Origin of the sequence: Klebsiella sp. P1954, from assembly GCF_018199955.1 — a bacterium.
In the GTDB taxonomy this organism is placed as follows: Bacteria; Pseudomonadota; Gammaproteobacteria; order Enterobacterales; family Enterobacteriaceae; genus Klebsiella; species Klebsiella pneumoniae.
In genome coordinates, this window is record NZ_CP073373.1 from 4281403 (window position 1) to 4339073 (window position 57671).

At 57.3% G+C, this 57671-nt stretch carries 48 protein-coding genes, 1 tRNA gene and 3 rRNA genes (2 of these 52 only partly in view); 36 read left to right on the forward strand and 16 right to left on the reverse strand.

Going from position 1 to position 57671, the window contains the following annotated elements:
- From KB890_RS20720 to KB890_RS20740, 5 genes are all read left to right on the forward strand, one after another.
- A 16S ribosomal RNA gene (locus tag KB890_RS20720) occupies window positions 1-632 on the forward strand; it begins 908 nt to the left of the window's first position.
- 85 nt (window positions 633-717) lie between these two features.
- Window positions 718-793, forward strand: a tRNA-Glu gene (locus KB890_RS20725).
- A gap of 182 nt (window positions 794-975) precedes the next feature.
- A 23S ribosomal RNA gene (locus KB890_RS20730) occupies window positions 976-3877 on the forward strand.
- Between the two features lie 194 nt (window positions 3878-4071).
- Window positions 4072-4187 (forward strand): 5S ribosomal RNA (gene rrf / locus KB890_RS20735).
- Together the 16S, 23S and 5S rRNA genes with 1 tRNA gene alongside form the textbook arrangement of a ribosomal RNA operon.
- A 596-nt stretch (window positions 4188-4783) precedes the next feature.
- Window positions 4784-6079 carry an MFS transporter gene (locus tag KB890_RS20740; protein ID WP_020324862.1) on the forward strand — a complete coding sequence of 432 codons (1296 nt, stop codon included), beginning with the start codon at window positions 4784-4786 and terminating at the stop codon, window positions 6077-6079.
- Between the two features lie 3 nt (window positions 6080-6082).
- Here KB890_RS20740 and KB890_RS20745 read toward each other — a convergent pair whose 3' ends face one another.
- The 5 genes from KB890_RS20745 to trxC all read right to left on the reverse strand — a co-directional run bounded on the left by KB890_RS20745 (window position 6083) and on the right by trxC (window position 11803).
- Window positions 6083-6406 carry a YfiM family lipoprotein gene (locus KB890_RS20745; protein ID WP_002914095.1) on the reverse strand — a complete coding sequence of 108 codons (324 nt, stop codon included), beginning with the start codon at window positions 6404-6406 and terminating at the stop codon, window positions 6083-6085.
- Between the two features lie 41 nt (window positions 6407-6447).
- Window positions 6448-7803: a CDP-diacylglycerol--serine O-phosphatidyltransferase gene (pssA, locus tag KB890_RS20750; protein ID WP_004180947.1), complete on the reverse strand. Its 1356-nt coding sequence runs from the start codon at window positions 7801-7803 to the stop codon at window positions 6448-6450.
- Window positions 7804-7923: 120 nt separating this feature from the next.
- Window positions 7924-10575: a bifunctional acetate--CoA ligase family protein/GNAT family N-acetyltransferase gene (locus tag KB890_RS20755; protein ID WP_020324863.1), complete on the reverse strand. Its 2652-nt coding sequence runs from the start codon at window positions 10573-10575 to the stop codon at window positions 7924-7926.
- A gap of 34 nt (window positions 10576-10609) precedes the next feature.
- A complete protein-coding gene (gene tapT, locus KB890_RS20760) occupies window positions 10610-11308 on the reverse strand; it encodes a tRNA-uridine aminocarboxypropyltransferase (protein WP_002914092.1) in 699 nt (232 codons plus the stop codon).
- Between the two features lie 69 nt (window positions 11309-11377).
- Entirely contained in the window at window positions 11378-11803 is a 426-nt protein-coding gene (trxC, locus tag KB890_RS20765; protein WP_002914091.1) for a thioredoxin TrxC, read from the reverse strand.
- A 203-nt stretch (window positions 11804-12006) separates the two neighbouring features.
- On the opposite strand from trxC, the gene KB890_RS20770 reads away from it, so the two are divergent.
- On the forward strand, window positions 12007-13092 hold the full coding sequence (locus KB890_RS20770) for a tRNA/rRNA methyltransferase (protein ID WP_002914089.1): 1086 nt from the start codon (window positions 12007-12009) through the stop codon (window positions 13090-13092).
- 57 nt (window positions 13093-13149) lie between these two features.
- On the opposite strand, the gene ung is transcribed toward KB890_RS20770, so the two are convergent.
- Entirely contained in the window at window positions 13150-13839 is a 690-nt protein-coding gene (gene ung, locus KB890_RS20775; protein ID WP_002914088.1) for a uracil-DNA glycosylase, read from the reverse strand.
- A 312-nt stretch (window positions 13840-14151) separates the two neighbouring features.
- On the opposite strand from ung, the gene grcA reads away from it, so the two are divergent.
- Entirely contained in the window at window positions 14152-14535 is a 384-nt protein-coding gene (grcA, locus tag KB890_RS20780; RefSeq protein WP_004180937.1) for an autonomous glycyl radical cofactor GrcA, read from the forward strand.
- A 45-nt stretch (window positions 14536-14580) separates the two neighbouring features.
- On the opposite strand, the gene srmB is transcribed toward grcA, so the two are convergent.
- Entirely contained in the window at window positions 14581-15912 is a 1332-nt protein-coding gene (gene srmB, locus KB890_RS20785; protein WP_002914082.1) for an ATP-dependent RNA helicase SrmB, read from the reverse strand.
- Between the two features lie 131 nt (window positions 15913-16043).
- On the opposite strand from srmB, the gene trmN reads away from it, so the two are divergent.
- Window positions 16044-16781 carry a tRNA(1)(Val) (adenine(37)-N(6))-methyltransferase TrmN gene (gene trmN / locus KB890_RS20790; RefSeq protein ID WP_002914079.1) on the forward strand — a complete coding sequence of 246 codons (738 nt, stop codon included), beginning with the start codon at window positions 16044-16046 and terminating at the stop codon, window positions 16779-16781.
- Here the strand turns inward: trmN and nadB are convergent.
- A complete protein-coding gene (gene nadB / locus KB890_RS20795; protein ID WP_004180927.1) occupies window positions 16766-18385 on the reverse strand; it encodes an L-aspartate oxidase in 1620 nt (539 codons plus the stop codon). The genes trmN and nadB overlap by 16 nt on opposite strands.
- Before the next feature lie 328 nt (window positions 18386-18713).
- Between nadB and rseD the strand changes: the two genes are divergently transcribed.
- From rseD to acpS, 12 genes are all read left to right on the forward strand, one after another.
- On the forward strand, window positions 18714-18809 hold the full coding sequence (gene rseD / locus KB890_RS27835) for a rpoE leader peptide RseD (protein ID WP_121980491.1): 96 nt from the start codon (window positions 18714-18716) through the stop codon (window positions 18807-18809).
- Window positions 18806-19381 carry an RNA polymerase sigma factor RpoE gene (gene rpoE / locus KB890_RS20805; protein ID WP_002914074.1) on the forward strand — a complete coding sequence of 192 codons (576 nt, stop codon included), beginning with the start codon at window positions 18806-18808 and terminating at the stop codon, window positions 19379-19381. Before rseD ends, rpoE begins: the two co-directional genes overlap by 4 nt.
- Window positions 19382-19413: 32 nt before the next feature.
- Window positions 19414-20064, forward strand: coding sequence for an anti-sigma-E factor RseA (gene rseA / locus KB890_RS20810; protein WP_002914072.1), 651 nt, complete (start codon window positions 19414-19416; stop codon window positions 20062-20064).
- Window positions 20064-21020 (forward strand): sigma-E factor regulatory protein RseB, encoded by a 957-nt coding sequence (gene rseB, locus KB890_RS20815; RefSeq protein WP_002914070.1) that lies wholly within the window; start codon window positions 20064-20066, stop codon window positions 21018-21020. Before rseA ends, rseB begins: the two co-directional genes overlap by 1 nt.
- Window positions 21017-21496, forward strand: a complete 480-nt coding sequence (gene rseC, locus KB890_RS20820) for a SoxR-reducing system protein RseC (RefSeq protein WP_004180925.1) — start codon at window positions 21017-21019, stop codon at window positions 21494-21496. Before rseB ends, rseC begins: the two co-directional genes overlap by 4 nt.
- 185 nt (window positions 21497-21681) lie before the next feature.
- On the forward strand, window positions 21682-23481 hold the full coding sequence (gene lepA / locus KB890_RS20825) for a translation elongation factor 4 (RefSeq protein WP_002914069.1): 1800 nt from the start codon (window positions 21682-21684) through the stop codon (window positions 23479-23481).
- Between the two features lie 15 nt (window positions 23482-23496).
- Entirely contained in the window at window positions 23497-24471 is a 975-nt protein-coding gene (lepB, locus tag KB890_RS20830; RefSeq protein ID WP_002914067.1) for a signal peptidase I, read from the forward strand.
- A gap of 249 nt (window positions 24472-24720) precedes the next feature.
- Window positions 24721-25401 carry a ribonuclease III gene (gene rnc, locus KB890_RS20835; protein ID WP_002914065.1) on the forward strand — a complete coding sequence of 227 codons (681 nt, stop codon included), beginning with the start codon at window positions 24721-24723 and terminating at the stop codon, window positions 25399-25401.
- Entirely contained in the window at window positions 25398-26303 is a 906-nt protein-coding gene (gene era / locus KB890_RS20840; protein ID WP_002914063.1) for a GTPase Era, read from the forward strand. Before rnc ends, era begins: the two co-directional genes overlap by 4 nt.
- Before the next feature lie 11 nt (window positions 26304-26314).
- A complete protein-coding gene (gene recO, locus KB890_RS20845; protein ID WP_020324857.1) occupies window positions 26315-27052 on the forward strand; it encodes a DNA repair protein RecO in 738 nt (245 codons plus the stop codon).
- Window positions 27053-27063: 11 nt separating this feature from the next.
- Complete coding sequence (gene pdxJ / locus KB890_RS20850) at window positions 27064-27795, forward strand: pyridoxine 5'-phosphate synthase (protein ID WP_004180923.1); 732 nt, start codon at window positions 27064-27066, stop codon at window positions 27793-27795.
- Complete coding sequence (gene acpS, locus KB890_RS20855; RefSeq protein WP_004144351.1) at window positions 27795-28175, forward strand: holo-ACP synthase; 381 nt, start codon at window positions 27795-27797, stop codon at window positions 28173-28175. Before pdxJ ends, acpS begins: the two co-directional genes overlap by 1 nt.
- 12 nt (window positions 28176-28187) lie before the next feature.
- Here the strand turns inward: acpS and KB890_RS20860 are convergent, their stop codons facing one another.
- Complete coding sequence (locus KB890_RS20860; protein WP_004144350.1) at window positions 28188-28448, reverse strand: YfhL family 4Fe-4S dicluster ferredoxin; 261 nt, start codon at window positions 28446-28448, stop codon at window positions 28188-28190.
- Window positions 28449-28504: 56 nt separating this feature from the next.
- Entirely contained in the window at window positions 28505-29353 is an 849-nt protein-coding gene (locus KB890_RS20865) for a MurR/RpiR family transcriptional regulator (RefSeq protein ID WP_004144349.1), read from the reverse strand.
- A gap of 213 nt (window positions 29354-29566) precedes the next feature.
- Here KB890_RS20865 and yfhb point away from each other — a divergent pair, with 213 nt between their 5' ends.
- Both yfhb and tadA read left to right on the forward strand, forming a co-directional pair.
- Complete coding sequence (gene yfhb / locus KB890_RS20870; protein ID WP_004180922.1) at window positions 29567-30202, forward strand: phosphatidylglycerophosphatase C; 636 nt, start codon at window positions 29567-29569, stop codon at window positions 30200-30202.
- 62 nt (window positions 30203-30264) lie between these two features.
- Window positions 30265-30774 carry a tRNA adenosine(34) deaminase TadA gene (tadA, locus tag KB890_RS20875; RefSeq protein WP_004180920.1) on the forward strand — a complete coding sequence of 170 codons (510 nt, stop codon included), beginning with the start codon at window positions 30265-30267 and terminating at the stop codon, window positions 30772-30774.
- On the opposite strand, the gene mltF is transcribed toward tadA, so the two are convergent.
- The gene (gene mltF, locus KB890_RS20880; RefSeq protein ID WP_004144346.1) at window positions 30771-32387 is read right to left on the reverse strand and encodes a membrane-bound lytic murein transglycosylase MltF; all 1617 of its coding nucleotides are present in this window, start codon (window positions 32385-32387) and stop codon (window positions 30771-30773) included. The genes tadA and mltF overlap by 4 nt on opposite strands.
- Window positions 32388-32561: 174 nt before the next feature.
- Between mltF and purL the strand changes: the two genes are divergently transcribed.
- The 5 genes from purL to glnB all read left to right on the forward strand — a co-directional run bounded on the left by purL (window position 32562) and on the right by glnB (window position 40904).
- Window positions 32562-36449 (forward strand): phosphoribosylformylglycinamidine synthase, encoded by a 3888-nt coding sequence (gene purL, locus KB890_RS20885; RefSeq protein ID WP_004185139.1) that lies wholly within the window; start codon window positions 32562-32564, stop codon window positions 36447-36449.
- A 589-nt stretch (window positions 36450-37038) separates the two neighbouring features.
- Complete coding sequence (locus tag KB890_RS20890; protein WP_002914044.1) at window positions 37039-38460, forward strand: sensor histidine kinase; 1422 nt, start codon at window positions 37039-37041, stop codon at window positions 38458-38460.
- A 29-nt stretch (window positions 38461-38489) separates the two neighbouring features.
- Window positions 38490-39176: a two-component system QseEF-associated lipoprotein QseG gene (gene qseG, locus KB890_RS20895; RefSeq protein ID WP_002914033.1), complete on the forward strand. Its 687-nt coding sequence runs from the start codon at window positions 38490-38492 to the stop codon at window positions 39174-39176.
- Window positions 39163-40500 carry a two-component system response regulator GlrR gene (gene glrR, locus KB890_RS20900; RefSeq protein ID WP_004180914.1) on the forward strand — a complete coding sequence of 446 codons (1338 nt, stop codon included), beginning with the start codon at window positions 39163-39165 and terminating at the stop codon, window positions 40498-40500. The genes qseG and glrR overlap by 14 nt, the downstream gene beginning before the upstream one ends.
- A gap of 65 nt (window positions 40501-40565) precedes the next feature.
- Window positions 40566-40904, forward strand: coding sequence for a nitrogen regulatory protein P-II (gene glnB / locus KB890_RS20905; protein ID WP_002914032.1), 339 nt, complete (start codon window positions 40566-40568; stop codon window positions 40902-40904).
- A gap of 74 nt (window positions 40905-40978) precedes the next feature.
- Here glnB and hmpA read toward each other — a convergent pair whose 3' ends face one another.
- Complete coding sequence (hmpA, locus tag KB890_RS20910) at window positions 40979-42169, reverse strand: NO-inducible flavohemoprotein (protein WP_002914028.1); 1191 nt, start codon at window positions 42167-42169, stop codon at window positions 40979-40981.
- Window positions 42170-42494: 325 nt separating this feature from the next.
- Here hmpA and glyA point away from each other — a divergent pair, with 325 nt between their 5' ends.
- Complete coding sequence (gene glyA, locus KB890_RS20915; RefSeq protein WP_002914027.1) at window positions 42495-43748, forward strand: serine hydroxymethyltransferase; 1254 nt, start codon at window positions 42495-42497, stop codon at window positions 43746-43748.
- Window positions 43749-43803: 55 nt separating this feature from the next.
- Here glyA and KB890_RS20920 read toward each other — a convergent pair whose 3' ends face one another.
- Both KB890_RS20920 and KB890_RS20925 read right to left on the reverse strand, forming a co-directional pair.
- A complete protein-coding gene (locus KB890_RS20920) occupies window positions 43804-44226 on the reverse strand; it encodes a DoxX family protein (RefSeq protein ID WP_004197379.1) in 423 nt (140 codons plus the stop codon).
- A gap of 73 nt (window positions 44227-44299) precedes the next feature.
- Window positions 44300-45496 (reverse strand): ROK family transcriptional regulator, encoded by a 1197-nt coding sequence (locus tag KB890_RS20925; protein WP_004174823.1) that lies wholly within the window; start codon window positions 45494-45496, stop codon window positions 44300-44302.
- A gap of 112 nt (window positions 45497-45608) precedes the next feature.
- Between KB890_RS20925 and KB890_RS20930 the strand changes: the two genes are divergently transcribed.
- The 4 genes from KB890_RS20930 (at window position 45609) to KB890_RS20945 (ending at window position 52442) form a co-directional block, all read left to right on the forward strand.
- Window positions 45609-48884, forward strand: coding sequence for a DUF5107 domain-containing protein (locus KB890_RS20930; RefSeq protein ID WP_004180910.1), 3276 nt, complete (start codon window positions 45609-45611; stop codon window positions 48882-48884).
- Window positions 48885-48953: 69 nt separating this feature from the next.
- Entirely contained in the window at window positions 48954-50390 is a 1437-nt protein-coding gene (locus KB890_RS20935) for a sugar porter family MFS transporter (RefSeq protein ID WP_002914018.1), read from the forward strand.
- On the forward strand, window positions 50390-51223 hold the full coding sequence (locus KB890_RS20940; protein WP_004174827.1) for an aldose 1-epimerase: 834 nt from the start codon (window positions 50390-50392) through the stop codon (window positions 51221-51223). The genes KB890_RS20935 and KB890_RS20940 overlap by 1 nt, the downstream gene beginning before the upstream one ends.
- 82 nt (window positions 51224-51305) lie before the next feature.
- Window positions 51306-52442, forward strand: coding sequence for a 3-phenylpropionate MFS transporter (locus tag KB890_RS20945; RefSeq protein ID WP_020324861.1), 1137 nt, complete (start codon window positions 51306-51308; stop codon window positions 52440-52442).
- On the opposite strand, the gene csiE is transcribed toward KB890_RS20945, so the two are convergent.
- Entirely contained in the window at window positions 52439-53716 is a 1278-nt protein-coding gene (gene csiE / locus KB890_RS20950; RefSeq protein ID WP_002914002.1) for a stationary phase inducible protein CsiE, read from the reverse strand. The genes KB890_RS20945 and csiE overlap by 4 nt on opposite strands.
- Window positions 53717-53840: 124 nt before the next feature.
- Between csiE and KB890_RS20955 the strand changes: the two genes are divergently transcribed.
- The 3 genes from KB890_RS20955 (at window position 53841) to KB890_RS20965 (ending at window position 56386) form a co-directional block, all read left to right on the forward strand.
- Window positions 53841-54479 (forward strand): DUF1007 family protein, encoded by a 639-nt coding sequence (locus KB890_RS20955; protein WP_004151988.1) that lies wholly within the window; start codon window positions 53841-53843, stop codon window positions 54477-54479.
- Window positions 54470-55450 (forward strand): nickel/cobalt transporter, encoded by a 981-nt coding sequence (locus tag KB890_RS20960; RefSeq protein ID WP_004180908.1) that lies wholly within the window; start codon window positions 54470-54472, stop codon window positions 55448-55450. Before KB890_RS20955 ends, KB890_RS20960 begins: the two co-directional genes overlap by 10 nt.
- A 99-nt stretch (window positions 55451-55549) precedes the next feature.
- A complete protein-coding gene (locus tag KB890_RS20965) occupies window positions 55550-56386 on the forward strand; it encodes a hypothetical protein (protein ID WP_004174831.1) in 837 nt (278 codons plus the stop codon).
- 46 nt (window positions 56387-56432) lie between these two features.
- Here the strand turns inward: KB890_RS20965 and suhB are convergent, their stop codons facing one another.
- Window positions 56433-57236, reverse strand: a complete 804-nt coding sequence (gene suhB / locus KB890_RS20970; protein WP_002913995.1) for an inositol-1-monophosphatase — start codon at window positions 57234-57236, stop codon at window positions 56433-56435.
- Between the two features lie 120 nt (window positions 57237-57356).
- On the opposite strand from suhB, the gene trmJ reads away from it, so the two are divergent.
- Window positions 57357-57671: the beginning of a tRNA (cytosine(32)/uridine(32)-2'-O)-methyltransferase TrmJ gene (gene trmJ, locus KB890_RS20975; protein WP_002913994.1), read on the forward strand. Its footprint extends 420 nt past the window's final position; the window shows 315 of its 735 coding nt (coding positions 1-315); it begins with the start codon at window positions 57357-57359; its stop codon lies beyond the right edge, outside the window.

Below are 57671 nucleotides of genomic sequence, written 5' to 3' on the forward strand. Positions count from 1 at the left end.
TCAAATGAATTGACGGGGGCCCGCACAAGCGGTGGAGCATGTGGTTTAATTCGATGCAACGCGAAGAACCTTACCTGGTCTTGACATCCACAGAACTTTCCAGAGATGGATTGGTGCCTTCGGGAACTGTGAGACAGGTGCTGCATGGCTGTCGTCAGCTCGTGTTGTGAAATGTTGGGTTAAGTCCCGCAACGAGCGCAACCCTTATCCTTTGTTGCCAGCGGTTAGGCCGGGAACTCAAAGGAGACTGCCAGTGATAAACTGGAGGAAGGTGGGGATGACGTCAAGTCATCATGGCCCTTACGACCAGGGCTACACACGTGCTACAATGGCATATACAAAGAGAAGCGACCTCGCGAGAGCAAGCGGACCTCATAAAGTATGTCGTAGTCCGGATTGGAGTCTGCAACTCGACTCCATGAAGTCGGAATCGCTAGTAATCGTAGATCAGAATGCTACGGTGAATACGTTCCCGGGCCTTGTACACACCGCCCGTCACACCATGGGAGTGGGTTGCAAAAGAAGTAGGTAGCTTAACCTTCGGGAGGGCGCTTACCACTTTGTGATTCATGACTGGGGTGAAGTCGTAACAAGGTAACCGTAGGGGAACCTGCGGTTGGATCACCTCCTTACCTTAAAGAACCTGCCTTTGTAGTGCTCACACAGATTGTCTGATGAACGTAAAGAAGCAAGGCGTCTTGCGATTGAGACTTCAGTGTCCCCTTCGTCTAGAGGCCCAGGACACCGCCCTTTCACGGCGGTAACAGGGGTTCGAATCCCCTAGGGGACGCCACTTGCTGGTTCGTGAGTGAAAGACGCGTGCCGATGTATCTCAAAACTCATCTTCGGGTGACGTTTGAGATATTTGCTCTTTAAAAATCTGGATCAAGCTGAAAATTGAAACGACACACAGTCAATGTGTGTTCGAGTCTCTCAAATTTTCGCAATCAGAAGTGAAACATCTTCGGGTTGTGAGGTTAAGCGACTAAGCGTACACGGTGGATGCCCTGGCAGTCAGAGGCGATGAAGGACGTGCTAATCTGCGAAAAGCGTCGGTAAGGTGATATGAACCGTTATAACCGGCGATGTCCGAATGGGGAAACCCAGTGTGATTCGTCACACTATCGTTAACTGAATACATAGGTTAACGAGGCGAACCGGGGGAACTGAAACATCTAAGTACCCCGAGGAAAAGAAATCAACCGAGATTCCCCCAGTAGCGGCGAGCGAACGGGGAGCAGCCCAGAGTCTGAATCAGCTTGTGTGTTAGTGGAACGGTCTGGAAAGTCCGACGGTACAGGGTGATAGTCCCGTACACCAAAATGCACAGGTTGTGAACTCGAAGAGTAGGGCGGGACACGTGGTATCCTGTCTGAATATGGGGGGACCATCCTCCAAGGCTAAATACTCCTGACTGACCGATAGTGAACCAGTACCGTGAGGGAAAGGCGAAAAGAACCCCGGCGAGGGGAGTGAAAAAGAACCTGAAACCGTGTACGTACAAGCAGTGGGAGCACCTTCGGGTGTGACTGCGTACCTTTTGTATAATGGGTCAGCGACTTATATTCTGTAGCAAGGTTAACCGTATAGGGGAGCCGCAGGGAAACCGAGTCTTAACTGGGCGTTAAGTTGCAGGGTATAGACCCGAAACCCGGTGATCTAGCCATGGGCAGGTTGAAGGTTGGGTAACACTAACTGGAGGACCGAACCGACTAATGTTGAAAAATTAGCGGATGACTTGTGGCTGGGGGTGAAAGGCCAATCAAACCGGGAGATAGCTGGTTCTCCCCGAAAGCTATTTAGGTAGCGCCTCGTGAATTCATCTTCGGGGGTAGAGCACTGTTTCGGCTAGGGGGTCATCCCGACTTACCAACCCGATGCAAACTACGAATACCGAAGAATGTTATCACGGGAGACACACGGCGGGTGCTAACGTCCGTCGTGAAGAGGGAAACAACCCAGACCGCCAGCTAAGGTCCCAAAGTCATGGTTAAGTGGGAAACGATGTGGGAAGGCACAGACAGCCAGGATGTTGGCTTAGAAGCAGCCATCATTTAAAGAAAGCGTAATAGCTCACTGGTCGAGTCGGCCTGCGCGGAAGATGTAACGGGGCTAAACCATGCACCGAAGCTGCGGCAGCGACACTATGTGTTGTTGGGTAGGGGAGCGTTCTGTAAGCCTGCGAAGGTGACCTGTGAGGGTTGCTGGAGGTATCAGAAGTGCGAATGCTGACATAAGTAACGATAAAGCGGGTGAAAAGCCCGCTCGCCGGAAGACCAAGGGTTCCTGTCCAACGTTAATCGGGGCAGGGTGAGTCGACCCCTAAGGCGAGGCCGAAAGGCGTAGTCGATGGGAAACAGGTTAATATTCCTGTACTTGGTGTTACTGCGAAGGGGGGACGGAGAAGGCTATGTTAGCCGGGCGACGGTTGTCCCGGTTTAAGCATGTAGGCTGGTTATCCAGGCAAATCCGGATAATCAAGGCTGAGGTGTGATGACGAGGCACTACGGTGCTGAAGTAACAAATGCCCTGCTTCCAGGAAAAGCCTCTAAGCATCAGGTAACATCAAATCGTACCCCAAACCGACACAGGTGGTCAGGTAGAGAATACCAAGGCGCTTGAGAGAACTCGGGTGAAGGAACTAGGCAAAATGGTGCCGTAACTTCGGGAGAAGGCACGCTGGTGTGTAGGTGAAGTCCCTGCGGATGGAGCTGAGACCAGTCGAAGATACCAGCTGGCTGCAACTGTTTATTAAAAACACAGCACTGTGCAAACACGAAAGTGGACGTATACGGTGTGACGCCTGCCCGGTGCCGGAAGGTTAATTGATGGGGTTATCCGTAAGGAGAAGCTCTTGATCGAAGCCCCGGTAAACGGCGGCCGTAACTATAACGGTCCTAAGGTAGCGAAATTCCTTGTCGGGTAAGTTCCGACCTGCACGAATGGCGTAATGATGGCCAGGCTGTCTCCACCCGAGACTCAGTGAAATTGAACTCGCTGTGAAGATGCAGTGTACCCGCGGCAAGACGGAAAGACCCCGTGAACCTTTACTATAGCTTGACACTGAACATTGAGCCTTGATGTGTAGGATAGGTGGGAGGCTTTGAAGCGTGGACGCCAGTCTGCGTGGAGCCAACCTTGAAATACCACCCTTTAATGTTTGATGTTCTAACGTTGGCCCCTGACCGGGGTTGCGGACAGTGTCTGGTGGGTAGTTTGACTGGGGCGGTCTCCTCCCAAAGCGTAACGGAGGAGCACGAAGGTTAGCTAATCCTGGTCGGACATCAGGAGGTTAGTGCAATGGCATAAGCTAGCTTGACTGCGAGCGTGACGGCGCGAGCAGGTGCGAAAGCAGGTCATAGTGATCCGGTGGTTCTGAATGGAAGGGCCATCGCTCAACGGATAAAAGGTACTCCGGGGATAACAGGCTGATACCGCCCAAGAGTTCATATCGACGGCGGTGTTTGGCACCTCGATGTCGGCTCATCACATCCTGGGGCTGAAGTAGGTCCCAAGGGTATGGCTGTTCGCCATTTAAAGTGGTACGCGAGCTGGGTTTAGAACGTCGTGAGACAGTTCGGTCCCTATCTGCCGTGGGCGCTGGAGAATTGAGGGGGGCTGCTCCTAGTACGAGAGGACCGGAGTGGACGCATCACTGGTGTTCGGGTTGTCATGCCAATGGCACTGCCCGGTAGCTAAATGCGGAAGAGATAAGTGCTGAAAGCATCTAAGCACGAAACTTGCCCCGAGATGAGTTCTCCCTGAGACTTTAAGTCTCCTGAAGGAACGTTGAAGACGACGACGTTGATAGGCCGGGTGTGTAAGCGCAGCGATGCGTTGAGCTAACCGGTACTAATGAACCGTGAGGCTTAACCTTACAACGCCGAAGATGTTTTGGCGGATTTGAGAATTTTCAGCTTAGATTCAGAGTTGAGTACGCAATAATTTGCGCAGCAGCAAGGCGACAAGCGACGGAAAGGAAGGAGCATACTAAAGTATGTGACTGACTTTACGAGCGCAGGCAACGCAGCTGATGCGATAAAGAATTGCGTACTGAGCACAAAGAATTTGCCTGGCGGCACTAGCGCGGTGGTCCCACCTGACCCCATGCCGAACTCAGAAGTGAAACGCCGTAGCGCCGATGGTAGTGTGGGGTCTCCCCATGTGAGAGTAGGGAACTGCCAGGCATCAAATAAAGCAGAAAGCCCGGTCGAAAGACCGGGCTTTTTGTTTTATCTGTTGTTTGTCGGTGAGCGCTCTCCAGAGTAGGACAAATCCGCCGGGAGCGGATTTGAACGTTGCGCAGCAACGGCCCGGAGGGTGGCGGGCAGGACGCCCGCCATAAACTGCCAGGCATCAAACAAGTGAAGAGCCCATCCTGTCGGATGGGCTTTTTGCGTTTCTGTCGTCCGGCCAGTGTGCCGGTATGCCTCCCCGGTGGCGCTGCGCTTGCCGGGGCTACGGATCCGACACGGGGCTACGTCCCTGTGGCCGGACAAGGTGCGCAGCACCGCCTCCGGCGAAAATTACGCCATGCCCGCTCCATTATCTCCTTTCAACGCAAAATAAAACCCCGTCATGGCAATCCCTTCGCCATAATCCACTTTTTCCCTGCCCCTGCGCTGGCGATGATCGCGAAAACCGTGCTTGCGAAAAAAAATGTGAATCCAATCACATATAAAAATATAACAATTATATAACATTTAGTTTACTAATTAATTTGTCTGCGTGACGTGGTACGCCCGACAAGACAGATTGCAGTCTTTGCTGGAGCAATATAACAATGACAGAAAGTAGCATTACCGAACGGGGCGCGCCGGAACTGGCCGATACCCGTCGTCGTATTTGGGCAATTGTTGGCGCTTCCTCGGGGAATCTGGTTGAATGGTTTGATTTTTACGTTTACTCATTCTGCTCGCTCTATTTCGCGCACATCTTCTTTCCATCCGGAAATACCACCACCCAACTGCTGCAAACGGCAGGCGTATTTGCCGCCGGATTTCTGATGCGTCCTATCGGTGGATGGCTGTTTGGTCGGATCGCTGACCGCCGGGGACGTAAAACGTCCATGCTTATCTCGGTCTGCATGATGTGCTTTGGCTCACTGGTGATTGCCTGTCTGCCGGGTTATGCGGTGATCGGCACCTGGGCCCCGGCGCTGCTGCTGGCGCGTCTGTTCCAGGGGCTGTCTGTTGGCGGAGAATACGGCACCAGTGCGACCTATATGAGTGAAGTCGCGGTGGAGGGTAAGAAAGGCTTCTATGCCTCCTTCCAGTACGTTACGCTGATTGGTGGTCAACTGCTGGCTGTATTAGTGGTTGTGGCGCTCCAGCAGGTGCTTAGCGATGAAGATCTCCATGCCTGGGGATGGCGTATTCCTTTTGCCCTCGGGGCGGTACTGGCTATTGTCGCGCTGTGGCTGCGTCGCCAGCTGGACGAAACCTCGAAGCAGGAGACCCGGGCGCTGAAAGAGGCTGGCTCATTTAAAGGGTTGTGGCGCAATCGCCGGGCCTTTGCGATGGTGTTAGGCTTTACCGCCGCCGGATCGCTGACCTTCTACACCTTCACCACCTATATGCAAAAGTATCTGGTCAACACGGCGGGCATGACGGCCAGCACCGCCAGCGTGATCATGACCGCGGCGCTGTTCGTTTATATGCTGGTTCAGCCGCTATTCGGCGCCTTCTCGGATAAAGTTGGCCGCCGGACCTCCATGCTGTGCTTTGGCGTGCTGGCGACGTTATTTACCGTGCCTATTCTCAGCGCCTTGCAAAAAGTGAGCTCACCCTATGCCGCCTTCGGCCTGGTGATCTGCGCCTTACTGATTGTCAGTTTCTATACCTCGATCAGCGGCATCCTGAAAGCAGAGATGTTCCCGGCTCAGGTTCGCGCGCTTGGGGTCGGGTTGTCCTATGCCGTCGCGAACGCATTGTTCGGCGGCTCTGCGGAGTACGTCGCGCTGTCGCTTAAGTCGGCAGGGATAGAGCACGCGTTCTACTGGTATGTGACGGTGATGGCCGCCATTGCCTTCCTTGTCTCCCTGATGTTGCATCGCAAAGGGAAGGGGTTGCGTCTGTAACGCTTACTGATGAGCCAACTGCCATACAGCGTAGCCGGTGGTCGCGCCGGCGACATCCCAGGCAAAATCCTTCCAGCTCCAGCCGCTCCCAGCCGGGCGGCTGTCCCAAAGCTCTTTTGAGGCGCCAAGGCTGACGGAAAACATCAGGCCGATAGCGGCGCTGCGGTCCCGGCTGTAACCCTGATGTTGCGCATATTCATTGCCAGCGGCAGAGAGCATCGCTGAGGCCAGAAAATGCTGGGCTTTGTCCTGACCGGACCATGCATCATTTGCCATGTGGCTGCAGCCGGTTAACAGCAGCGAAGCAATCACTATTATCGTACGCATAGCACTTCCAGAAAAAAGCCCCGTCGAGGCGGGGCTGATAGTCAGAGAATACGGCTGATCAGCCGGTCAATGCGGATCCGCCGCAGGCGGCGGATCAGTTTTCGCACTTTCACCGGATAGTCGGCGATACTTTGCAGATCCCGATAATGTTTCACTACCGTGGTGTGGGTGCGGATGAGCTTCAGCTCTTTCTCCCGCATGGCCCCCAGCTGCCGCTTTGGATCGTGGATCAGAATGGCGTTTTCCAGATCGAGCCGCCAGGCGCGCGGGTTCAGGTTGTTGCCAGTGAGCAGCATCCACTCATCGTCAACCCACATGCCTTTCAGGTGGTAGCTGTTATCGTCATCCTTCCACAGGCGGACGATCAGCTGATCGGTATTGACATAATACTGCAGCCGGCTGAGGAAACGCCGCAGGTTGATCTCATACAGATAGGGAAGGGCGCCGATGATTTTAAACGGCTGATCTTCAGGAATGTAGAAATCGTTAGCCGTTTTATCGCCGACAATAATCTCCACCTGTTTACCGTCGCGCAGCAGCTGGATGATATTTCTTACCAGTACGGCAGGGAGGTTGAAGTAGGGGGTGCAGATCGTCAGCTTGTGTTCGGCACAGGGCATCAGGTGAAAGATGGTTTTATTCAGCAGGCTCGATTTACCCAGGCCTACCAGCGGGGTGACGGAGAGTTCTTCGTCACCAGCGGTGCCGACAAAATGGTAGCTGCGGTCGCGGAGCTCCTGACGGTACTGGCGAATGTCGTTTTTGATTTCCGGGCTTTTTGGCCGATCCGGTCTGTCGAGACGGTTAACGCCGCGCCCCTGAACCAGATTGTTGTCGACCCAGTCGAACATGATGTCCGCCATTTTGCCGTTACGGATGCACTGATAGCGATCATAGCGATACTTATCATGCTGATGCAGATAAACATCATTCAGGCTGGCGCCGCTGTAGAGGACGCAGTCATCAATAATAAAGCCTTTGAAATGGAGAACGCCGAGCGCCTCCCGGGTGTTAATCGGCACGCCGTAAACGGGGATATCTACCCCTGGATTTTCATTGGCCATCCGACAATACCAGTCGGCATTGGTATTAGAGGCGGCGGCGCCGATACGGCCACGCTGAGCGCGGTGCCAGTCCACCAGAACGCGGACATCCAGTTCCGGACGCTGGCGTTTGGCGTCATAAAGGGCCTGCAAAATTCCTTTTCCGCCATCATCTTGCTCCAGATAGAGCGCAATAATGCATATACGCTGAGTGGCGTGGGCAATCCGGGTCAGTAACGCTTCCCTGAATTCCGCAGGGGCGTAAAAGAACTCTACATCATCAACTGACTGAGAAAGCTTAGGGAGTTGGGCAAGGTGTTGTTGATGTTTATTACGCTTAAATTTTGACAACATCACAGTGCGTTTCTTCTCTGTTTATTGAAGGGTCTTCTGTACCATGCAGACGACGTAAGCGGGCAATAATACCATTACTACCCGCTAATGTGGTCAACAATTGCGGTCAGCGTCGCGCGATTATCCCTGATTCAGGGGCAGCGACAGGCTGACAATCCCATCTTCCAGCTGAATATCGACGGTGAATCCCAGCTTTCTGGCGAGGCCTATCATGCCTCGGTTATTTGGCATCGTAATACCATTAAGGCGCTGCAGGCCATGGCTTTGCGTATAGGCGATCAGCTTTTCCAGCAACCTTCGCCCCAGGCCTAACCCTTTTAAATCTGAACGGACCAGAACGGCAAACTCGGCTTCAATATTATCGGGATCGGAGATCGCCCGCGTCACGCCGAGGATCTCGCTCTTCTCTGCGCTGGTCCTGACGGCAACGAACGCCATTTCTCGATCGTAGTCGATCTGGGTCATATTGGCTAAGTCGTCATGGGTAAATTCGTTGATCTCACTAAAATAGCGATAATAGAGATCTTCTTTGGTGACCTGGGCGATAAATGCGAGCAACTGTGGCTCATCTTCCGGGAGGATCGGCCGGAACAGACAGCGATCGCCATTTTTCATCACCACCCACTCCTCCAGTTGGTGCGGATAGGGACGAATAGCGAGACGGCTTTCACTGTCGCCGCTGAAGGGAGCAAGCCCCAGGGTAACGTCCAGCGCCGTAAACTCGTTGCCGGAGGCGAGCAGGGGATGAATATCCAGGCGCTGGATCTCCGGGCAGTCGACGATCAGGTTCGAGACCTGAACCAGCAGCTGGCTTAAGCCAGCGATATCCAGTGGGCGCAAGGCGCTGCGGCCGCGGATCTTCTTATTTTTGATCGCCTGGATCACCAGATAACGCGCCAGGTTCATATTCAGCGGCGGCAGCGCCACGGCGGCCTGGTCCTCGGCCCGCCACTCCACGCCGCCCTCGCCCAGCATAATCAACGGGCCGAAGACGGGATCGTGCTCAACCACTACTCTTAGCTCCTGGGCGCCAGCGCGATTGGCCATGCTTTGCACCAGCAATCCATGAATGCGCGCCTGGGGCCAGGCCAGTTTGACGCGATCGATCATCGCATCTGCAGCCTGCTGTACCTCGGCGGCGGTACGCAAATAGAGCATGACCCCCTGTACTTCCGATTTGTGCGGGATATCCGGAGAACGCAGCTTCAGCGCAACCGGATAGCCTATCTGCTCAGCGATATGCACCGCTTCCGCGCTGTCAGCGGCAATCCAGGTTGGCAGCGTGTGGATGCCATAGGCCCGAAGCACCGGGCTGACCTCGTGAGTATCCAGCGTGGTGGCGCCGTCTTCTATCGCTTGCTGCAGCAGAGCATGCGCCTCGCTGGTATTGGCGGTTAAGGAGTCTGGTAGCACCGGCGTCTCGCGCAGTTGTTTCTGGTTGCGACGGTATTCCACCATATGCATAAAAGCGGTGATCGTGCCCTCCGGCGTACGGTAGGTAGGGAGGCCGGCATCGCTGAATAAACGTCGCGCTTCCTGCGAGGAAAATTCGCCGCACCAGTTGGTCAGCACGGTGACATATTTACCGCGCGGGTGATGCTTCAGAGCGTCAATCAGGGCCAGGGCACTCTCGGTGCCCGGCGCGGCGGCGCTGGGAGAGTGGATCACCAGCAGCGCGTCATAGTCCTGACTGTTGAGCAAAACATTCACCGCCCGCTGATAGTGTTCGCTACTGGCGTCATCGCGTAGATCCAGCGGGTTGGCGATCTCCACGCCAACCGGCAACGCCTGGCGCAGGGCGTCGCGCGTCTCCTCGCTGAGAGCCGCCAGCTTACCGTTTCGCAACCAAAGCTCATCCAGCGCCAGCGCCGCCGGCGCCGCACCGTTGCTGACGATCATCAGTTTTTCACCGCGCAGCGGGCGCATGTGGCTGAGGGTTTCCACCGCAGAGAACAGCTCATGGGTATCCTGCACCCGCAGCAGACCAGCGCGCTGAATGGCCGCATCCCATGCCGGGTCCATCCCGGAATTGGCGTGCAATAGCTTCTGCGCCGCCGGACTACGGCCGCTTTTAATCACCAGGATAGGTTTGTTTCGCGAAGCGCTGCGCGCGGCGGAGACAAAGCGGCGCGCGTCGCTGAGATGCTCGAGGTACAGCAAAATGGCGCTGGTCTTGCTGTCGCGGGCCAGAAAGTCCAGCAGGTCATCGACATCAATATCCAGGCTATCACCCAGGGCGATGAAGTAGGAAAAACCCATCTCGCGCTGTTGCGCCCAGTCAAGGATAGTATTGGAGACGGCGGCCGACTGCGAGATAAAGGCCAGTTTACCGCGATGGATCGGCACCGGTGAAAAGCTGGCGTTCAGCCCTTGCCATGGGGCCAGCAGTCCGAGACTGTTGGGGCCGAGCAGACGCATCTGATAGCGCGCGGCGCATTCGAGCAGCGCCGGGTACTGTTCCGGCTGCGAAGAGAGGATGATGCAGGTCTTGCAGCCTTTTTGCCCTAAGGCTTCGAGCAATTCGAGATTACGCCTGGCGTTAGTACAGAGCACCGCCAGATCCGGCGTAAACGGCAGGCTCTCGATGGTAGGCCATGCCAGTACCCCAAGAACCGCCTTCCAGGCGGGGGTGACCGGCATCACCGGGCCATTGAAGCCGCCGGCTAACAGGTTGCGCATCATGAGATAGCCAGCGCGCTGCGGCTTCATTGATGCGCCAATAACGGCGATGGACTTTGGTCGCAGCAGCGCTTCCAGGCCTCGTTGGCTCATACCGGTCTCCTTTCATCCCAGTGACCGAATGATTTTAAACGTTTTCCACCTGGCCCGCTGTGATACTGCCCTTATGCTGGGTTTTTCCCGCCAGATAGCGGGTCCGGAAGCGGGTGAAGTGCTCGCCAAGCGCAGCGGCGGCCGGGGCATCGCCCGCCAGATCCAGCAGGGCGATGGCCACTTCCGCGGTACAATATTGTCCGTCGGCGTGCGCCTCGCGCAGATGGTAGGCAGAGATGCGCGACAGATCGACGGAGATAATCGGCAGCGCGTCGAGATAAGGACTCTTACGGAACATTTTGCGCGCTTCGGTCCAGGTGCCGTCGAGCATGATAAACAGCGGCGGTTTACCGGACGGCGGCGCGCTCAGGACCTGGCGATCCGGCCCGGCATAGGAGGCCGGAAATACGACCATGGGCTGATAATCAGGATGGGCGACCAGATCGAGCAGCGCCTGCGGCGGTTCGGTACGCGACCACTGAAACGCTTCGGTATCTGGCAGAATATCGGCGATGAGCCGGCCAGTGTTGCTGGGCTTCATCGGTTCCGTATCAAACATCACCAGGCAGAAGCGGCTGGCGGCCTGCGCTGAGGTTAACGTGGCGCACAGGCATTGCTTGAGCGGCAGCAGACAGCGCTGGCAGCGGCGGATGCGATTGCCGCGCGCAAGGAAAGGGCGGGTAGCTCGCGCGAGACGTTCGGCGCGCAGGCGAAGGACAGCGTTATCAGTCATGGGAGTCGCTAGTGAAAAACGCTATTGTCGCAGAGGTGAAAACGGGGCACAAGCGGTGCCCCGGAAGGGTTATTGTTGGCCGGCTTCGTTAAGCCAGCTATCGAATGGCGCTTTTGGCACTGCGCCATTGAGCATGTCGATCACTTCGCCATTTTTGAACATCATAATGGTCGGGATGCTGCGGATACGAAACCGGGCGCTAAGCTCACGTTCCGCTTCGGTGTTGACTTTCACAAAACGCATCTTCCCGCTACGCTCTTCCGCGACGTCTTCAAAGATCGGCGCGAAGCTACGGCAGGGTCCGCACCATGGCGCCCAGAAATCGACAACGACCGGCAGATCGTCCTTCAAGAGTTTATCCAGCGTTGCCCCGGTCGCGTTGATGACGTCGCCATCAAAAAGATCGTGACCGCAGCGTCCGCACTTTGCGCCATCCGCGCTACGATCGTCCGGGAGGCGGTTCAGAGCCTGACAACTGGCACAAACGGTATTCATAACTAACCTCTGGTTATGGGTTGCAACGTGGCACGTGGCCGATATGTTTCTGTGATGTTACATATTATCGATGAAGTGTTATTTGAGGACAATGCGTTTTGTTCGATGAGTGCAATAGAGGCCGGCTTTTAAACGAAATCATGGCGAAGCGATGGCACATCGGGTAATCTGCGCGCTTCGCGCAGCGCAGGTGGAGAAAATTGATGAGCGACGAACTGAAAAATAAAAGCGGCAAGGTCAAAGTGATGTATGTCCGCAGTGATGATGATTCTGACAAACGCACCCATAACCCACGTACCGGGAAAGGGGGAGGTCGTCCAGGAAAATCTCGTGTTGACGGCCGCAGCCGCCCTGCGCGTGACGAACGAAACAGCCGCGGCGACGATCGCAAACGTGACGACCGTAAGCGTGACGATCGCAAACGCGATGATTTTCATCGCGACGATGCGTCTCCGTGGCGTACCGTTTCCCGCGCTCCTGGCGATGAGACGCCGGTAAAAGAAGATCACGGCGGGATCAGCGGGAAGAGCTTTATCGATCCGGAAGTGCTGCGTCGTCAGCGTGCGGAAGAGACCCGCGTATATGGCGAAAACGCCTGCCAGGCGCTGTTCCAGAGCCGTCCGGAAGCTATCGTTCGCGCCTGGTTTATTCAGAGCGTGACGCCGCGCTTTAAAGAGGCGCTGCGCTGGATGGCGGCCAACCGTAAGGCCTATCACGTGGTGGACGAAGCCGAGCTGGCGAAAGCCTCCGGCACCGAGCACCACGGCGGCGTCTGCTTCCTGATCAAAAAACGCCACGGCACTTCTGTTGCTCAATGGGTCGCGAAGGCCGGGGAAGAAGATTGCGTTCTGGCGCTGGAAGATGTGGGTAACCCACATAATCTCGGGGCGATCATGCGCAGCTGCGCGCACTTTGGCGTGAAGGGCGTGGTGGTTCAGGATGCTGGCGTGCTGGAGTCCGGGGCGGCGATCCGTACGGCGGAGGGCGGTGCGGAGCATGTTGAACCGATCACCGGCGACAGCTTTATCGATACCCTCGATCAGTTCCGCAAAGCGGGCTACGCGATTGTCTCAACGTCCAGCCATAATGGTACCCCGCTGTTTAAAGCCGAGCTGCCGAAGAAAATGGTGCTGGCGTTAGGCCAGGAACGTGATGGTCTGTCCGATGCGGCGATTTCCAGCGCCGATCTCAGCGTTGCCATCGACGGTACCGGCAACGTCGAAAGCCTGAACGTCTCTGTGGCGACCGGCGTCCTGCTGGCGGAATGGTGGCGTCAGAACAAGGCGTGATTCGCCTGCCTGAATGCAAAAAAGCCAGCTGATGCTGGCTTTTTTTATGGCTGTCAATCACTCGCTTTCAGCGGGAAGGACCGGCATCCAGTCGATCGGCGTTTCGCCGCGGTCAACCAGCCACTGGTTGGTCTGTACGAAATGGTTGCAGCCAAAGAAGCCGCGATGCGCAGAGAGCGGTGATGGATGCGGCGCCTTCAGCACGCAGTGGCGCTGACGATCGATAATCGCGCCTTTCTTCTGCGCATGGGAGCCCCACAGCAGAAAAACTACTCCCTCGCAATGCTCATTGATTAAAGCGATAACCTTATCGGTAAAGGTCTCCCAGCCCAGACTGGCGTGCGAGTGCGCCTGTCCGGCGCGGACGGTCAGGACCGTATTCAGCAGCAGCACGCCCTGTCGTGCCCAGCTTTCGAGATAACCGTGGGTGGGGCGGGTAAAGCCGGGGATCGTGGCCTCCAGCTCTTTATACATATTCAGCAACGAAGGCGGGATCGCGACGCCCGGACGAACTGAGAACGCCAGACCGTGGGCCTGACCCGGGCCGTGATAGGGGTCCTGGCCGAGAATGACGACTTTGACATCGCCCAGTTCAGTAAAGCGAAACGCATTGAAGACGTCTTTTTGCGGCGGATAGATGGTGATCCCCGACTGGCGCTCTTCGGCGACGGTCTTCAGAGTATTGAGAAAATAGGGTTGTTGCTTTTCATCCGCCAGCACGTCATGCCAGGTTAAAGGGGTGGTCATCTTGCTCTCCTGCAAAAGGGTCATCGCTATAGCTTAACGGCTTCTTTCTATAGAACAAAATCGGCACGGCTTGATGCCGGCTTTTATGCAAAAAAAATTGAAAATTTACAAAATTATTTATAGCTCACAATGGCGTAACTTGATGTAAAACAATAAAAACCTCCTATACCCACGTTGGGTGAGTGGTTTTTATTGATTTATATCAAGGAATGCCGAGGGTGCGGCTGATATATATACACTCATACAACAATGGTTTTACCAATTGGCCGCGAAGAGGCCAAAATCGAATAAACACTGCCTGGGAGGCATCAAATGATTACTGGTATCCAAATTACTAAAGCGGCAAACGACGACCTGCTCAACTCTTTCTGGCTGCTGGATAACGAAAAAGGCGAAGCGCGCTGCCTGTGCGCCAAAGGTGGTTTTGCGGAAGATGATGTGGTTGCGGTAAGCAAACTGGGTGAAATCGAATACCGTGAAATCCCGGTGGACGTGAAACCGGAAGTGCGCGTCGAAGGCGGTCAGCACCTGAACGTTAACGTGCTGCGTCGCGAAACCCTGCTGGACGCGGTTGAGCATCCGGAAAAATATCCGCAGCTGACCATTCGTGTTTCCGGCTACGCGGTACGCTTCAACTCTCTGACGCCGGAACAGCAGCGCGACGTTATCGCCCGTACCTTTACCGAAAGCCTGTAAGGCTAACGCCAGATGTGAAAACGCCGGGATATCCCGGCGTTTTTTTTACTCATCGCTGGACGCTGATGGCGTCCCGGCCGCGCTTGGCTTCCGGCGCTTACCGATATTTTTCGTATCGCGGTGGCGCTTCTTCACCCGCGGTTTCTCTTTTTCATCTTTTTTCTTCTGCGCACGCTTCGCCAGCACTTTCTTCGATGGCTTACCCGTCAGCTTCTCGCTCGGCGCACGGGTCGTCGGGCGCAGTTCATCGATAACTCTGGCTTTCAACGGCTCTTCAATATAGCGACCAATCTTACCCAGCAGCAGGTGGTCATGAGCCTCGACCAGAGAAATGGCGGTCCCTTTTTTACCGGCGCGGCCGGTACGACCGATACGGTGCAGGTAGGTATCCGCGGTACGCGGCATATCGAAGTTAAAGACGTGGCTGACGTCCGGAATATCGATACCGCGGGCAGCGACGTCGGTGGCGATCAGCACGTTGACGCGGCCGTCGGTCAGGCGCTTGATAGCTTCGTTTCGCTTGGCCTGCACCATCTCGCCTTCCAGCCAGCAGGTGTTAATCCCGGCCTCACGCAGCCAGTTAGCCAGCTCATGCACGCGCTCGCGCTTACGCACAAACACGATAGCGCGGGTGGCTTCCGGCTGTTGCAGCAGATTCACAAGCAGTTTGGTTTTATGTTCGATATCGTCGGCGCGGTAGTACCACTGATGGATTTTCTTACGCTCGCGGGTTGACGGATTGGCGGAAACTTCAACCGGCTCCTCCAGCAGACGCTCAGCAAAGTCTTTGATCGCATCGCCTTCCAGCGTCGCGGAGAACAGCATAGTCTGCTTGCGCCAGCGAGTTTCACCGGCGATGGTTTCGATATCCTGGGCAAAACCCATATCCAGCATGCGGTCGGCTTCATCGAGGATTAGGGTCTCGACGGCGCGGCAGTCGAAATTCTCTTCTTTAATATATTGCAGCAGGCGACCGGTGGTGGCGACTACGATGTCCTGGTTTTCGCTGAACACTTCCGCGTGGTTCATGTACGCCACGCCGCCGGTAATGGTAGCGATGTCCAGATGGGTATGCTTCGCCAGCTCGCGGGCGTGGTCGGCTACCTGCATCGCCAGCTCACGGGTCGGCGTCAGGATAAGAATGCGCGGCGGGCCGGATTTCTTACGCGGGAAATCGAGCAGGTGCTGCAACGCTGGCAGCAGATACGCCGCCGTTTTACCGGTGCCGGTCGGCGCTGAACCGAGAATGTCACGGCCATCGAGCGCAGGCGGAATAGCGGCGGCCTGAATGGCTGTCGGGCGAGTGAAACCTTTATCCTGGAGGGCTTCCAGCAGGTTTTCGTCGAGTTCAAGTTCGGAAAAAGTCGTTACAGTCATGTTCTACCTCTGAGTGGGCCGCCGATTATAGACGTTACTGACGTAATGTTCATCTGTTTGTAAGGCTATCTGTTCTCCGGTATTGTGCATAGCCTTAGGTTCAGGAGTTTTTGTCGGCAAGGTTATTGAGGATGTCTCAGTCGAAGTTTGCGCTGCCGCGCAATGGTTTTACCTTCAAACGGTTCTTTGTCGCTCACGATCGCTGCGCCATGAAGGTGGGTACCGACGGCATTTTGCTGGGCGCCTGGGCGCCGATTGCCGGAGTGAAGCATGTGCTGGATATTGGCGCGGGCAGCGGCCTGCTGGCGCTAATGCTCGCGCAGCGTACCGGAGATGATGTGCATGTCGAGGCGGTCGAACTGGACGAAGAGGCCGCCGCTCAGGCGCGGGAAAACGCCCTCGCGTCGCCGTGGGCTTCGCGGATTGAGGTCTGGCAGGCCGATATTCATCAGTGGCAGCCGTCGCAAACTCGACGCTATGAACTGATAATAAGTAATCCGCCCTTTTTTGCCGAAGGCGTGCCATGCGCGACCTCGCAGCGAGAGCAGGCGCGATACACCACTACGCTCGATCACGCCTCCCTGCTGACCTGTGCCGCAGAGCATATTACCGAAGAAGGTTTTTTTTGCGTGGTGTTGCCAGTGGATATTGGTAATGCGTTCATCGAACGGGCAAGGGCGATGGGCTGGCATCTGCGACTGCGTACTGACGTGGCGGAGACCGAGCTGCGACCGCCGCATCGGGTGCTGCTGGCTTTCTCCCCGACGGCAGGGGAGTGTTTCAGCGACAGGCTGGCGATCCGCGGGCCAGAGCAGCAATATTCGGAAGGCTTTACCGCTCTGACCGAGGACTTTTATCTCTTTATGTGAGCCAGGGGCGAGAGTATCGACGGGCCGCTGTCAGGCAGCGGCTGCGGATAGTCGAGGGTATAATGCAGACCGCGGCTCTCCTTACGCAACATCGCGCAGCGTACGATAAGCTCCGCCACCTGCACCAGATTGCGCAGTTCCAGCAAATTATTCGAGACGCGGAAGCGGGCGTAATACTCATCCAGCTCCTGCTGGAGCATGGTAATGCGCCGCAGGGCGCGCTCCAGCCTGCGGGTGGTGCGCACAATCCCCACGTAATCCCACATCAGCAGGCGCAGTTCGTGCCAGTTGTGCTGGATAACCACCAGTTCATCCGGGATCTCCACCTGACTTTCATCCCATGCTGGCAGCGTGGCGACCTTCTGGGCGAGCGGCAGGCGCCGGGCAATATCCTCCGCGGCGGACCAGCCATAGACCAGGCACTCCAGCAACGAGTTCGACGCCATACGATTCGCGCCGTGCAGCCCGGTGTAGCTAACTTCGCCGATGGCGTATAAACCATCGACGTCGGTGCGGCCATTATCATCCACCATCACGCCGCCGCAGGTGTAATGCGCGGCGGGGACGACCGGCACCGGCTCTTTGGTTAAATCAATTCCCAGGCCGAGCAGCTTTTCATAAATCATCGGGAAATGCTGGCGAACAAACGCCTCGGGTTTATGGCTGATATCAAGGAACATACAGTCTACGCCCAGGCGCTTCATTTCATGGTCGATGGCGCGGGCGACGATATCGCGCGGGGCCAGCTCGCCGCGCTCGTCAAAGTCCGGCATAAAGCGGGTGCCATCCGGGCGTTTAAGGTGGGCGCCTTCGCCGCGCAGCGCTTCAGTAAGCAGGAAATTACGCGCCTGGGGGTGATATAGCGCGGTGGGGTGGAACTGGTTAAACTCCAGATTCGCCACCCGACATCCCGCCCGCCAGGCCATCGCAATCCCGTCTCCGGAAGAGACGTCGGGGTTAGTGGTATATTGATAAACCTTCGCGGCCCCGCCGGTAGCGAGTACTACGGCTTTCGCGCTGCAGGTTTCCACCCGCTCTTTATTACGATTCCAGATCCATGCCCCGACCACCCGGCGGGTGCCCGGCAGGCCAATCTTATCCGATACGATCAAATCGACGGCATTGCTGCGCTCAAGGATGCGGATATTAGGATGGGCAAGCGCTTTATCGACCAGCGTCGTCTCTACCGCTTTGCCGGTGGCGTCGGCGGCGTGAAGAATGCGCCGATGGCTGTGCCCCCCTTCGCGCGTGAGATGATAGCTCTCTTCGCCATTGGCCTGGACCTGGGTGTCAAACAGCACTCCCTGATCGATAAGCCACTGGACGCATGATCGGGCGTTGCTGGCGACGAAGGTGACCGCATGACGATCGCAGAGTCCCGCGCCGGCGATGAGGGTATCTTCGACATGGGATTCAATACTGTCCGTCTCATCGAAGACGGCGGCAATCCCACCCTGGGCGTAGAACGTCGAACCTTCGCTGATCGGCCCTTTACTCAGCACGGTCACCGAACTGTGCTCAGCCAGGCGCAGGGCAAGGGAAAGACCGGCAGCGCCGCTGCCGATAATCAACACATCACAAGAGAAGTCAGGAGTGGTATTCATTGTCTTTGTTTAATTTACTAAACACATTTAGCTCACAATAGCACCGGTCCGTGAGGAATCGTACAATTTTTTTGTCTGCTGTTGTGACGGCTAAACAAAAGGCGAACGGAAACGGCGTCTTGCGCGCTGAAAATGAGACGCGGGGCAGGTTGATGGCATTGGATTTTATAGTGAAATAAACGGCGTGTTACGATACCCTTCAGACGGGCCTGCGCTTTTTCTTATTGACTTACCTATCGTTTAGCAACCTGGGCATATAATGATTGATAACGATCTGCCGCCGTTGCCAGACAAAAAACAAAAAGCGTAACGGAACTTTATTGTTTTCATGCACTCCAACAGTCAGCTTGCTCATAATGCAGATTTTGGGTGGTGTTTTGAAGACGCATGGGAATTGGGTTTGGGGAGACATTACCTCGGATGAGCGAGCAGTTAACGGATCAGGTCCTTGTTGAACGGGTCCAGAAAGGAGATCAGAAAGCGTTTAATTTGCTGGTAGTGCGCTATCAGCATAAGGTCGCGAGCCTGGTTTCCCGCTATGTACCGCCGGGCGATATCGCTGACGTTGTTCAGGAATCGTTCGTTAAGGCATGGCGTGCGCTGGACTCTTTCCGGGGAGATAGCGCTTTTTACACCTGGTTATACCGTATCGCCGTCAACACGGCGAAGAATTATCTGGTTGCTCAGGGGCGCCGTCCGCCGTCCAGCGATGTTGACGCCAACGAGGCGGAAAACTTCGAAAGCGGCGGGGCGTTGAAAGAAATTTCGAACCCTGAGAACTTAATGTTGTCAGAAGAACTGAGACAAATAGTTTTTCGTACCATTGAATCGCTCCCGGAAGATTTACGCATGGCAATTACGTTACGGGAGCTGGATGGCCTGAGCTATGAAGAGATAGCCGCTATCATGGATTGTCCGGTTGGGACGGTGCGTTCGCGTATCTTCCGGGCGCGAGAAGCTATTGATAATAAAGTTCAACCGCTTATCAGGCGTTGACGATAGCGGAATACTGGAAAAGGGTATCAGGCATGCAGAAAGAAAAACTTTCGGCTTTAATGGATGGTGAAACGCTGGATAACGAACTGCTCAACGAGCTGAGTCGTTCTTCTGAGATGCAAAAAACCTGGGAGAGTTATCACCTTATCCGCGATACGCTGCGTGGCGATACCGCTGAGGTGCTGCAATTTGATATCTCCGCCCGGGTGATGGCCGCCATTGAAAATGAGCCCGTTCGTCAGACGGCTCCGCTTATTCCTGAATCTCAGCCCGCACCGCATCAGTGGCGGCAGATGCCGTTCTGGAACAAGGTGCGTCCGTGGGCCAGCTCCCTGACTCAAATGGGCGTTGCCGCCTGTGTATCGCTTGCGGTTATCGTCGGCGTCCAGCACTATAATGGTCAGTCTGATTCCGCTCAGCAGCCAGAAGCGCCGGTGTTCAATACGCTGCCCATGATGGGTAAAGCAAGCCCGGTAAGTCTTGGCGTGCCGGCTGACGCGTCAGCGGGAAGCGGCCAGCAGGCGCAGGTCCAGGAACAGCGCCGCCGAATTAACGCCATGCTGCAGGACTACGAACTGCAGCGCCGCCTGCACGCTGAGCAGCTTCAGTTTGGCCAGGCCCAGACTCAGCAGGCCGCAGTCCAGGTACCGGGCTATCAAACTTTAGGAACGCAATCGCAGTAATGAAGCAACTTTGGTGTGCCATGTCGCTCATGGCAGGCAGCCTGTTGTTCTCTGTCAACGCCTCGGCTGATACATCGTCCGGGGCGTTGTTGCAGCAGATGAACCTGGCCAGCCAGTCTCTCAATTATGAGCTGTCTTTTGTTAGCATCAGCAAACAAGGCGTTGAGTCGCTGCGCTATCGTCACGCGCGACTGAACAACCAACCGCTGGCGCAGTTGCTGCAGCTGGACGGTCCGCGCCGGGAAGTGGTCCTGCGCGGCACGGAAATCAGCTATTTTGAACCCGGTCTCGATCCGTTCACCCTGAACGGCGACTATATCGTCGATTCGCTGCCATCGCTGGTATATAGCGATTTCAAACGCCTCTCCGCGGCGTATGATTTTATCTCCGTGGGCCGTACCCGTATCGCTGACCGCCTCTGCGACGTGATCCGCGTCGTGGCTCGCGACGGCACGCGCTACAGCTTTATCGCCTGGCTGGATGCTGAAACTAAGCTGCCGCTGCGCGTCGATTTGCTCGACCGCGACGGGGAAACGCTGGAGCAGTTCCGGGTTGTCTCCTTCAATGTTGGCGATAACGTCAGCGCCAGCATGGAGACGCTGGCAAAAGCGAATTTGCCGCCGCAGCTGTCGGTGCCTGAAGGAGGCGACAAAGCCAACTTCAACTGGGCGCCGACGTGGCTCCCGCAGGGCGTGACTGAGGTTTCCAGCAGCCAGCGCCGTCTTCCCACCTTTGACGGTCCGGTAGAATCACGTCTCTATTCCGACGGCTTGTTCAGCTTCTCGATCAATATCAACCGCGCCACGGCGGCCAGCAGCGACCAGCTGTTGCGCACCGGCCGACGCACCGTCAGCACGACGGTGCGCGATAACGCGGAGATAACCGTAGTGGGCGAGCTGCCGCCGCAGACGGCGAAGCGTATCTCTGACAGTATTAAATTCAAGGCAGTACAATGATTAAAGAGTGGGCTACCGTGGTTTCCTGGCATAACGGCGTGGCGCAGGTGCACTGCGACATTAAAGCCTCCTGCAGCAGCTGCGCCTCCCGTGCCGGCTGTGGTAGCCGGGTGCTAAACAAGCTGGGGCCGCAGACCAGCCATACCATTAGCGTGCCCTGCGAGCAGCCGTTGGCCGCGGGGCAAAAAGTGGAGCTGGGGATCGCGGAAAGCAGCCTGCTGGGCTCAGCGATGCTGGTGTATATGGCGCCGCTGGCGGGGCTGTTTGTAATGGCGTCTATTTTTCAGGTGCTGTTTGCCAGCGATATTGCGTCACTTTGCGGCGCGCTGCTGGGCGGCGTCGGCGGCTTCCTGGTGGCGCGCGGTCTGTCGCCGCGACTGGCGGCACGTCAGTCCTGGCAGCCGGTGATTTTGAACGTCGCACTGCCGCCGGATCTGCTGCGTGTTGATACGCCTTCCTCCGACATGGGCCAGTGATTTCACTGGCCCTTATCTTTATTTACCTTTCCTGTTACAACGCCACAATTTCTGCGGGTATGCTGGATCTAACAGCATTTCCTGGTTTCGCGGATGTAGTGTAGAATGCGGCGTTTTCGGATTAAAAAACGTCAGGCACAGTACAGCGGCCTCATGATACTCGTAAGGCATAATTAACTCTAAATATGAAGAATATACGTAACTTTTCGATCATCGCTCACATCGACCACGGTAAGTCGACGCTGTCTGACCGTATCATCCAGATTTGCGGTGGCCTTTCTGATCGTGAAATGGAAGCCCAGGTTCTGGACTCCATGGATCTTGAGCGCGAACGCGGGATCACCATCAAGGCGCAGAGCGTCACCCTGGACTATAAGGCCAGCGACGGTGAGACCTACCAGCTGAACTTTATCGACACCCCGGGCCACGTGGACTTCTCTTATGAAGTTTCCCGTTCTCTTGCCGCGTGCGAAGGCGCGCTGCTGGTGGTAGACGCCGGGCAGGGGGTAGAAGCCCAGACCCTGGCCAACTGCTACACCGCCATGGAGATGGATCTCGAAGTGGTTCCGGTACTCAACAAGATCGACCTGCCTGCGGCCGACCCTGAGCGCGTAGCGGACGAGATTGAAGATATCGTCGGGATCGACGCCCACGACGCGGTGCGCTGCTCAGCGAAAACCGGCGTCGGCGTGACCGACGTGCTGGAGCGTCTGGTGCGCGATATCCCGCCGCCGGAAGGCGATCCGGACGCGCCGCTGCAGGCGCTGATTATCGACTCCTGGTTCGATAACTACCTCGGCGTGGTGTCGCTGGTGCGGATTAAAAACGGCACCATGCGTAAGGGCGACAAGATCAAGGTCATGAGCACCGGCCAGGTGTATAACGCTGATCGTCTGGGCATCTTCACCCCGAAACAGGTTGACCGTACCGAGCTGAAATGCGGCGAGGTAGGCTGGCTGGTCTGCGCGATCAAAGACATCCTCGGCGCGCCGGTGGGCGATACCCTGACCGCCGCCCGCAACCCGGCAGACAAAGCGCTGCCTGGCTTTAAGAAGGTGAAACCGCAGGTGTATGCCGGCCTGTTCCCGGTGAGCTCCGATGATTATGAAGCTTTCCGCGACGCGCTGGGCAAACTGAGCCTTAACGATGCCTCTCTGTTCTACGAGCCGGAAAGCTCTACCGCGCTGGGCTTCGGCTTCCGCTGCGGCTTCCTCGGCCTGCTGCACATGGAGATCATTCAGGAGCGTCTGGAGCGTGAATACGATCTCGACCTGATCACCACCGCGCCGACGGTAGTCTACGAAGTAGAGACCACCTCCAAAGAAGTTATCTACGTCGACAGCCCGTCCAAGCTGCCGCCGCTGAATAATATTCAGGAGCTGCGCGAGCCGATCGCCGAGTGTCACATGCTGCTGCCGCAGGAGTTCCTCGGCAACGTGATTACCTTGTGTGTCGAGAAGCGTGGGGTGCAGACCAACATGGTTTACCACGGTAAACAGGTGGCGCTGACCTATGAAATTCCGATGGCGGAAGTGGTTCTCGACTTCTTTGACCGCCTGAAGTCCACCTCCCGCGGCTATGCGTCGCTGGACTACAACTTCAAACGCTTCCAGGCGTCGAACATGGTACGCGTCGATGTGCTGATCAACGGTGAGCGCGTCGATGCGCTGGCGCTGATCACCCACAACGATAACGCGCCGTATCGCGGCCGCGAGCTGGTGGAAAAGATGAAAGATCTGATTCCGCGTCAGCAGTTCGATATCGCGATTCAGGCGGCCATCGGTAACCACATTATCGCGCGCTCTACGGTGAAACAGCTGCGTAAAAACGTCCTGGCGAAATGCTACGGCGGCGACGTCAGCCGTAAGAAAAAGCTGCTGCAGAAGCAGAAAGAAGGTAAGAAGCGTATGAAGCAGGTCGGTAACGTTGAGCTGCCGCAGGAAGCGTTCCTCGCCATTCTGCACGTTGGTAAAGACGGCAAATAACCCTAAGGAGTTGGCATGGCGAACATGTTTGCCCTGATCCTGGTGATTGCAACCCTGGTGACGGGCGTTTTATGGTGCCTGGACAAGTTCATTTTTGCACCGAAACGTCGTGAACGTCAGGCCGCTGCTCAGGCAGCGACCGGCGAGCAACTGGACAAGAAGACGCTGAAGAAAGTCGGCCCGAAACCGGGCTGGCTGGAAACCGGCGCATCGGTTTTCCCGGTGCTGGCGATCGTTCTGGTGGTACGTTCATTTATTTATGAGCCTTTCCAGATCCCTTCAGGTTCGATGATGCCAACGCTGCTCATCGGCGATTTTATTCTGGTGGAGAAATTTGCCTACGGCATTAAAGATCCTATCTACCAGAAAACGCTGATCGAGACCGGCCATCCGAAGCGCGGCGACATCGTGGTGTTTAAATATCCGGAAGACCCGCGTCTGGACTACATTAAGCGCGCGGTGGGGTTACCGGGTGATAAGGTCACCTACGATCCGGTTGCCAAACAGGTCACTATTCAGCCGGGCTGCAGTTCCGGACAGGCCTGCGGCAACGCGCTGCCGGTGACCTATTCCAACGTGGAGCCGAGCGATTTTGTTCAGACCTTCTCCCGCAGCAACGGCGGCGAAGCGAGCAGCGGTTTCTGGCAGTTGCCGAAGGGCGAAACCAAAGCCGACGGCATTCGTCTTACCGAGCGTCAGGAGACATTGGGCGACGTGACGCACCGAATTCTGATGGTGCCGATTGCCCAGGATCAGGTTGGGATGTACTACCATCAGTCCGGTCTGCCGCTGGCTACCTGGATTGTGCCGCCCGGTCAGTACTTCATGATGGGCGACAACCGGGATAACAGCGCCGACAGCCGGTACTGGGGCTTTGTGCCGGAAGCCAACCTGGTCGGAAAAGCAACCGCTATCTGGATGAGTTTTGAAAAGCAGGAAGGTGAATGGCCGACCGGCGTGCGGTTATCGCGCATTGGTGGAATTCATTAATTTCCTCTGCTGAATTCACGTCGCTGCTGTTATCGCAGCGGCGTGAATTATTTAGTATTTAAATCCATTCAAACTAACGACATCCCGTGTCGTTGCGTATAGAATATCCCCCCGAAGTTTTTGGTTGTCGCTCTGCCGGGTGACACTGCACACGAAAGCGTATTGGTCTGTTTCAAATTACTGTTTGAAGCGAATGCTCAGGTCGGTTTCGTGTGCTGCATCTTTGACGCATTCATTTATTGGTAACGCATGAACCCCATCGTAATTAATCGGCTTCAACGAAAGCTGGGCTACACTTTTCATCATCAGGAGCTGTTGCAACAGGCATTAACTCACCGCAGTGCCAGCAGCAAACATAATGAGCGCCTGGAATTTTTAGGTGACTCCATTTTAAGTTTCGTGATCGCGAATGCGCTGTATCATCGCTTTCCTCGTGTCGATGAAGGCGATATGAGCCGTATGCGCGCGACGCTGGTGCGCGGCAACACGCTGGCGGAGATCGCCCGCGAGTTTGAGCTGGGCGAGTGTCTGCGCCTCGGGCCGGGAGAGCTGAAAAGCGGCGGTTTCCGTCGCGAATCGATTCTCGCGGATACCGTTGAAGCGTTAATTGGCGGGGTTTTCCTCGACAGTGATATTCAGAACGTTGAACGCTTAATCCTCTCCTGGTACCAGACCCGTCTGGACGAAATCAGTCCGGGCGATAAGCAAAAGGATCCGAAGACGCGTCTGCAGGAGTATCTGCAGGGACGTCATCTGCCGCTGCCGTCTTACCTGGTGGTCCAGGTTCGCGGCGAAGCGCACGATCAGGAATTTACTATCCACTGCCAGGTCAGTGGCCTGAGTGAACCGGTGGTTGGCACAGGTTCCAGCCGTCGTAAGGCGGAGCAGGCTGCCGCCGAACAGGCGCTGAAAAAGCTGGAGCTGGAATGAGCGAAGAAAAAAGTTATTGTGGGTTTGTCGCCATCGTGGGTCGTCCAAACGTTGGCAAATCCACGCTGTTGAACAAGCTGCTTGGGCAGAAGATCTCGATCACCTCCCGTAAAGCGCAGACCACCCGTCACCGCATCGTCGGTATCCATACCGAAGGGCCGTATCAGGCGATTTACGTTGATACTCCGGGCCTGCATATGGAAGAGAAGCGTGCCATTAACCGCTTAATGAACAAAGCGGCCAGCAGTTCGATTGGCGACGTGGAACTGGTCATCTTCGTGGTGGAAGGCACTCGCTGGACGCAGGACGACGAGATGGTGCTCAACAAGCTGCGCGACGCGAAAGCGCCGGTGATCCTCGCGGTCAACAAGGTGGATAACGTGCAGGAAAAAGCGGATCTGTTACCGCACCTGCAGTTCCTCGCCAGCCAGATGAATTTCCTCGATATCGTACCGATCTCAGCGGAAACCGGCACCAACGTTGATACCATCGCGGCGATCGTGCGTAAGCATCTGCCGGAAGCGATCCATCACTTCCCGGAAGATTATATTACCGATCGCTCACAACGCTTTATGGCCTCCGAAATCATCCGTGAAAAACTGATGCGTTTCCTCGGCGCTGAGCTGCCGTACTCCGTCACCGTGGAAATCGAACGTTTCGTCAGCAACGAGCGCGGCGGTTACGATATCAACGGCCTGATCCTCGTCGAGCGCGAAGGGCAGAAAAAGATGGTGATTGGCAACAAAGGCGCCAAAATTAAAACCATCGGTATCGAAGCGCGTAAGGACATGCAGGAGATGTTTGAAGCGCCGGTGCACCTCGAGCTGTGGGTGAAAGTGAAATCCGGCTGGGCCGATGACGAGCGCGCCCTGCGCAGTCTCGGTTACGTTGACGACCTCTGAGTTAACGCAACGTGGATGGATGGCAGCGCGCCTTTGTCCTGCATAGCCGTCCGTGGAGCGAAACCAGCCTGATGCTGGACGTCTTCACGGAAGAATCCGGTCGTGTGCGCCTGGTTGCCAAGGGCGCACGCTCCAAACGCTCTAATCTCAAAGGCGCTTTACAGCCCTTTACCCCCTTGCTGGTTCGCTTCGGCGGGCGCGGCGAAGTCAAAACCCTGCGCAGCGCGGAAGCCGTTTCGCTGGCGCTGCCGCTCAGCGGCATCACCCTCTACAGCGGTCTCTACGTTAACGAGCTTATCTCCCGCGTGCTGGAGCACGAAACACGTTTCTCCGAACTCTTTTTCGAATATCTGCACTGCATTCAGGCGCTCGCCGGGGCCAGCGGCTCGCCGGAGCCCGCGCTGCGGCGTTTTGAGCTGGCGCTGCTCGGGCACCTGGGCTATGGCGTGGATTTTCTCCACTGCGCCGGGAGCGGCGAGCCGGTAGACGACACCATGACCTACCGCTATCGTGAAGAAAAAGGCTTTATTGCCAGCCTGGTGATTGATAACAACACGTTTACCGGGCACCATTTGAAAGCATTGGCGAGTCGCGAGTTTCCTGATGTTGATACGCTGCGCGCCGCGAAGCGCTTTACCCGTATCGCCCTGAAGCCCTATCTCGGCGGCAAACCGCTCAAGAGCCGGGAGTTGTTTCGCCAGTTTATGCCCGCGCGAAAGGCGCGAGCCGATAATACGAATAATGATTAACGAGGATTGTCATGGCTGAATTATTGTTAGGGGTCAATATTGACCATATCGCGACCTTGCGTAACGCCCGCGGCACCGCTTACCCGGATCCGGTTCAGGCGGCTTTCATTGCCGAACAGGCCGGCGCCGACGGCATTACCGTGCATCTGCGCGAAGACCGTCGCCATATTACCGATCGCGATGTGCGTATCCTGCGCCAGACGCTGCACACCCGCATGAATCTTGAAATGGCGGTCACTGAAGAGATGCTGACGATCGCCTGCGAAACCAAACCGCACTTCTGCTGCCTGGTGCCGGAGAAGCGTCAGGAAGTGACCACCGAAGGCGGGCTGGACGTCGCCGGCCAGCGCGACAAGATGCGCGATGCCTGTCAACGCCTGGCGGATGCCGGCATCCTGGTTTCCCTGTTTATCGATGCGGATGAAGCGCAGATCAAAGCGGCGGCGGACGTTGGCGCGCCCTATATCGAAATCCACACCGGCTGCTATGCCGATGCCAAAACCGACGCCGAGCAGGCCAGGGAGCTGGAACGTATTGCCAAAGCGGCCACCTACGCCGCCAGCCTCGGCCTGAAGGTGAATGCCGGCCACGGTCTGACCTACCACAACGTGAAAGCGATTGCTGCGCTGCCGGAAATGCATGAGCTGAATATCGGTCACGCGATTATTGGCCGTGCGGTGATGAGCGGCCTGAAAGAGGCGGTGGCGGAAATGAAGCGTCTGATGCTGGAAGCGCGCGGCTAATGGCCATTCTCGGGTTGGGTACCGACATCGTCGAGATCGCCCGCATCGAAGCGGTGATCGCCCGCAGCGGCGATCGCCTTGCCCGCCGGGTGCTGAGCGACCATGAATGGAGCATCTGGGAGCAGCACCAGCAGCCGGTGCGTTTCCTGGCGAAACGCTTTGCGGTCAAGGAAGCGGCGGCGAAAGCGCTGGGAACCGGGATCCGTAACGGGCTGGCGTTTAACCAGTTCGAGGTTTACAACGACGAGCTAGGCAAGCCGAAGCTGCGGCTATGGGGTGAAGCAAACCTTTTAGCTGAACGCATGGGAGTAAGCGCTATTCACGTTACTCTCGCTGATGAACGCCACTACGCCTGCGCCACGGTGATTGTCGAAAGCTAGCCAGGAGGGCGGTTAAATTTTATCCGCGTGGTGCATCAGCACGAATTTATCCCACAGCTGTTCTTCACTCTCGACGTGTGCCGGATCTTTCAGGATCGTATTCGGGATCGGGCACACTTTCTGGCAGGTTGGCGTGTCGTAATGACCCACGCACTCGGTGCAGCGGTCGCTGTTAATCTCATAAATGCTGTCACCCATCGAAATGGCCTCATTCGGGCACTCCGGCTCGCACATATCGCAGTTGATGCATTTTTTGGTAATTAACAGCGCCATCAGGAAAGTCTCAGAAACAACACAAACAGGGCGGGCATTATACGCCCATTTTCTGCTCAGACCAGCTTTTTCACCAGCGCTTCGCTATGGCGAATGCGCTCCGGCGCCCGCTCCAGATCCTGCTGCACCAGCCCCATAAACAGCAGATCGGTGAGCATCATTTGCGCGCTGGTGGAGGAGATGGCCGCGCTGCGCGTCGCCTGCTCTTCGGCGATAGTATACAGGCAGTGGGTCGCCTGCTGTTGCAGGGCGTTCGGGCTAAACCCGGTGATCGCCAGGATCTTACAGCCGACGCGCAGCGCTTCACCGGCCGCCATATTGATCTCCCGGCGCTCGCCGGAGTAAGAGATCGCCAGCAGAAGATCGTCGCTGGACATGGCCTGCACCGTCGCCAGCAGGGCATGCATATCCTGCTCAGAAACAGCGTTGATGCCGATCTTCATCAGCTTCCAGCTAAAGTTACGCGCCACCAGGCCGGAGGCGCCAATCCCGGTGACGATCACTCGCCGGGCGTTGCGCAGCAGCGTGACGGCTTCCCGTAGCGTCTCTTCAGTGTTGACGTCCAGCGAGGCATGCATGGCGGCGACATTGTCTTTAATGAGTTTCTCGCCGACCAGACGCAGCGGATCGTCACCGCGAATGTGGTTATGCACCGGGACGGAGTGCGGATCCGGGCTACTCGCCAGCGCTTCACTAAGGGCCAGCTTCAGCGCCGGAAAGCCTTTGAATCCCAGCTTCTGGGCAAATTTAACCACGCTGGACTGACTCACACCGGCTTCCGCTGCCAGCTGCTGCGAGCTGAGGTGCCGGGTCTCATCGGGCTGGCTTAGAATATAATCGGCCAACTTTTTGTCGCTCGCCGCCAGGGTGGGATAGCGCTGACGAATACGCGTTAAACAGTTCATTGGAGCTCCGCTGGAGCCGTCCGGCTCGTGACTGACAGAATTTTTATTCGATTATAAGGGGTATACCATGAATTAAAAATTCTTAAGCCACAATTTTTCCTTCGCCTGCTACTTTAATTCTTTCTTAACGGCAGGGGATGTTTTCCCTCGACATGGCGTCAGGCTGTTAAGCTTACCCTAACGAGAAGCGAGTTCTGAGATAAAGGAGGCAGTTTGCAGCACACTGAACGGAGAGTGGTGTTTTTCGATCTGGACGGAACCTTACACCAACAGGATATGTTCGGCAGTTTTCTGCGCTATCTGCTGCGCCATTTGCCGCTGAACCTGTTGCTGGTGGTGGCGATGGGGCCGGTGATCCTTGCCGGACTGGCAGTGAGCGGACGGGCGGCGCGCTGGCCGATGAGCCTCCTGCTGTGGGCGACAACCTTTGGCCGCCGCGAGGCGGTGCTGAAGCGGCTGGAAGCGGAGTTTGTCGGCTGGTTTCGCCATCATGTGACGGCGTTTCCGGTAGTTCATGCGCGGCTTACCGCCTACCTGACCAGCACCGATGCCGACGTCTGGTTGATCACCGGCTCGCCGCAGTCGCTGGTGGAGCAGGTCTATCGCGATACCCTCTGGTTGCCGCGGGTGAATCTGATAGCCAGCCGCACCGCGCGCCGCTGGGGCGGCTGGGTATTGACCCTGCGCTGCCTGGGGCATGAAAAGGTGGTACAGCTGGAGAAAAAGATTGGCGCCCCGCTGCGGCTGTATAGCGGCTATAGCGATAGTGAGCAGGATAATCCATTGCTCGGCTTTTGCCAGCATCGCTGGCGGGTAACCCCTCAGGGAGAGCTTCAGCAGCTGGAGTAATAGTGTGTAATTGATAGCGCCCATGTATAATGCGCCCCGCTTTTTCTGCTGGAGTGGCCGCTGTGTCTGACCTCGAACTCAATGATGAATACTGGATGCGTCATGCCCTGACGCTGGCGAAACGCGCCTGGGAAGAGGGCGAGGTGCCGGTGGGCGCGGTGCTGGTGCATAACAATCAGGTCATTGGCGAGGGCTGGAACCGGCCGATAGGCCGTCACGACCCCACCGCCCATGCGGAGATTATGGCCTTACGCCAGGGCGGACTGGTGCTGCAAAACTACCGCCTGATCGACGCCACGCTGTACGTGACCCTCGAGCCCTGCGTCATGTGCGCGGGCGCGATGGTGCACAGCCGTATCGCCCGCCTGGTGTTTGGCGCCAGGGATGCCAAGACCGGCGCCGCCGGCTCGCTGATGGATGTTCTGCACCACCCGGGAATGAACCATCGGGTTGAGATTAGCGAAGGCGTGCTGGCAGAGTCCTGCTCTGCCATGCTGAGCGACTTCTTTCGCTGGCGGCGGGAAGAGAAAAAAGCGCTGAAGAAAGCCCGGGAGCAGACCGGGGAAAGTTAATACAGGTGGCCGGGGAGTTTCATCCGGGCATTATCCATCTGCTTATCGGCGCGAAACTTGAAAAAGGGCAGGGTGGTCTCCTGCGGCTGTTCGAGCTCATTGGGGAGCACGGCCGGGTAATCCTCCGCCAGGGCCAGCGTTTGCTGCTGCTGGCGCTCCTTCTCTGACAAATAGCCGACAAGGCTTATCTGATATTTGCGGATGTTTTCCACATAGGCGTAGGCCTCATGGCCGCGGGCATAGCCGTATTTTAGTTTGCTGTAATAGGGTTTCTGGCTCAGCAACGGTAAACGCAGCTTAACGTCCGCCCAGCTGTTAGGATTGCCTTTCTGTTTGCGGGTGAGCGCCATGGCGTCCAGCATATGGGCATAGCCCATATTATAAGCGGCCAGCGCAAACCAGATGCGTTCATCTTTCGGGATCGAATCCGGCACTTTATCCATCATATCCTGCAGGTAGCGCATGCCGCCGTCGATACTCTGCGCCGCATCGGTGCGGTCGGTTAGACCCAGGCTTTGCGCCGTATTGCGTGTGAGCATCATCATACCGCGCACGCCGGTGGGGGAGGTGGCCTGCGGATCCCAGTGGGATTCCTGCCAGGCGATGGCGGCCAGCAGGCGCCAGTCAATCTCGCGGGCGTATTTTTCAAACAGCGGCTGCACCTCCGGAAGAATATTTTCCACCGCGCGCAGGAAGGTGCGGGTATCGACATAATCGAAATCGTTGCCGTGGCCGAGGTATTTCTCCTCCAGGCGCGCCAGGGTGCCGTCTTCATTGATGTTGTTGAAGAAATCAAGCATTGCCGCCGACAGCGAATTATCGTCGTCCCGGGCGCTAAACCAGGTGACCGGCTGTTCGTCAGTGATATCGAGGGCCACCGCCAGCTCCGGATGGACGCGCTGAAACAGGCTGACGGCCACCGAGTCAGCGATGGTGTAATCAAGTTTACCGTCAATCACCGCCTGCATCAGTGCCGTGGTACCGCGTTTTTCGTCCACGCGCCAGGCAAGATCCGGGTATTTCTCGGCTTTTAAGGTCTGCAGGTCGTTGATCGCCACGTGGCCCGGAGCGATAGTGAGCTGCTCGGCGGTCAGCGCCGCGAGGGTGCGCGGCCGGGTATTGCCGACGCGGTAGACCAGCTGTTGCGAAACAGAATAGTAGGTGGGGCCGGCCTGATAGTTTTTCACTCGCTCCTGGTTATAGACCAGTCCGGCGGCCAGCATATCGGCCTGACCGTCGTCGAGGTCGTCAAACAGCTGGCTGATGTTTTGCCGGACGGTTATCTTAAGCGTTACGCCAAGGTAGTCGGCAAACTGCTTCGCCAGTTCATAATCCAGACCGAACGCTTTATTGTTCATGGTGGCGAAGGTCATTGGCGAGTTGATGGTGCTGATGCGCAGCTCGCCGCGAGCGATAATGCCCGCCACCCGGTTCTCGGGTTTACCAGACCAGGGGATCGACGGCCACAGGGCCGCCGCCAGCAAAAGGGTGACAATGCCGATCAGCAGATAATTAATCTTTAATTTTTTCAGAGAGTTAATCTTCTGCAGCTTCAGGTTCCTCAGCAGGCGATGTCCGGAAAAAACGCAAGGTTGTCGTCGAATGTGCGGCATTCTGCTTAATAATGCGCCAGTTGGCAACTTATTCGCGATGGTCGTCACATTTATTGATAAACAGCATCAATGATTTTATTTCTACGCAAACGGTTTCGTCGGGGCGCAGGATTCACTATAATGACGCCCGTTTCCCCCCTGGCTCACCCTGAAAGCTTCGAAGACGAGAGACTTATGATGGAAATTTTGCGTGGTTCACCTGCACTGTCGGCATTCCGTATTAATAAACTGCTGGCACGATTTCAGGCGGCCAACCTTCCGGTAAGCGCCATATATGCCGAATATATTCATTTTGCCGATCTGAACGCCCCGCTGAGCGCTGACGATCGCGAGCGCCTGGCGCGACTGCTTCAGTATGGCCCGAGCTTAAGCAGCCATACCCCGACCGGTAAATTACTGCTCGTGACCCCTCGCCCTGGCACCATCTCTCCCTGGTCTTCTAAAGCTACCGATATCGCTCACAACTGCGGTCTGGCGCAGGTTGTGCGTCTTGAGCGCGGCGTGGCGTATTACGTTGAAGCCTCAACCCTGACCGAAGCGCAGTGGGCCGCGGTGGCGGCGGAGCTGCACGACCGCATGATGGAGAGCGTCTTCGACGAGCTGGAAGCGGGCGAGAAGCTGTTCGCTCACCATCAGCCGACGCCGGTGACCAGCGTCGACCTGCTGGGCGAAGGGCGTCAGGCGCTGATTGACGCCAACCTCCGTCTGGGTCTGGCGCTGGCCGACGACGAAATTGACTACCTGCAGGACGCGTTTACCCGCCTGGGACGCAACCCGAACGATATCGAGCTGTATATGTTCGCCCAGGCGAACTCAGAGCACTGTCGCCACAAGATTTTCAACGCCGACTGGATCATCGACGGCGAACAGCAGCCGAAGTCGCTGTTCAAAATGATCAAAAACACCTTTGAAAAAACGCCGGACTACGTGCTGTCGGCCTATAAAGATAATGCCGCGGTGATGGAAGGGTCTGAAGTCGGGCGCTATTTCGCCGACCATCAGACCGGGCGCTACGACTTCCATCAGGAGCCGGCGCACATTCTGATGAAGGTGGAAACCCATAACCACCCGACGGCCATCTCTCCATGGCCGGGCGCGGCAACCGGCTCCGGCGGCGAAATCCGTGATGAAGGCGCCACCGGCCGCGGCGCGAAGCCGAAAGCGGGCCTGGTGGGCTTCTCGGTTTCCAACCTGCGTATCCCGGGCTTCGAACAGCCGTGGGAAGAAGATTTCGGTAAACCGGATCGCATTGTCACCGCCCTGGACATCATGACCGAAGGCCCGCTGGGCGGCGCGGCGTTTAACAACGAATTTGGTCGTCCGGCGCTGAACGGCTACTTCCGCACCTATGAAGAGAAAGTCACCAGCCACAATGGCGAAGAGCTGCGTGGCTACCACAAACCGATCATGCTGGCCGGCGGTATCGGCAACATCCGCGGTGAGCACGTGCAGAAGGGCGAGATTACCGTCGGCGCGAAGCTGATCGTGCTGGGCGGCCCGGCGATGAACATCGGCCTCGGCGGCGGCGCGGCGTCTTCTATGGCCTCCGGCCAGTCCGATGCCGATCTCGATTTCGCCTCCGTACAGCGTGACAACCCGGAAATGGAGCGCCGCTGTCAGGAAGTGATCGACCGCTGCTGGCAGTTGGGCGACGCCAACCCGATCCTCTTTATCCACGACGTTGGCGCCGGCGGTCTCTCCAACGCCATGCCGGAGCTGGTGAGCGACGGCGGCCGCGGCGGTAAATTCCAGCTGCGCGATATTCTCAGCGATGAGCCAGGGATGAGTCCGCTGGAGATCTGGTGTAACGAATCGCAGGAACGTTATGTTCTGGCGGTCGCCCCGGAGCAGCTGCCGCTGTTCGACGAACTGTGCCGCCGCGAGCGCGCGCCTTATGCCGTTATCGGCGAAGCCACCGCTGAGCAGCATCTGAGCCTGAGCGACAGCCACTTTAACGATCAGCCGATCGACCTGCCGCTGGACGTCCTGCTCGGCAAAACGCCGAAAATGACCCGCGACGTGCAGACTCTGAAAGCTCAGGGTAGCGCGCTGGATCGCCAACCGATTACCCTTGCCGATGCGGTTAACCGCGTTCTGCATCTGCCGACGGTGGCCGAGAAAACCTTCCTCGTCACCATCGGCGACCGCACCGTGACCGGTATGGTCGCCCGCGACCAGATGGTTGGCCCGTGGCAGATCCCGGTGGCCAACTGTGCGGTGACCACCGCCAGCCTCGACAGCTACTATGGCGAAGCGATGGCGATGGGCGAGCGCGCCCCGGTCGCCCTGCTGGACTTCGCGGCCTCTGGCCGTCTGGCGGTCGGTGAAGCGCTGACCAACATCGCCGCCACGCAGATTGGCGAGCTGAACCGCGTGAAGCTGTCGGCTAACTGGATGGCCGCCGCCGGCCACCCGGGTGAAGACGCTGGCCTGTATGAGGCGGTGAAAGCGGTAGGCGAAGAGCTGTGCCCGGCGCTGGGCCTGACCATTCCGGTCGGTAAAGACTCTATGTCGATGAAAACCCGCTGGCAGGAAGGCAGCGAGCAGCGCGAGATGACCTCCCCGCTGTCGCTGGTCATCTCTGCCTTCGCCCGTGTCGAAGATGTCCGTCATACCGTCACGCCGCAGCTTTCGACGGAAGATAACGCCCTGCTGCTGATCGACCTCGGTAAAGGGCACAACGCGCTGGGCGCGACGGCGCTGGCGCAGGTCTATCGCCAGCTCGGCGACAAGCCGGCTGACGTGCGCGATGTCGCGCAACTGAAAGGCTTCTGGAATGCGATGCAGGCCCTGGTGGCGCAGCGTAAACTGCTGGCCTACCACGACCGCTCCGACGGCGGTCTGCTTGTCACGCTGGCGGAAATGGCCTTTACCGGCCACTGCGGCGTGGAAGCGGATATCGCCGCGCTGGGCGACGACCATCTGGCCGCGCTGTTCAACGAAGAGCTGGGGGCGGTGATTCAGGTCCGCGCCGCAGACCGTGAGGCGGTGGAAGCCATTCTGGCGGTTAACGGCCTGGCGGACTGCGTGCATTACCTCGGTAAAGCGGTTGAGGGCGATCGCTTCGTGCTGACCGCCGGCGGTCAGACGGTGTTCAGCGAAAGCCGCACCACGCTGCGCATGTGGTGGGCGGAAACCACCTGGCAGATGCAGCGTCTGCGCGACAACCCGGCCTGCGCCGATCAGGAGCATGAGGCGAAAGCCAATGATGCCGACCCGGGCCTCAATGTGAAGCTCTCGTTTGATATTAACGACGACGTCGCCGCCCCGTACATTGCCACCGGCGCGCGGCCGAAAGTGGCCGTCCTGCGCGAGCAGGGGGTGAACTCCCACGTTGAAATGGCGGCCGCCTTCCATCGTGCCGGCTTTGACGCCATCGACGTGCATATGAGCGACCTGCTGGCCGGCCGGACCGGTCTGGGCGATTTCCATGCCCTGGTAGCCTGCGGCGGCTTCTCCTACGGCGACGTGTTGGGCGCGGGCGAGGGCTGGGCGAAGTCGATTCTGTTCAACGAGCGCGTGCGCGATGAGTTCGCGACCTTCTTCCATCGTCCGCAGACGCTGGCGCTCGGCGTGTGCAACGGCTGTCAGATGATGTCCAACCTGCGCGAGCTGATCCCGGGCAGCGACCTGTGGCCGCGCTTTGTGCGCAACCAGTCTGACCGCTTTGAAGCGCGCTTTAGCCTGGTGGAAGTGACGCAAAGCCCATCCCTGCTGCTGGAAGGCATGGTTGGCTCACGGATGCCGATTGCGGTCTCCCACGGCGAAGGTCAGGTGGAAGTGCGCGACAGCGCGCATCTGGCTCAGCTGGAGAGCAAAGGTCTGGTGGCGCTGCGCTTCGTGGATAACTTCGGCAAAGTGACCGAAACCTATCCGGCGAACCCGAACGGTTCCCCGAACGGTATCACCGCGGTGACCAGCGAAAGCGGGCGCGCGACCATCATGATGCCTCACCCGGAACGCGTCTTCCGCACCGTAAGCAACTCCTGGCACCCGGAGAACTGGGGCGAGGATAGCCCGTGGATGCGTATCTTCCGTAACGCGCGTAAACAGCTGGGTTAATCTTCCCGCCGCGCTTCACGCGAACGTATCAGCCCCCTGCCTGACAGGGGGCTTTTTTTATCTGTGATGGTCGGCACGCCAGGGTGTCGGGAATTGCCGACAACTGCGATATTGCAGTGTCGTCAATAGGCGACACTTAAGCCATTGATTTAAATGATGAGTAATCGGTAGCCTATTTGGTGTCGCTAAATAGCGACAACGCGGGTGAAAAATAAACAGAGGTAGTTCGACTGTTCTTGCGGTTAATGTCATATATATCAGTATGTTAATAAAATGTTTTGAGAGCTGGCATAGTTCATGCATAATATTAACCAGTGGCTCATTCACCTTCTTATGTCAGCCCCTTCGGGACGCGCTACATAAACATCGAATGACGCACAAACAGGTGCCTGCCGTCCAACTCCTGATAACAGCCTGGCTTTATCAGACATCGGGCGAAACGTCGAGTAAGGCACCGCCTCATTCCTGAACAAAGCCAGGCCTTGCGCCTGGCTTTGTTGTTTCTGCGGCGCAGTAACCAGCGGTAGCGCTTTTCTCCGGCGCGCTCCTCAGTTAGCATCGACCAGAGCTAATGATTGAGACAACATCCTTGAAGCGACTCTCTCTTTTCCCCCGTTCGCTGCGTCAGCTGGTGACGCTCTCCTTTGTGCTGATCCTGCTGCCATTGCTGGTGCTGGCCTGGCAGGCCTGGCAGAGCCTGAACGCCCTCAGCGCCCAGGCGGCGCATATTAACCGTACCACCCTGGTCGACGCCCGACGCAGCGAGGCGATGATCAATGCCGCACTGGAGATGGAGCGCAGCTATCGCCAGTACTGCGTGCTGGACGATCCGACGCTGGCGCGCGTCTATCAAAACCAGCGGCAGCGCTACAGCCAGATGCTGGACGCCCACGCCGGCGTGCTGCCGGACGAGAAGCTCTGGCAGGCGCTGCGTCAGGATGTCAGCGATCTGGCGCAGCTGCAGTGTAAAAATAGCGGACCCGATGCCCAGGCAGCCGCCAGACTGGAAGTTTTCGCCAGTAATAACAGCGATATGGTGCAGGCGACCCGGGCGGTCGTCTATTCTCGTGGCCAACAGCTGCAGCAGGAGATAGCCGAACGCGGCCAGTTTTTCGGCTGGCAGGCGCTGGTGCTGTTTCTGCTGAGCCTGGCGCTGGTGCTACTCTTCACCCGCATGATTATCGGCCCGGTGAAAGGCATCGAAAGAATGATCAATCAGCTGGGGGCAGGGAAGTCGCTGGACGACGCCGCATTGTTTACCGGCCCGCGGGAGCTGCGATCGGTGGGCAAGCGCATCATCTGGCTCAGCGAGCGCCTGGCGTGGCTGGAGTCGCAGCGGCATCAATTTCTTCGCCATCTGTCGCATGAGCTGAAAACCCCGTTGGCCAGTATGCGTGAAGGTACCGAGCTGTTGGCCGACCGGGTCGCGGGGCCCCTGACCCCTGAGCAGCAGGAGATCGTCGAGATCCTCGACAGCAGTAGCCGTAACCTGCAAAAGCTGATTGAACAGCTGCTGGACTATAACCGAAAACAGGCCGACGGCCCGGTGGCTCGCGAAGCGGTGGACCTGGTGGACCTGGTGGAAAACGTCGTGGCGGCGCACAGCCTGCCCGCGCGGGCTAAACTGATGCATACCGAACTGACGCTGCAGGCGCGGCGTTGCCTGGCAGAGCCTGCGCTATTGATAAGCGTAATGGATAATCTCTACTCCAATGCGGTGCACTATGGCGCTGAATCCGGTAACATCCGTATCCATAGCTACCGGCACGGAGAGCAGGTGCGTATTGATGTCGCCAACAGCGGCGAACCGATCCCGGCCGCGGAAAAAAATATGATATTCGAGCCTTTTTACCAGGGGAGTCACCAGCGTAAAGGGGCCGTTAAGGGCAGTGGACTGGGGTTGAGTATCGCCCGCGACTGCGTCCGGCAGATGCAAGGGGAGCTCAGCTTAGTTGATGCGCCCGCCGGGCAGGTCTGTTTTCGCATTACGCTTCCCTCAGCGCCGGAATAATCCAACTTATGAATCAATATCGGGGAACTATGTCCCAATTCCTGGCCTGGCGCCGTTCCCTCAGTGGATGGCTGCTTTCAGGCATTGCTTGTCTTACGCTGGCGGGGTGTTCCGCCGGCTTTTCACCGCATACCGCGGAAGGTACCGCCGCCCCCGGGCAGGCGCAGCATCAGGTGGCCGATTTTGTCGCGGTAGACTGCGCGGATATCTGGGCGCACAGCAGCGATGCCAGCGACAAAAATCCCCTCTACTGGCTTCGGGGCATTGACTGTGCCGATCGCCTCGCGCCGGCGCAGGCGCGGGCGGAGGCGAAACGCCATACCGACGACAGCTGGCAGGACGCGTTCCGTCGCGGCATCCTGCTTGCTGATGCTAAAATTACCCCTGAGGAGCGCCGCGACCTGGTGGCGCGTCTCGATACCTTCAGCCCGCAAATCGCCGTTCAGGTCCGCCCGCTGTATCAGCTCTGGCGCGACGGCCAGACCCGTCAGCTGCAGCTGGTGGAAGAGCGTGCCCGTTACGCTAAGCTTCAGCAGTCCAGCGATAGCGAACTGGAGACACTGCGTCAGCAGGAGCTGGCGCTGCGCGAGCAGCTGGAGCTGACCACCCGCAAGCTGGAGAACCTGACGGATATCGAACGCCAGCTCTCCAGCCGCAAGCCGGGCGGCAATTTCGGCAGCGAAAAAGTGCCGGAGGTGATCCATGACGATCCGTAAACCGGCGCGTTTACTGCTGGTGGATGACGATCCGGGACTGTTGAAGCTACTGGGCATGCGCCTGGTCAGCGAAGGCTACAGCGTGGTCACCGCCGAGAGCGGGCCGGAAGCGCTGCGCGTGCTGGGGCGTGAGAAAGTGGATCTGGTGATTAGCGATCTGCGGATGGATGAAATGGACGGCCTGCAGCTGTTTAGCGAGATCCAGAAGGGCCACCCCGGCATGCCGGTGATCATTCTCACCGCTCACGGTTCGATTCCCGACGCCGTGGCGGCTACCCAGCAGGGGGTGTTCAGCTTCCTGACCAAGCCGGTCGATAAAGATGCCTTATATAAAGCCATTGATGAGGCGCTGGAGCAGCGCTCGCCGGCCACCGACGAAGCCTGGCGCCAGGCGATTGTAACCCGCAGCCCGCTGATGCTGCGCCTGCTTGAGCAGGCCGGGATGGTGGCGCAATCGGATGTCAGCGTACTGATTAATGGCCAGAGCGGGACCGGGAAGGAGATCGTCGCCCAGGCGATCCACAACGCCAGCCCGCGTCATGATAAGCCGTTCGTGGCGATCAACTGCGGCGCGCTGCCGGAACAGCTGCTCGAATCCGAACTGTTTGGCCATGCGCGGGGCGCTTTTACCGGCGCGGTCAGTAACCGTGAAGGATTATTCCAGGCCGCTGAGGGTGGTACGCTGTTTCTCGACGAGATCGGTGATATGCCGGTTGCGTTGCAGGTGAAGCTGCTGCGCGTCCTGCAGGAGCGCAAGGTGCGCCCGCTGGGCAGCAACCGCGATATCGAAATCAACGTGCGGATTATCTCCGCCACCCACCGCGACCTGCCGAAGGCGATGGCCCGCGGCGAGTTTCGTGAAGACCTGTTCTACCGCCTCAACGTAGTGAGCCTGAAAATACCGCCGCTCTCCGAACGTACGGAAGACATCCCGCTGTTGGCCAACCATCTGCTGCGTCAGTCCGCCGATCGCCATAAGCCGTTCGTGCGGGCGTTTTCCAGCGATGCGATGAAGCGGCTGATGGCCGCCAAGTGGCCGGGCAACGTACGCCAGCTGGTGAACGTGATCGAGCAGTGCGTGGCCCTGACTTCGTCGCCAGTGATCGGCGACGCGCTGGTTGAGCAAGCGCTGGAGGGCGAGAACACGGCGCTGCCGACCTTCGTGGAGGCGCGCAATCAGTTTGAGCTGAACTACCTGCGCAAGCTGCTGCAAATTACCAAGGGCAACGTCACTCACGCCGCGCGAATGGCAGGGCGCAACCGCACCGAATTCTATAAGCTGCTGTCGCGCCATGAGCTCGACGCCAACGACTTTAAAGAGTAGCTCCGCACTATAGCGCAAGTTATGATACGGTAAGCAACCGGTTACGCGATTAAGACAGGAACCCCATGAAAAAGATTGATGCGATTATTAAACCTTTCAAACTGGATGACGTGCGTGAAGCGCTGGCCGAAGTCGGCATCACCGGGATGACGGTAACGGAAGTGAAAGGCTTTGGCCGCCAGAAAGGGCACACCGAACTGTACCGTGGTGCCGAGTATATGGTCGATTTTCTGCCGAAAGTAAAAATTGAAATTGTGGTGACCGACGATATCGTCGATACCTGTGTGGATACCATCATCCGTACCGCACAGACCGGTAAAATCGGCGACGGTAAAATCTTTGTCTTCGACGTGGCGCGGGTCATTCGTATTCGTACCGGCGAAGAAGACGACGCGGCGATTTAACGCTCGCCGCTCGCTGCAGTATTGCCGGGTGGCGCTGCGCTTACCCGGCCTACAGATCCCCGCATCGTCGGGGCTTACAGCACCTTATGCGGGCCGAAGCATTCGTAATGAATGTTGTCTTTGTTGATCCCTAATTCGACCAGCTGCTTCGCTGCAAACTGCATAAACGCTACCGGGCCGCAGAGATAATACTGCATCTGCGGGTCGCGAATATTGTCCGCCACTGCTGCTAAATCCATCAAACCTTCGCTATCAAAACGTCCAGCCTGACGGTCGGCCTCAGTCGGGGTGCGATACCAGACGTGAGAGGTAAACGCCGGCAGCGCCGCGCCGAGCGCCTTCACTTCATCGGCAAAGGCGTGAACGTCGCCATTTTCCGCCGCATGGAACCAGTTCACCTGACCCTGATGACCGCTCTTCGCCAGCGCATCCAGCATCGCCAGCATCGGCGTTTGCCCGACGCCGCCAGAGAGCAGGGTGACCGGCGTCTGTGGCTTAACGTTAAGGAAGAAATCTCCCGCCGGGGCGGCCAGATAGACCACATCGCCTTCGCTGGCATGGTTATGCAGCCAGCTGGAAACCTGACCGCCTTCCTCGCGTTTAACCGCAATGCGGTAGCCTTTGCCGTCCGCTTTGCGGGTCAGGGAATACTGGCGGATTTCCTGATATTCGAAGCCTTCCGGTTTCAGCCAGATGGCCAGGTACTGGCCAGGCTGGTAATCGGCGACCGGCTGGCCATCAACCGGTTCGAGCTCAAAGCTGGTGATAAGCTGGCTGCGCGGGGTTTTCTTCACGATGCGAAACGCGCGGGTCCCTTCCCAGCCGCCGGTTTTACTGGCGTTTTGCTGATAGATCTCGGCTTCACGGCCGATAAAGACGTTCGCCAGCACGCCGTAGGCTTTACCCCAGGCATCGAGCACTTCCTGGCCCGGACTGAACATTTCATCGAGGGTCGCCAGCAGATGGCTGCCAACAATATTGTACTGCTCCGGTTTGATCTGGAAGCTGGTGTGTTTCTGGGCGATCTTTTCCACCGCCGGCAGCAGGGCAGGCAGGTTATCGATATTGCTGGCGTAGGCGGCAATAGCGTTGAATAACGCTTCACGCTGATCGCCGTTGCGCTGGTTGCTCATGTTGAAGATCTCTTTGAGCTCCGGATTATGCGCGAACATACGATCGTAGAAATGGGCGGTTAATTTCGGGCCGGTCTCTACCAGCAGGGGAATGGTGGCTTTTACCGTGGCGATGGTTTGAGCGTCAAGCATAGCGTGCTTCCTTATGTGTTATCTTAATGATGCATTTTAAATGCATCTTAAAGAAATAACCCTGCGTTGTAAATGGTTCTTTAACACATTCCCCCGATCCAGTTACAACATGAAGAATTTGCATCACAAACCTGAAAAGAAATCCGTTGATACTGAGAGAGGCGTTATTGCTCAAAGCCTTGTGTCATGCGGAGCCAATCGTTTGCGTAAAATCCTTTGTCAAGACCTGTTATCACAGAATGATTCGGTTATACTGTGGGCCGTTGTCCAATCGGACCGCCTTTTTAGGCCGAAATTTTATTGTTAGCTGAGTCAGGAGATGCGGATGTTAAAGCGTGAAATGAACATTGCCGATTATGATGCCGAACTGTGGCAGGCTATGGAGCAGGAAAAAGTACGTCAGGAAGAGCACATCGAACTGATCGCCTCCGAAAACTACACCAGTCCGCGCGTTATGCAGGCGCAGGGCTCTCAGCTGACCAACAAATATGCTGAAGGGTATCCGGGCAAGCGTTACTACGGCGGCTGTGAATACGTCGACGTGGTTGAACAGCTGGCAATCGACCGCGCGAAAGAACTGTTCGGCGCTGACTATGCTAACGTCCAGCCGCACTCCGGCTCCCAGGCTAACTTTGCCGTCTACACCGCGCTGCTGCAGCCGGGCGACACCGTGCTCGGTATGAACCTGGCGCAGGGCGGCCACCTGACTCACGGCTCCCCGGTTAACTTCTCCGGCAAACTGTACAATATCATCCCTTACGGTATCGATGAGTCCGGTAAAATTGACTATGACGACATGGCGAAGCAGGCTCAGGAACACAAACCGAAGATGATCATCGGTGGTTTCTCCGCTTACTCCGGTATCGTTGACTGGGCGAAAATGCGTGAAATCGCTGACAGCATCGGCGCTTACCTGTTCGTCGATATGGCGCACGTGGCAGGCCTGATTGCCGCTGGCGTGTACCCGAACCCGGTTCCGCATGCTCACGTTGTGACCACCACCACCCACAAAACCCTGGCGGGTCCGCGCGGCGGCCTGATTCTGGCGAAAGGCGGTAGCGAAGAGCTGTACAAAAAACTGAACTCTGCGGTATTCCCAAGCGCGCAGGGCGGCCCGCTGATGCACGTTATCGCGGCGAAAGCGGTGGCGCTGAAAGAAGCGATGGAGCCAGAGTTTAAAGTTTACCAGCAGCAGGTTGCGAAAAACGCTAAAGCGATGGTGGAAGTGTTCCTGAACCGCGGCTACAAAGTGGTGTCTGGCGGTACTGAGAACCACCTGTTCCTGCTGGATCTGGTGGATAAAAACCTGACCGGTAAAGAAGCTGACGCCGCTCTGGGCCGCGCCAACATCACCGTCAACAAAAACAGCGTGCCGAACGATCCGAAGAGCCCGTTCGTAACCTCCGGTATCCGTATCGGTTCTCCGGCAGTGACTCGCCGCGGCTTTAAAGAAGCGGAAGTCAAAGAGCTGGCTGGCTGGATGTGTGACGTGCTGGACAATATCAATGACGACGCGGTCATTGAGCGCGTGAAAGGTAAAGTGCTGGATATCTGCGCCCGCTTCCCGGTATATGCGTAAGCGTTAGCGTTGACATCAAAAAGGCCGCGTATGCGGCCTTTTTTGCGTCTGGAGATTAGCGGCGGTCGAGGGAGATCGCCCCGGGGCCGGTTATTGCCAGCAGCAGGAAAGCGCCGGCGATGCTGACGTTTTTCCAGAAGTTAATCATGTTCGGCAATACCGCATCGCCAGTCATATCCCAGTAGTGATGGCCAATCACCGCCGTGCCCAGGGTGTAGAAAATAAAGATGACCGCCAGCGGGCGGGTGAAAAAGCCGAGCACAATCAGAATCGCGGCAGGCACTTCCATAATGACGGCGATAATCGCCGCCAGGGTCGGCATCGGCGCGCCGGAGGCGGCCATGTACTGCACCGTACCGTCAAAGCCCAGCAGTTTGGGGTAGCCAAAAAGAATAAACAGAATCACCACGGCGATGCGGGCGATAAGCAGCAACAGAGAGCGGGAAGCGCCAAAATCAAAATAGCGGAGTGTGTTCATAATCAGCTCGTTATGAGAGACGTGTGATTTAAACGTAATACACAAATTTGCGCTCCGCCACGTTCGTTTATGACTAAACCAGCGTCTGCAATTGCTCCTCAACGTACAGATAACCTATCCCCATCAGCTGCTGGGCGCGTGTCAGCTGGCCAAAGCCTATTTGGGTGGCGTGCGCTCGCGGCGTATCCCGGTGGTCAAAGGGGTTGAAACCCGTTTGTTTAACGATACTTTCCAGCCACTGCTCACCGAAGGCGCAGCTGCGCCCGTAAAGCCAGATTTGATTAATATTTAATATATTCAGGAAATTATAGAGGCTTAAGCCAATCGCGTTGGCAGCGTTATCAACCCATGCGCGAATTTGCACATCTCCCTCTTTCCAGGCCTCAATGAGCGACGCCGTGGTTAACTGCTCGGGGGCGAGCGTTGCTTCAGGCTGCGTTTTGAGCCACATTCGGGCCTGTTTTTTCAGCGCGCTGAGAGAGGCGACGGTTTCGAGGCAACCGTATCTTCCGCAGTCGCAGGCGTTGCCGTCAGGATTGACAATCGTATGCCCAATCTGCCCGCTGCCGTACAGACTGCCGCGATAAATATGATCGTTAATCACAAATGACGAGCCGATACCGTAGTCGACGTTGATCACGCAAAAATCCTGCTGTGTACCCTGATGCTGCCACTTCTCCGCCAGCGCCAGCATCACGCAGTCGTTATCCACCCGAACCTGCACGCCAAGCCGCTCCTCAAGCAGATACTTTATTTCGATCGGTGTTTTCCAGCGTGCCTGGGGCATGGTTTGTGAAACGCCGGTAATCGGATCAACCTGACCATGCACGCCAAGGGCGAGATTGATGCTGTGCTGCGGGTAGCGGCGGTGGATATGCCGCCAGCATTCAACGATGGCCTCAAGCAGGGCCTGAGGAGTGGGCGCGTTGACCGGCAAATGCTGATGGCCATCCACTGCCAGCAGGCGGGCGTCGGCAAGCTGATATTCAATGCTGGTCGGGGTGATATTCATGCACAGTGTCCAGGCGCCGTGCTCGGGGATCTGGTAGCTGCCGCTGTTCACGCCCCGTTTGCTCAAGTGTTCCGTTGAGTGACCGATCAATCCCTCGCTAAGCAGCTCGGCCAGAATATTGCTCACCGCCGGAATGGAGAGACCGGTGAGTTGAGAGAGCTGTGATTTACTGAGCTGCTTTTCCCGCCATAGATGGGAAAGAAAAATCGACTTATTGGCCTGCCGGACCCGGGCGTTATTAAAGCCAGTACGCTGCATACACTTAACTCCCTTAACTATATTGCGTGAGCATTGCGCATTTTAACAGCGAATTGGCGATATAGACTCCTGTTATTGCAACTTTTACTTCGTTTTGTTTAGTGGAGGCATCATGTACGGTTCGGTTAAGGTCTGGCAGGAAATCATTTCATTACCAACGTGGACGACGGGCGCGGAAGATCCGAACCCTATGTTTCTGGAAAAACGTGTTTATCAAGGATCTTCCGGCAGCGTCTATCCCTACGGCGTGATTGATACCCTGACCGGCGAACGCGAAATGCGCGATTATCAGGCAGTGTGGATGGAGAATGATTTCCTTCGGGTCATGCTGCTACCGGAGCTTGGCGGCCGTATTCACCGGGCATATGACAAAGTCAAACAACGTGATTTCGTCTATTACAATGAGGTGGTTAAGCCAGCCCTGGTAGGGCTGCTCGGGCCCTGGATCTCCGGCGGAATCGAATTTAACTGGCCGCAACATCACCGGCCGACGACCTTTAAGCCGGTCGATTTTTCTATTCAGCAGGGAGAAAACGGCGCGCAGACCGTATGGATGGGGGAAGCGGAGCCCATGCGCGGTTTGCAGGTTATGGCCGGGTTTACGCTCTATCCTGACCGCGCGCTGATTGAAATCACTGGCAAGATCTTCAATGGTAACGCCACGCCGCGCCATTTCCTGTGGTGGGCCAACCCTGCAGTAAAAGGCGGCGATGCCCACCAGAGTGTATTCCCACCCGATGTCACCGCTGTATTCGACCATGGTAAGCGTGATGTTTCCGCTTTCCCGATTGCCACCGGTACCTACTACAAAGTGGACTATTCTGCGGGGGTTGATATCTCCCGTTATAAAAACGTCCCGGTACCCACTTCGTATATGGCGGAGAAGTCGGATTACGATTTTGTCGGCGCTTATCATCATGACGAGCGAGGCGGGTTACTGCATGTTGCCGATCACCATGTCTCTCCTGGCAAGAAACAGTGGAGCTGGGGGTACGGGGATTTTGGCCAGGCCTGGGATCGAAATCTGACCGATGAAAATGGCCCTTATATTGAGCTGATGACCGGCGTCTTCACCGATAACCAGCCTGACTTTACGTGGCTTGCGCCTTATGAAGAGAAGGTGTTTGTGCAAAATTTCCTTCCCTACAGCGAGTTAGGGATGGTGCAAAATGCCAATACACAGCTGGCACTGAAGCTGGTTCGCGAGTCTGGGCAACTGCAGCTTGGCGTATATGCCATTGCTCCGCTAAATCATATCGTGGTTGAACTCAGCGCTGACCATCAGCCATTGTACGAAACTCAGCTGACGCTGAAGCCCGGTGAGAGCTGGCAGCAGACGCTGCCGGAAAATGGCGTCGGGCGCTTAACCCTCAAAGTGAAAACCGCCGAGAACCAGCCGCTGCTGGATTATCAGGAACATATTACCCAACAGACGCCGCTGCCCGAACCAGCTATAGCGCCCGCGTTACCGGAAGCGATCCACAATGGCGACGAGCTCTATTTTATCGGCCAGCACCTTGAACAATACAACCACGCAAGCCGCTACGCCGGGGATTACTATCGTCGGGCGGTTGAGCTCGATCCGCAGGATTATCGCAATAATGTTGCCCTCGGTACCCTGGCGTTCAACAGTGCCGACTGGGCGCTGGCGGAACAGTGTGCCCGTGCTGCGCTACAGCGCGCGCATCGTTTGAATAAGAACCCGCGAGATGGCGAAGCCAGTATGCTGCTTGCCAGCGTGCTGGAAAGGATGGGGGATGATGCAGGCGCCTGGGATCACTATTACAAAGCCTCCTGGAGCGGTAACTGCCGTGACGCCGCCTGGTGGTCGCTGGCGCGGCTGGCGATGAAGCGCGGTGATGTTGCCGATGCGCTGGAAAAAGTAAACACCAGTCTGCGGTTCAACGCCAGCAATCCTCTGGCGATGGGGTTGAAAGCGCTGGCATTAGCCAACAGTGGGCAGAAGAAAGCAGCGCTGGAGTTTATTTTCGCCTCTCTTGAGCAATACCCATTGAGCTATCCGCTGCACTGCGCGCGCTGGATGATTGAGCGGAGCGACGACGCGCGAGAAGCCCTGCTGCGCATCACGGGGCGCAGAGGGGTCAACGCCAGCCTGCTGGCGGGTTGGCTGCTCTCTATCGGACAGACGTCGGCGGTGAAAGAGGTTCTTGCGGTTCTGGACAGTCAGGAAGCGCTGCCGATGCTCTGGCGTGCGTCGCTAAGTGATGATGCCAATGAACGCCAACAGTTTATTGCCGCCGCCGAGCACTGCCATGCGCACAATGTTCGTTTCCCTAACTCGCTCGATGAAGTTCAGATGCTGCAGTCGCTGGGCGACAGCGCTTTTGCCCGCTATCTACTCGGTTGCTTCTGGTACAGCAAACGTCGCTATGACGAGGCGGTGAGCTGCTGGCGCGAGACGCTCGAAAAATCTCCCGATTATGCGCCCGCTCATCGTCTGCTGGGCGTTTACTCCTGGAATAAACAGCAGGATGCAACGCATGCGCTGGCTTATCTGCAGCGCGCCGTAGCGCTGGAGCCGGACAATGCGCGCTTCCTGTTTGAACTCGATTTTTTGCAAAAATTACTGGCCAGGCCGGTACATGAGCGACTGACGACGCTGGTGGAACGTAAAGCCGTGGTGCTGAAGCGGGACGACCTGACCGCTGAGCTGCTAAGCCTGTGGAACGCGTCCGGTCATTATGCCGATGCCGCCGCGATTCTGGATACGCGCGTATTCCATCCCTGGGAAGGAGGAGAAGGGAAAATCACCGGCCAGTATTTGCTCAATCAGCTCCATCGGGCATTACAGTTCATCGAGCGTGGGGCGTTTAAACAGGCCACGGACTGTCTGAAAGCCGCATTACGCTATCCCGACAATCTGGGGGAGGGGCGACTGCCTGGGCAAACGGATAACGATATCTGGTATTTGCTGGGCTACTGCGCAGAACAGGCTGGGGATGCGCAGCAGGCGGCGGAATATTACCAGCTTGCCCGGCAAGGGGGCTCAACGCTGGACGCCGGGCGGTACTACAACGATCAACCCGCCGATTACCTTTTCTGGCAGGGCATTGCGCTGCGTAAGAGCGGTAACCCAGCGCAGGCCGAGCAGCACTTCCGCCATTTTATCGACTGGGCCGCGCAGCATCGGGATGACGTTCCGCAAGTCGATTTTTTTGCCGTCTCTCTTCCGGACCTGGTGGTTCTCGATGTATCAGCGCAGCAGAGACATCAGCAGCACTGCTTGTTTATTGAAGCGCTGGGCCATCTGGGGCTGGGCAACGTATCCGCCTGCCAGCAGAGGATGCAGCAGCTTCTGCAAATAAATCCGGCTCATGATAAGGCGCATCTGATTCGCCATGCCCTGCAAAGCGGCATTTTTTCCTGAACCTCAATGGGCGGGCTCGGCCCGCCTGAACCCTACTGTTCCCTGCGTTTCCCTTATAGAGGAATCATTATGAACAACGCGCAGACACATCTGAAAATGGGCTACGTCTGGACGATTTGTCTGGTCGCCGCCTGCGGTGGTTTACTGTTTGGCTATGACTGGGTGGTGATTGGCGGCGCTAAGCCATTTTATGAAGCCTGGTTTTCAATTACGGACCCGGCGCAGTCCGGCTGGGCGATGAGCTCAGCGCTGTTGGGCTGTATTTTCGGCGCATTAATTTCGGGATGGTGCGCAGACAAACTGGGGCGCAAGCTGCCATTAATTCTTTCCGCCGTGCTGTTCAGCGCGTCGGCCTGGGGGACGGCGGTCGCCAGTCATTTCGATATGTTTGTGGTTTACCGCATTGTGGGCGGCGTAGGGATTGGTCTGGCTTCCGCTCTCAGCCCGCTTTACATTGCCGAAGTCAGCCCGGCAGAGAAAAGAGGACGTTTTGTCGCGGTCAATCAGCTCACCATCGTGATTGGCGTGCTGGCCGCTCAGTTAATCAATCTGATGATTGCTGAACCGGTGGAGCCGGGGGCGACGCAGCAGATGATTGTGGACAGCTGGAATGGGCAGATGGGCTGGCGCTGGATGTTCGGTGCGGAACTGGTGCCGGCACTGGCGTTTCTGGTCCTGATGTTTTTTGTCCCCGAGTCGCCGCGCTGGCTCATGAAGGCCGGTAAACCGGAGCGCGCCCGGGCTGCGCTGGAACGCATTGGTTCTGCCGACTATGCCGACAGGATCCTGCGTGAAATCGCGCATACCCTGGAAAAGGATAACAATAAAGTCTCCTACGGCGCGCTGTTGGCTCCCCAGGTGAAACCGATTGTGATCATTGGCATGGTGCTCGCCATATTCCAGCAGTGGTGTGGGATTAACGTCATCTTTAACTACGCGCAGGAGATTTTTGCCTCGGCGGGGTTCGATATTAACAGCACGCTGAAATCGATCGTCGCGACGGGCGTCGTTAATCTGGTCTTTACCATTGCGGCGCTGCCGCTGGTGGATAAAATCGGTCGCCGTAAATTAATGCTGCTTGGCGCTTCGGGATTGACGCTGATCTATGTGCTGATCGCCGGCGCTTACGCCATGGGCATTATGGGGTGGCCGGTACTGTTGCTGGTGCTGGCGGCGATTGCTATTTATGCGTTGACCCTGGCGCCGGTGACCTGGGTGCTGCTGGCGGAGATTTTTCCCAACCGCGTACGTGGACTCGCGATGTCTTTAGGTACCCTGGCGCTGTGGATCGCCTGTTTCCTGTTAACCTATACTTTCCCGCTGCTTAATGCCGGTCTGGGCGCGGCAGGAAGCTTCCTGCTGTATGGTGTTATTTGCGCTGCCGGCTACCTCTATATCCTGCGCAACGTCCCGGAAACGAAAGGTATCACCCTCGAAGCGCTGGAAGAGCAGCTGGCGCAGCGTCATACGGGCGTGAATGCGGCGAAGCAGGAGCAGATGCGCTAATGGCGGAAGAGTGGATTCTGGAGAACGCGCATCTGCGGATGTGCGTCTCTTCTCTGGGCGGCAAAGTGCAAAGTTTATTCTCGCGGCAATATCAAGCGCCGGTGCTATATGAAAATCCCGCCGGCGGCATGTTTCCGATGCTGCCATTGGCCAATCGCGTCGCCGGCAACCGTTTTATTTTTCATGGGCAGGAGATTATCCTGCCTCGCCACCATGCCGACGAGTATTTCTTTCTTCACGGTGACGGCTGGTTACAGCGCTGGGATATCATTGAGTACGGCGCCGAGTATTGTGTATTACAGCTGCGTCGGCAGCATGCCTGCGGTTTCGATTATCTGGCGCAGCTCCGCTACCAGTTGCTGCGTAACCAGCTGATAGCGGAGCTAACGCTTACCCACTATGGGGAGGTCCCTGCGCTTTACGGCTGCGGCTTTCATCCCTTTTTCCCTTTCGATGAACGCAGCAAGGTTCAGTTCCAGGTCAGCGGTTACTGGCCGGAAGGGGAGAATCACTTACCTCTCAACTGGCAAGGAAACTTGCCCGACTATGCCAATTTCAGCGTGGCTCAGTTCGGTGAAGATCGTTGGCTGAACGTGGGTTATTCCGGCTGGGGCGGGCGGGCGAGGGTAAGCAATGACGTGATGAGTATCACAATTCTATCGCAAACTCCGTGGTTGATGCTGTTCAGAATGCAAGGTGAATCATTCCTTTGCCTCGAGCCGCAAAGCCATCCGGTAAACGCCCACAACATGGACGGGCAGCCGGGGCTGCGAGTTTTAGGCGCGGGAGAGAAGCTGAATTTTTCGCTGAAAATCATCATCGAGGGGGCATAAATAACGAGCTATCAGCAGACAAGAGCATCTTGCGCCCGCCGGGGTTTATCGCCAGACTATCGCCACCATTCGGGAGGAAATCATGGTCTTGCACTCCACGCGCTGGCTGGCGCTCAGTTATTTCACCTACTTTTTTAGCTACGGTATTTTTCTGCCCTTCTGGAGCGTCTGGCTGGCTGGAAACGGGCTGACTCCGGAAACCATCGGCATTTTACTTGGCGCCGGTCTGGTGGCCCGTTTTCTCGGCAGTCTGCTGATTGCCCCGCGGGTGAGCGATCCCTCCCGGCTGATCGCCGCGCTGCGCGTGCTGGCGCTGTTAACCTTGCTCTTCGCGCTGGCCTTCTGGGCCGGCAGCCACGTAGCATGGCTGCTGGCGATCATCATCGGCTTCAACCTGTTCTTTTCGCCGCTGGTGCCGCTGACGGATGCTCTGGCCAATACCTGGCAAAAGCAGATCACCATGGACTATGGCCGGGTGCGGCTGTGGGGCTCTATTGCCTTTGTGATTGGTTCGGCGCTGACCGGCAAGCTGGTGAGCCTGTTCGATTACCGGGCGATCCTGCTGATGCTAAGCCTGGGGGTCGCCTCGATGCTGCTCGGCATGCTGCTTAAGCCGTCGGTGATGCCCCAGGGGGAGTCGCGCCAGCAGCAGGGGGGCGGAATGGCGGCCTGGCTGACGCTGGTGCGCCAAAGCTGGCGCTTTCTCGCCTGCGTTTGTCTGCTGCAGGGAGCGCATGCCGCCTACTATGGCTTTAGCGCCATCTACTGGCAGCAGGCCGGCTATTCCGCCTCGGCGGTCGGTTATCTGTGGTCGTTAGGCGTGGTGGCGGAAGTGGTGATCTTCGCGTTGAGTAAAAAGGTGTTCCGCCGCTTCAGCGCCCGCGACCTGCTGTTGCTCTCCGCCGCCTGCGGGCTGATTCGCTGGGGACTGATGGGCTGGACCACGGCGCTGCCGGGACTCATCCTTGCGCAGATCCTTCACTGTGGCACCTTCACGGTGTGTCATCTGGCGGCGATGCGCTATATCGCCGCCCGTCAGGGTAGCGAAGTGATCCGTCTGCAGGCCGTCTACTCCGCGGTGGCGATGGGCGGCAGTATTGCCATCATGACCGTCTTCGCCGGTTTCCTCTATCAGCACCTGCACCAGGGCGTATTCTGGGTGATGGCCCTGCTGACGCTCCCGGCGATGGCTATACGGCCAAAAGCGGTGGCGGCCTAGTCCTCGAGCATGGCGCAGATATGCTGCTGCTGGCGTTCAGTGAAGTAGTTCTCCGCGTGGATCAGCGGCGGCGAAAACAGCGGCAGCGCCGTCGCATAGGGGGTGACGATAAGCGTCACCCCTTTGGGCGCACCTTCCTTCTGAAAGCGCTCTACGCTCTGGTATTTGATATTCAGCGGCAGCAGCGTTAGTTCGCGCAGCTGTTGTTCCAGGGCCTCTTCAATAGCTGGGTTGTCATCGGTTAGCAACAGCACCTGTTTCTCGTGCAGGTCGCTTTTCTGCATCAGCCAGGCGCCAAAGATCACCGCGATTAAACCGGTCTCTTCCTCATTAAAACGGATGTGCCAGGCCTCCTCGAATTCGCTCAATGCCGCCTGGGTGGTACGCAGTAAGCGAGGGTAGAGCCGGGTCACTTCCTCTGTGAGCGTGCTGTCGATGCCGATAGCAAACACGCTGCGGATCAACGCCTGCGACAAATGAATATAGAGTTGATCGCTGAGCCCCTGCTCATCACTGAACGCTCTGCCAGCGAGGATCTGGAAGCGGTGGATCAGGCCGGAGATAGCCAGCCGCAGGCGGCGATCGTGCGGGTGACCGTCGCGGACCGGGTCGGGGGTTTTGAGCAACATAAACAGCAGCGAGAGGAAAAAAGGTTCTCCGACATGGGGCGGAGCGCCGACCCGACGCTGCCAGTGGCGGACAATCTCCTGCGCCAGGGTGAACTCGGCGGCGGTTTGAGCCCAGCGTTGCTGTTCCTCATTGAAGTCCGGAGAGTATCCCCGGTGATGTTCGAGCAGACAGTACTGCAGGTACAAGCGCAGAAACTGCACGTCGCGGCAGTCAAACTGGCGATTGAGCGCCCGCGCGCAGCGGTTCACCAGCGCCTGCAGATTGGTATCATCGTATAAGGTGCGGGCAATGCCTTCCTGTTTAAGCTGCGTTTTCAGCGCCGGGGTAAAATGATGATTAACGAACTGTGGGCAGAGGCGCAGCCCCCGCCGCAGCGCATGCAGCAGACATAAACGTTGGTCGAGCGCGGCGCCTTCAATCCGATAGCTGCCGTCCACCTGTGACTGGAGGGTCAAACGGTGGTAACGCTGAATTTCGCGTCCGGTCTCCTCAATATCCTGCCGGGCCGTGGTCTCATCAACGAGGTTGATCCTGCCAAGCCGTTCAGTCGTCACCGACTGTCCGGGCAGATAAAACATCAGGAGCACCTGGCTACGGCGCTGTGGACTGGAAAGCGCAGATGGTGGTTCAATGACGGTCATCATCTGGTAAGTTCCAGTTAGGGTTTCCGCTAAGGATAGACAATGACCGCGGCGTGGGCAGGGAAGAGCGTCCGCTTTTACTCAGGATTGCTGGCGAAGTTCACAGAATTTTTCACGTGAGGAACAGATGAACAGAGTGAAACAATGCACAAGCGCGGCGTTTTTCATGGTTTTATCATGGTCGGCCGCTGCGCATCCGCATAGCTTCATCAGCCTGCAAAGCGAGCCGGTGGTCAAGGACGGTCTGCTGAGCGCCTTTAAAATGCGCTGGACGATGGATGAAATTACCTCATCGGATCTGCTCTATGATGCCGGAAACGCCAAACCGGGCAGCGAAGTCTGGAAAAAGCTGGCGGCGGAGGTGATGGCCAACGTGCTCGGTCAGCACTATTTCAGCGAGCTGTGGCATAACGGTCAGCGGGTTAAATTTGACAATCGTCCCGACGGTTACGGCCTCGAACGTGACGGACTGCAGGCGGTACTCACCTTTACTCTGCCGCTGGCGACGCCGCAACCCATTGCCGGGCAGACGTTTACCTTTTCCACCTTCGACCCGACCTACTACGTCGATATGTTTTATGACAAGGATAGCGATTTTTCCCTGCCCGCAGGGCTGCGGGCCGCCTGTAAGGCAACGGTGATGACGCCAAAACCGAACGACAAAATGCTCTCATACGCCCAGTCGCTGGATAAAGCGGATGCGCCGCCGGAGGATATGGCGCTGGGCAGCTATTTTGCCCAGAAGGTGACCCTGACATGTCAGTAATTTTTACTCCGCGCGCGCGATTTTCGCGCTGGAAAGCGCTGTGGCCGCTGGCGCTGTTGCTGGCTGTGAGCATCATCGGCGGCATCTGGCTGTGGCGGGCGTGGCCGCAGGTGCTGATGCAGAGCGCAGTCTGGCAGCGTTCGCTCAATCTGGAACTCAGCCGCCTGCTGCAGGCGGTGGCGGAGAACCCGGCGGCGGCAGGGCTGTCGCTGCTGGGGTTTAGCTTCGTTTACGGGGTGCTCCATGCCTTAGGGCCCGGACACGGTAAAATTGTCATTACGACCTGGCTTGCCACCCATCCCGCGAAGCTGAAATCAAGCATTGGCCTGACGCTGGCCGCCTCTTTATTACAGGGGCTGGTGGCCATCGCGCTGGTGGTCGTGGTGCTGGCGCTGCTGCAGCTGCCGGCGCGCCAGCTGCACCTCAGCAGTTTCTGGCTGGAGAAGGGGAGCTATTTGCTGGTGGGTGCGTTAGGGCTGCTGCTGTGCTGGCGGGCGTTAAAAAAGCTGCGTCTGCTGCTGCGCCGGCCAACGTTTACCGCTTTTACCCCGCATCATGTTCATAACGAACACTGCGGCTGCGGGCATCAGCATCTCCCGGCCCCGGAGCAGCTGCAGGCCGGCGACGACTGGCGGGCTCGCGCCGCGATCGTCCTGTCGATGGGTATGCGTCCCTGTTCGGGGGCGATCATGGTTCTGCTGTTCAGCAAGGTAATCGGCGTTTTTGGCTGGGGGATGGCGGCGGCGCTGGCGATGGCGGCGGGAACCTCGTTGACTATCACGGCGCTGGCGCTGTTGGTGCATGGGTTCCGCCAACTGGCGATCCGCCTCAGTCGCCATCAGGCGCCAGCGTTATGGAAGCAGGTTAGTTGGGCGACGCTGGCGCTGGCCGGCGGCGTCATATTGCTGGCGGCGGCAGGGGTGATGTGGCTCAGCGCCGTCCCTGCCGGCGGTGGGATCCGTCCGTTTTAGACAGACGCCGGGCGCAAATCCTAAAGTGGGCGCCAGCGCTTGCCGCTGGCGAAGCGATGCTCTAGTTTTCCGCTTTTCGGCGGATGACAAGGAGTCGCTATGGCCGCAAATATCGTTTCTCCCGCGCAGAGCGGGCGGTTCTATTATGGCTGCGCCGGCGCCGCCGGGCTGCTGGCGGGCCTGGCGATCGTATTCTGGTTTCCAGCCCTGGCCAGCTGGTGGCCGTCAGATCTGGTGCGTGTCTACCACGCTATGCCGTATGTTATGCGATTCGGGGTGGCGAGTGTCGCGGATATTCCGCTGGTGGCCTACGCCACCCTAACGCTGTCGGGCTTCGTGCTGGCCTTTTGTCATCCCGGTCACAGTAAACTGCCCATTGTTGCCTGGGCTGTGCATAACCAGCCCTCGCCGCGGGAGATGGTCGACTGGATCCTGCGCAGCTGGGTGTTGCAGTTCGGTTTTCTGGTGATCATTTTCTGGCGTTTCGCGTTTATGGGTAAGCTAAGCAGCGACAGGCTAATGCAGATCGTGGGCATCTTTAACGACGTATGCTATCTGGCCACGCTGGTGCTGGCTGGAATACTGCTGCGCGACGGCTGGCGCGACTTTCAGGGCGTTGCCGCACCGGCAGGCAATATTCGCATTCCGCTGATCTTTGCCCTGAGCTTTTATCTGCCGTTTCAGCTGGTATGGATTTTACTCAGTGCGCAGCAGTATGAGCTGCCGCTGTGGGGATGGCTGCTGCTGGTTCCGGCGATGGTCGGCGTGCTGTTAGCCCGCCTGGCGACGGTAGGGATAGCGCTGTGTTTCCGGCGCTGGCTGGGGACGCAGGGCTGTCTGCGCTGGCGCGGACCGCTGGCCTTATTTAGCGGCCTAACGGTGCTCTGTATTGGCGGCAATGCGGTGATTCGCCAGATCCTCAACATGATAAAATGACATAAAAAAAGGAAGCCGCGGCTTCCTTTTTGACATCAGTAAGAGATTAACGCTTCAGCGCGTCGCTCAGCTGCTCGCGCATGTTCGCCAGCATCGCTTTCACCACGCGCGGGTTACCGGCAACGATGTTGCCCGTCAGCATATAGTTATGACCGCCGGTGAAGTCGCAGACAATCGCGCCAGCTTCACGGGCGATCAGCTCGCCTGCGGCGAAATCCCATGGTTTCAGGGCGATCTCAAAGTAACCGTCAACGCGGCCGGCGGCCACATAGGCCAGATCCAGCGCGGCAGAGCCGGTGCGACGGAAGTCGGCACATTCGGTAAACATGTTGCCGAGAATATTCATGTAGGTGGTGGCGTGCTGCTTCGCTTTGAACGGGAAGCCGGTCGCGATAATGGTGCCGTCGAGGTCGCGAGCGTTGCTGCCGCGCAGACGGTAGCCGTTCAGCTGCGCGCCCTGGCCGCGGGTCGCGGTAAACAGTTCGTTACGCATCGGATCGTAGACCACCGCGACTTCAGTACGACCTTTGATGCGTACGGCGATGGAAACAGAGAAGTGCGGCAGACGTTTAACGAAGTTGGTGGTGCCATCCAGTGGATCGATAACCCATTGAACATCCTGCTCTTCGCCAGCGTGTTCACCGCTTTCTTCGGTGATAATGGTGTGCTGCGGGTAAGATTTGCGAATGGTTTCGATAATAATCGCTTCGGCGGCTTTATCGACGTTGGTCACAAAATCATTGCTGCCTTTCTGGCTGGTTTCTACGGTGTCTGGCGTTTCGTAGTGTTTGGCAATTAAATTACCCGCCTTGCGCGCGGCGCGCACGGCGATGTTCAGCATCGGATGCATCGGTCTCTCTCACTGGATGTTAAAGAACGGGAAAAAACGGCGCATATAATAGCAGCCAAATCTGCTTATGTCTCCGTTTTATGGTAGCATGCACGAATAATCTTTAGCCGAAGAACCATAATGCTGCAAAATATTCGAATCGTACTGGTAGAAACCTCCCATACCGGCAACATGGGCTCCGTAGCCCGCGCGATGAAAACCATGGGCTTAACTAACCTGTGGCTGGTCAATCCGCTGGTCAAACCCGATTCGCAGGCGATAGCCCTGGCCGCGGGCGCCAGCGACGTGATCGGCAACGCGCAGATTGTCGATACCCTTGATGAAGCGCTGGCAGGCTGTAGCCTGGTGGTTGGCACCAGCGCGCGCTCCCGCACGCTGCCGTGGCCGATGCTCGACCCGCGCGAATGCGGTCTGAAAAGCGTCGCCGAAGGTCAG

Coding starts and splice junctions, on each gene's coding strand:
- KB890_RS20740 (WP_020324862.1), top strand. CDS start 4,784: ATGACAGAAAGTAGCATTACCGAACGGGGCGCGCCGGAACTGGCCGAT.
- KB890_RS20745 (WP_002914095.1), bottom strand. CDS start 6,406: ATGCGTACGATAATAGTGATTGCTTCGCTGCTGTTAACCGGCTGCAGC.
- pssA (WP_004180947.1), bottom strand. CDS start 7,803: ATGTTGTCAAAATTTAAGCGTAATAAACATCAACAACACCTTGCCCAA.
- KB890_RS20755 (WP_020324863.1), bottom strand. CDS start 10,575: ATGAGCCAACGAGGCCTGGAAGCGCTGCTGCGACCAAAGTCCATCGCC.
- tapT (WP_002914092.1), bottom strand. CDS start 11,308: ATGACTGATAACGCTGTCCTTCGCCTGCGCGCCGAACGTCTCGCGCGA.
- trxC (WP_002914091.1), bottom strand. CDS start 11,803: ATGAATACCGTTTGTGCCAGTTGTCAGGCTCTGAACCGCCTCCCGGAC.
- KB890_RS20770 (WP_002914089.1), top strand. CDS start 12,007: ATGAGCGACGAACTGAAAAATAAAAGCGGCAAGGTCAAAGTGATGTAT.
- ung (WP_002914088.1), bottom strand. CDS start 13,839: ATGACCACCCCTTTAACCTGGCATGACGTGCTGGCGGATGAAAAGCAA.
- grcA (WP_004180937.1), top strand. CDS start 14,152: ATGATTACTGGTATCCAAATTACTAAAGCGGCAAACGACGACCTGCTC.
- srmB (WP_002914082.1), bottom strand. CDS start 15,912: ATGACTGTAACGACTTTTTCCGAACTTGAACTCGACGAAAACCTGCTG.
- trmN (WP_002914079.1), top strand. CDS start 16,044: ATGTCTCAGTCGAAGTTTGCGCTGCCGCGCAATGGTTTTACCTTCAAA.
- nadB (WP_004180927.1), bottom strand. CDS start 18,385: ATGAATACCACTCCTGACTTCTCTTGTGATGTGTTGATTATCGGCAGC.
- rseD (WP_121980491.1), top strand. CDS start 18,714: ATGCACTCCAACAGTCAGCTTGCTCATAATGCAGATTTTGGGTGGTGT.
- rpoE (WP_002914074.1), top strand. CDS start 18,806: ATGAGCGAGCAGTTAACGGATCAGGTCCTTGTTGAACGGGTCCAGAAA.
- rseA (WP_002914072.1), top strand. CDS start 19,414: ATGCAGAAAGAAAAACTTTCGGCTTTAATGGATGGTGAAACGCTGGAT.
- rseB (WP_002914070.1), top strand. CDS start 20,064: ATGAAGCAACTTTGGTGTGCCATGTCGCTCATGGCAGGCAGCCTGTTG.
- rseC (WP_004180925.1), top strand. CDS start 21,017: ATGATTAAAGAGTGGGCTACCGTGGTTTCCTGGCATAACGGCGTGGCG.
- lepA (WP_002914069.1), top strand. CDS start 21,682: ATGAAGAATATACGTAACTTTTCGATCATCGCTCACATCGACCACGGT.
- lepB (WP_002914067.1), top strand. CDS start 23,497: ATGGCGAACATGTTTGCCCTGATCCTGGTGATTGCAACCCTGGTGACG.
- rnc (WP_002914065.1), top strand. CDS start 24,721: ATGAACCCCATCGTAATTAATCGGCTTCAACGAAAGCTGGGCTACACT.
- era (WP_002914063.1), top strand. CDS start 25,398: ATGAGCGAAGAAAAAAGTTATTGTGGGTTTGTCGCCATCGTGGGTCGT.
- pdxJ (WP_004180923.1), top strand. CDS start 27,064: ATGGCTGAATTATTGTTAGGGGTCAATATTGACCATATCGCGACCTTG.
- acpS (WP_004144351.1), top strand. CDS start 27,795: ATGGCCATTCTCGGGTTGGGTACCGACATCGTCGAGATCGCCCGCATC.
- KB890_RS20860 (WP_004144350.1), bottom strand. CDS start 28,448: ATGGCGCTGTTAATTACCAAAAAATGCATCAACTGCGATATGTGCGAG.
- KB890_RS20865 (WP_004144349.1), bottom strand. CDS start 29,353: ATGAACTGTTTAACGCGTATTCGTCAGCGCTATCCCACCCTGGCGGCG.
- mltF (WP_004144346.1), bottom strand. CDS start 32,387: ATGCCGCACATTCGACGACAACCTTGCGTTTTTTCCGGACATCGCCTG.
- purL (WP_004185139.1), top strand. CDS start 32,562: ATGATGGAAATTTTGCGTGGTTCACCTGCACTGTCGGCATTCCGTATT.
- qseG (WP_002914033.1), top strand. CDS start 38,490: ATGTCCCAATTCCTGGCCTGGCGCCGTTCCCTCAGTGGATGGCTGCTT.
- glrR (WP_004180914.1), top strand. CDS start 39,163: ATGACGATCCGTAAACCGGCGCGTTTACTGCTGGTGGATGACGATCCG.
- glnB (WP_002914032.1), top strand. CDS start 40,566: ATGAAAAAGATTGATGCGATTATTAAACCTTTCAAACTGGATGACGTG.
- hmpA (WP_002914028.1), bottom strand. CDS start 42,169: ATGCTTGACGCTCAAACCATCGCCACGGTAAAAGCCACCATTCCCCTG.
- glyA (WP_002914027.1), top strand. CDS start 42,495: ATGTTAAAGCGTGAAATGAACATTGCCGATTATGATGCCGAACTGTGG.
- KB890_RS20920 (WP_004197379.1), bottom strand. CDS start 44,226: ATGAACACACTCCGCTATTTTGATTTTGGCGCTTCCCGCTCTCTGTTG.
- KB890_RS20925 (WP_004174823.1), bottom strand. CDS start 45,496: ATGCAGCGTACTGGCTTTAATAACGCCCGGGTCCGGCAGGCCAATAAG.
- KB890_RS20930 (WP_004180910.1), top strand. CDS start 45,609: ATGTACGGTTCGGTTAAGGTCTGGCAGGAAATCATTTCATTACCAACG.
- KB890_RS20935 (WP_002914018.1), top strand. CDS start 48,954: ATGAACAACGCGCAGACACATCTGAAAATGGGCTACGTCTGGACGATT.
- KB890_RS20940 (WP_004174827.1), top strand. CDS start 50,390: ATGGCGGAAGAGTGGATTCTGGAGAACGCGCATCTGCGGATGTGCGTC.
- KB890_RS20945 (WP_020324861.1), top strand. CDS start 51,306: ATGGTCTTGCACTCCACGCGCTGGCTGGCGCTCAGTTATTTCACCTAC.
- csiE (WP_002914002.1), bottom strand. CDS start 53,716: ATGATGACCGTCATTGAACCACCATCTGCGCTTTCCAGTCCACAGCGC.
- KB890_RS20955 (WP_004151988.1), top strand. CDS start 53,841: ATGAACAGAGTGAAACAATGCACAAGCGCGGCGTTTTTCATGGTTTTA.
- KB890_RS20960 (WP_004180908.1), top strand. CDS start 54,470: ATGTCAGTAATTTTTACTCCGCGCGCGCGATTTTCGCGCTGGAAAGCG.
- KB890_RS20965 (WP_004174831.1), top strand. CDS start 55,550: ATGGCCGCAAATATCGTTTCTCCCGCGCAGAGCGGGCGGTTCTATTAT.
- suhB (WP_002913995.1), bottom strand. CDS start 57,236: ATGCATCCGATGCTGAACATCGCCGTGCGCGCCGCGCGCAAGGCGGGT.